Genomic DNA, 57,444 nt, shown 5'->3' on the forward strand with positions numbered 1-57,444 from the left:
CTGCGCAGCCCCCGTGATCATGTTCTTCACGTAGTCGGCGTGGCCCGGGCAGTCCACGTGCGCGTAGTGCCGGTTCGCCGTCTCGTACTCCACGTGCGCGGTCGAGATCGTGATCCCGCGCGCCCGCTCCTCCGGCGCCTTGTCGATCTGGTCGTACGCCGTGAACGACGCGCCCCCCGACTTCGCCAGGACCTTCGTGATCGCCGCCGTCAGCGACGTCTTGCCATGGTCCACGTGACCAATGGTCCCGATGTTGCAGTGCGGCTTGTTCCGCTCGAACTTCGCCTTACCCATGATCTAGCCTCTGCCCGGATGGGACTTGAAAGGGGTTGTCGCCGCCGACGCGGCGCCTGTTCTCGGTGCTTACCAGCGGTAGTGGCTGAAGGCCTTGTTCGCCTCGGCCATCCGGTGCGTGTCTTCGCGCTTCTTGACGGCGGAGCCGCGGTTGTTCGCCGCGTCCATCAGCTCGGCCGAGAGGCGGTCCTCCATCGTGTGCTCGCCGCGCTTACGGGCGGACTCGATGAGCCAGCGGATCGCCAGGGCCTGGCGGCGCTCGGGGCGGACCTCGACGGGCACCTGGTAGGTGGCGCCGCCAACGCGGCGGGAGCGCACCTCAACCGCGGGCTTCACGTTGTCCATCGCCTCGTGGAACAGGCGAAGCGGGTCGGCGTTCTGGCCGCCGCGGCGCTTCAGCGTGTCCATGGCGCCGTAGACGATGCCCTCGGCGGTGCTCTTCTTGCCGTCGTACATCAGCACGTTCATGAAACGGCTGAGGACGACGTCGCCGAACTTCGGATCCGGCAGGACTTCGCGCTTCTCGGCGCGATGGCGACGCGACATCTCTCAGTTCCTCACTTCGGCCGCTTGGCGCCGTACAGCGACCGGCGCTGGCGACGCTTGGCGATGCCCTGCGTGTCGAGCACGCCGCGCAGGATGTGGTAGCGAACGCCCGGAAGGTCCTTCACGCGGCCGCCGCGGATCAGGACGACCGAGTGCTCCTGAAGGTTGTGCCCCTCGCCCGGGATGTAGCTCACGACCTCGTAGCCGTTCGTGAGGCGCACCTTGGCGACTTTACGAAGGGCCGAGTTCGGCTTCTTCGGGGTGGTGGTGTAGACCCGCGTGCAGACGCCGCGCTTCTGGGGGCAGTTCTGCAGCGCCGGCACCTTGTTGCGGCTCGGCTTCGGCTCGCGCCCCTGCGCGATGAGCTGATTGATCGTCGGCATGACGCCCCTTCGTGACCCGTCTTTGTGGCAGACCGCCCTGCGTCCAAGCGAAGGAGCCCGCGTGACCGCGTCTGCGATCCTGCGGGCTACTCTCCGTCTCCGGCCTAGACCGTCCAGAGAACACAGGGTTCAAGGAGCGGCGGCACCGGGGACGCGGAAGGGTCGTCCAAACTCGTTCGATCCCCTGGCGCTGCCGGTGGGGGTCGTGGAGGGCCGGAGACCTACCCCCCCTCACCCCATGAGTCAAGCGCTTTAGGCCTTGTGAAGCCGGCCGGGCCCGGGGGTTGCACCCCTGCCCCGACTAATCCGGGAGGCAGCCCGAAGGCCGCCTTTCCCGCCTTGTAACCGCGGCCGGAACCCGGCCGCGCAGGGCCTACTCGGCCGCCTGCTGCCCGTTGCTGTTGCCCGGGAGGGCCGGCTGGTTGGACGGCAGCCGCCCCTTGTCCCGCTGGGCAGCCAGCGCCCGCAGGCGGTTCATGACGGAGCCCGTGCCGGCCGGGATCAGGCGCCCGACGATGACGTTCTCCTTCAGGCCCTCGAGCCGGTCCACCTTGCCGGCCACGGCCGCCTCGGTGAGCACCCGGGTCGTCTCCTGGAAGGAGGCGGCCGAGATGAAGGAGTTGGTCTGCAGGCTCGCCTTGGTGATGCCCTGGAGGACCGGCTCGGCCCGGGCGGGCCGCTCCTTCACCTCCAGCCGCTTCTCGTTCTCGATGTCGAACTCGATGCGGTCCACCTGCTCGCCGATGAGGTAGGTCGTGTCGCCGGGCTCGATGATCTCGACCTTCTGCAGCATCTGGCGAACGATCACCTCGATGTGCTTGTCGTTGATCTTCACGCCCTGCAGCCGGTAGACGTCCTGGATCTCGTTGACGAGGTAGTTCGCGAGAGCCTCGACGCCCAACACCCGCAGGATGTCGTGCGGCACGCGAGGGCCGTCCACCAGCGGGTCGCCGGCCCGGACATAGTCGCCCTCCTGGACGGAGACGTGCTTGCCCTTGGGCACCAGGTACTCGCGGGAGGCCGGCTGCTCGTCGCCGACGGCATCCGGCACCACGACGATCCGGCGCTTGGCCTTGTAGTCCTTGCCGAACTCCACCCGCCCGTCGACGTCGCTGATGATGGCGGCGTCCTTCGGCCGGCGGGCCTCGAAGAGCTCCGCGACGCGGGGCAGGCCGCCCGTGATGTCGCGGGTCTTGGAGGATTCACGCGGCAGCCGGGCGATGACGTCGCCGGCATGGACCGTGGCGCCGTTCTCCACGTTCAGGATCGAGGCCGGCTGCAGCCCGAAGGTCACGACCACCTTGCCCCCCTCCCGCAGCACGATGCTGGGGCGGAGGTTGGCGTTCTTGAGCCCGGACTCGCGGACCACCTTCGAGGTCAGGCCCGTCACCGGGTCCGTCTCCTCGTAGAGGGTCACGCCCTCGATCAGGTCGGTGTACTCCACCACGCCGGCACGATCGATGATGATCGGCAGGGTGAAGGGGTCCCAGTCCGCCAGCTTCTGGGCGCGGGTGACCTCGGCGCCGTCCTCCACCAGCAGCCGCGCGCCGTAGGGCACGCGGTAGCGGGCGCGCTCGCGGCCCTGCGCGTCGCTCAGCACGATCTCGCAGTTGCGGGCCATGACGATGTTGGCGCCCTCGCTGTTCACGACGACGGCCTTGTTCAGGACCTTCACCGAGCCGTCGCTGGTCGCCTCCACATGGGACTGCTCCGCCGAGCGCTGGGCGGCGCCGCCGATGTGGAAGGTGCGCATCGTGAGCTGCGTGCCTGGCTCGCCGATGGACTGCGCGGCGATGACGCCGACCGCCTCACCCACGTTGACCGGCGTGCCGCGGGCAAGGTCGCGCCCGTAGCACATGCCGCAGACGCCCTGGCGCGCGTCGCAGGTCAGGACGGAGCGGATATAGACCTCCTCCACCCCTGCCTTCTCCGCGGCATCGGCCATCACCTCGTCGAGCAGCGTGTTGCGCGGCGCGATCACCGCCCCCGTCTCCGGGTCGAGGATGTCGCGCTGCACGGTGCGGCCCAGGATGCGCTCGGAGAGCGAGGAGACGACCTCGCCGCCGTCCATCACGGCGCGAACGGTGATGCCGCGCTCCGTGCCGCAGTCCGGGTCGACGATGATGCAGTCCTGCGCCACGTCCACGAGCCGGCGGGTCAGGTAGCCCGAGTTCGCCGTCTTCAGAGCCGTGTCCGCGAGGCCCTTGCGGGCGCCGTGGGTGGAGTTGAAGTACTCGAGGACGGTCAGCCCCTCCTTGAAGTTGGAGATGATGGGCTGCTCGATGATCTCGCCCGAGGGCTTGGCCATCAGGCCGCGCATGCCGGCGAGCTGGCGCATCTGCGCCGGCGAGCCGCGCGCACCGGAGTGGGACATCATCCAGACCGAGTTGGTCTGCTTGCCCGCTTCCTGGCGCGAGATCTCCTTCATCATGGCGCCGGCGACCTCCTCGGTCGCGCGCGACCAGGCGTCCACCACCTTGTTGTAGCGCTCGCCGGCGGTGATCAGGCCGTCGAGGTACTGCTGCTCGAACTCCTTCACCTCGTTCTTGGTGCGGTCGATCATCTCGGCCTTGGAGGCCGGGATCATCATGTCGTCCTTGCCGAAGGAGATGCCGGCCTTCGCCGCGTTGCGGAAGCCAAGGCCCATCAGGCGGTCGGCGAAGATCACCGACTCCTTCTGGCCGCAGTGGCGGTACACCGCGTCCATCACGTCCGAGATGCTGCGCTTCGTCAGCTGGCGGTTGATGATGGAATAGGGAACGTTCGGGTGCGTGGGCAGCAGGGCGCCCATCATCAGCCGGCCCGGCGTGGTGATCGCCGTCTCGCGCTTCGTCTTGCCGTCCTCGGTGAAGCCGGTGACGCTGGCGAGGATGGCGGTGTGCAGGTTCACCTGGCCGCCGGCCAGCGCCTGCTCCACCTCGCCGAGGTCGCGGAACACGTGCGGGCGGAAGTTGAGCGCGTCGCGCTGCTCCTCCGTCAGCTTGGAGCCGTCCTTGCCGGCCAGCCCGTCGATGACGGCGCGCACGGCCTCGATCCGGGCCTTGTCGGCGCGGAACTCGGGCGTCTCGAGGCTGAGGTAGTAGAGACCCAGAACGATGTCCTGCGACGGCACGATGATCGGCTTGCCGTTGGCAGGGCTGAGAATGTTGTTCGTGGACATCATCAGCACGCGCGCCTCGAGCTGCGCCTCGAGGCTCAGCGGCACGTGCACGGCCATCTGGTCGCCGTCGAAGTCCGCGTTGAAGGCGGTGCAGACCAGCGGGTGAAGCTGGATGGCCTTGCCCTCGACGAGGATCGGCTCGAAGGCCTGGATGCCAAGGCGGTGCAGCGTCGGCGCCCGGTTCAGCATCACCGGGTGCTCGCGGATCACCTCCTCGAGGATGTCCCACACCTCGGGACGCTCCTTCTCCACCATCCGCTTGGCGGCCTTGATGGTGGTGGCGTGGCCGTACTTCTCGAGCTTCGAGTAGATGAACGGCTTGAACAGCTCGAGCGCCATCTTTTTCGGCAAACCGCACTGGTGCAGCTTCAGCTCGGGCCCGACCACGATCACGGAGCGGCCGGAGTAGTCCACGCGCTTGCCGAGCAGGTTCTGACGGAACCGGCCCTGCTTGCCCTTCAGCATGTCGGACAGCGACTTCAGCGGGCGCTTGTTGGCGCCCGTGATGGCACGGCCGCGGCGGCCGTTGTCGAACAGCGCGTCCACCGCCTCCTGCAGCATGCGCTTCTCGTTGCGCACGATGATGTCGGGCGCGCGCAGCTCGATCAGCCGCTTGAGGCGGTTGTTGCGGTTGATGACGCGGCGGTAGAGGTCGTTCAGGTCCGAGGTCGCGAAGCGGCCGCCGTCCAGCGGCACCAGCGGGCGCAGCTCGGGCGGGATCACCGGCACGACGTCGAGGATCATCCACTCCGGGCGGGCGCCGCCCTCGGCGAAGGACTCGATCAGCTTCAGGCGCTTGACCAGCTTCTTGCGCTTGGCCTCCGACGTCGTCTCCTTGAGGTCGGCCCGCAGGCGCGCGCTCTCCTTGCCGAGGTCGATGCCGGTCAGCATCTGCTTCACGGCCTCGGCGCCGATGCCGACGGTGAAGGCGTCCTCGCCGAACTCGTCCTGCTTCGTCTGGAAGGCGTCCTCGGTCAGCAGCTGGTGCAACTTGAGGTCGGTCAGGCCCGGCTCGAGGACGACGTAGCTCTCGAAGTAGAGGACCTTCTCCAGCTCCTTCAGCGACATGTCGACCATCAGGCCGACGCGGCTCGGGAGGGACTTCATGAACCAGATATGGGCCACGGGCGAGGCGAGCTCGATATGGCCCATGCGCTCGCGCCGGACCTTCGCCAGCGTCACCTCGACGCCGCACTTCTCGCAGATGATGCCGCGGAACTTCATGCGCTTGTACTTGCCGCACAGGCACTCGTAGTCCTTGATCGGACCAAAAATCCGCGCGCAGAAAAGCCCGTCCCGCTCCGGCTTGAAGGTGCGGTAGTTGATAGTCTCGGGCTTCTTGATCTCGCCGTAGGACCAGGAGCGGATCTGCTCCGGGGAGGCGATGGTGATCTTGATCTGATCGAAGGTGACGGCCTGGCCGGTCTGGCCAAGGATCTTCATCAGCTCGTTCATGGGGCCTTCCTTCTGCGTCCAGCCTGCACCCCCCGGCGGGGGCGCAACATCAGCGGCCGGCCCCGCTGGGATGGGGCCGGCGCGATCCTGTCAGGCGTCGATCAGCTGCCGCGGTTCTCGAGGTCCACGTTCAGGCCAAGGCTCTTCAGCTCCTTGGTCAGGACGTTGAAGCTCTCGGGGATGCCGGCCTCGAAGCTGTCCTGGTCGCGGACGATCGCCTCGTAGACCTTGGTGCGGCCGGACACGTCATCCGACTTCACCGTCAGCATCTCCTGCAGCGTGTAGGCGGCGCCGTAGGCCTCGAGCGCCCAGACCTCCATCTCGCCGAAGCGCTGGCCGCCGAACTGCGCCTTGCCGCCCAGCGGCTGCTGGGTGACGAGCGAGTAGGGGCCGATCGAGCGGGCGTGGATCTTGTCGTCCACCAGGTGGTGCAGCTTGAGCATGTAGATGTAGCCCACCGTCACCTTGCGCTCGAAGAGGTCGCCCGTGCGGCCGTCCACGAGCTGCACCTGACCGGAGGTGTCGAGCCCGGCCTTGGTCAGCATCGCCTCGATGTCCGAGATGCGGGCGCCGTCAAAGACCGGTGTCGCGATCGGGATCCCACGCTTGAGGTTGTCGCCGAGCTCGAGAAGCTGGTCCTCGCTCATGTTGACGATGTCACGGTCGGTGATCTCGTCGCCATAGACGTCGCGCAGCTTGTCGATCAGCGCCTCGCGGGCGGCACCAGCGCGCCGGTAGTCCTCCACCAACTCGCCGACCTGCTTGCCGAGGGTGGCGCAGGCCCAGCCAAGATGCGTCTCGAGGATCTGGCCGATGTTCATGCGCGACGGCACGCCCAGCGGGTTCAGCACGAGGTCGACCGGCGTGCCGTCCTCGAGGAACGGCATGTCCTCGATCGGCACGACGCGGGAGACCACGCCCTTGTTGCCGTGGCGGCCGGCCATCTTGTCGCCGGGCTGGAGCTTGCGCTTCACCGCGACGAAGACCTTGACCATCTTCATCACGCCGGGCGGCAGCTCGTCGCCGCGCTGCAGCTTCTCGACCTTGCTCTCGAAGCGCTTCTGCAGACGCTCGACCGCCGCGTCGAACTCGCGCTTCAGGGCCTCGAGCTGCGCCTGGGCGGCGTCGTCCGAGACGCCGATCTGGCGCCAGGTCATGCGGTTGAACTCGCCCAGCACCTCGTCGGTGATGACCGTGCCCTGCTTCACGCCCTTGAACCCGCCGGCCGCCTTGCGGTTCAGCAGGATCTCGCGCAGCCGCCCCGTGAAGGACCGCTCCTGGATCAGCCGCTCGTCGTCGCGGTCCTTGGCCAAGCGCTCGATCTCGGCGCGCTCGATCGCCATGGCGCGCTCGTCCTTGTCCACGCCGCGGCGGGAGAAGACGCGCACGTCCACGATCGTGCCGGAGACACCCGGCGGCAGGCGCAGCGACGTGTCGCGCACGTCGGAGGCCTTCTCGCCGAAGATGGCGCGAAGAAGCTTCTCCTCCGGCGTCATCGGGCTCTCGCCCTTCGGCGTCACCTTGCCAACGAGAATGTCGCCCGGCTGCACCTCGGCGCCGATGTAGACGATGCCGGCCTCGTCGAGGTTGCGGAGCGCCTCCTCGCCGACGTTCGGGATGTCGCGGGTGATCTCCTCCTGGCCCAGCTTCGTGTCGCGGGCCGAGACCTCGAACTCGTCAATGTGGATCGAGGTGAAGACGTCGTCCTGGGCGATGCGCTCGCTGATCAGGATGCTGTCCTCGAAGTTGTACCCGTTCCAGGGCATGAAGGCGCAGAGGGCGTTGCGGCCCAGCGCCAGCTCGCCCAGCTCGGTGGAGGGGCCATCGGCGATGATGTCGCCGGCCCGCACCTCATCGCCCACGCGGACCAGCGGGCGCTGGTTGATGCAGGTGGACTGGTTGGAGCGCTGGAACTTGCGCAGGCGGTAGATGTCGACGCCCTGCGTCGTGCCGTCCTCACCCGTCGCCCGCACCACGATGCGCGCGCCGTCGATGCTGTCCACCACGCCGTCGCGGCGGGCCACGATGGAGGCGCCGGAGTCCCGCGCGACCGCGGCCTCCATGCCCGTGCCCACCAGCGGCGCGTCGGAGCGGACCAGTGGCACCGCCTGGCGCTGCATGTTCGAGCCCATCAGCGCGCGGTTGGCGTCGTCGTTCTCGAGGAACGGGATCAGCGCCGCGGCCACCGAGACGAGCTGCTTCGGCGAGACGTCGATCGCCGTCACCTCCTCGGGCTTCACCAGCCGGAAGTCGCTGCCCTGGCGGACGGAGACGAGGTCGGAGCGGAACTCGCCCGTGGAGCGGTCCACCTCGGCGTCGGCCTGCGCCACCACGAGGCGCTCCTCCTCCATGGCGGAGAGGTAGCGCGGCTCGCCCGTGATCTTGCCCTCGCGGACCATCTGGTACGGCGTCTCGATGAAGCCGTACTTGTTGACCTTGGCGAAGGTCGCGAGGCTGTTGATCAGGCCGATGTTCGGGCCTTCCGGCGTCTCGATCGGGCAGATGCGGCCGTAATGCGTCGGGTGCACATCGCGCACCTCGAAGCCGGCGCGCTCGCGGGTCAGGCCTCCCGGGCCAAGCGCCGAGAGGCGGCGCTTGTGCGTCACCTCAGACAGCGGGTTGGTCTGGTCCATGAACTGGGAGAGCTGCGAGGAACCGAAGAACTCGCGCACCGCGGCCGCCGCGGGCTTCGCGTTGATCAGGTCCGTCGGCATCACCGTGTCGATGTCGACCGAGCCCATCCGCTCCTTGATGGCGCGCTCCATGCGGAGCAGGCCGACGCGGTACTGGTTCTCCATCAGCTCGCCCACCGAGCGCACCCGGCGGTTGCCGAGGTTGTCGATGTCGTCGATCTGCCCCTTGCCGTCCTTCAGCTCCTGGAGCGTGCGGACGGTGGCGAGGATGTCCTCCTTGCGGAGGGTGCGCTGCGTGTCCGGCGCCTCCTCGAGGGAGAAGCCGAGGCGCATGTTCATCTTCACGCGGCCGACCGCCGAGAGGTCGTAGCGCTCGCCGTCGAAGAACAGGCCGCGGAACAGCGTCTCCGCCGTCTCCGGCGTCGGCGGCTCGCCCGGGCGCATCACCCGGTAGATGTCCATCAGCGCGTCGTCGCGGTTGGAGTTCTTGTCCACCGCGAGCGTGTTGCGGATCCAAGGGCCGACGGAGGCGTCGATCGCCAGCGTGGGCAGCACGTCGTAGCCCGCGGCCTCGATGGCGGCGAGCTTCGGCTCGGTCAGCTCGTCGCCGGCCTCGGCGTGGATCTCGCCGGTCGACAGGTCGACCAGGTCCTCGGCCACGTAGCGGCCGAGCAGGTCCGCGCGGGAGACGAGCACCTCCTTGGTGCCCTCGTCGGCGATCTTGCGGGCCGCGCGCGGGTTCAGCTTCGTGTCCTTGGCGGCGACGACCTGGCCGGTCGCGGCGTCCACCAGGTCCTCGGTCAGCTTCAGGCCGCGGAAGGCGTCGGGCTCGTAGGGGCGCGACCAGCCCTGCTTGCCGTGCGTGAACGCAACCTGCTTGTAGAAGGTGGCCAGGATCTCCTGCGCGTCCATGCCGCGCACCTCGCCGGGCTCGAGCGGCGTGTCGCGCTCGGCGCGCTTGCCCTGGGTCTCGGCGGAATCGAGGGCGTAGAGCAGCGTCGTCGCCGGCAGCTTCCGCTTCCGGTCGATGCGGACGTAGCAGATGTCCTTCGCGTCGAACTCGAAGTCGAGCCAGGAGCCGCGGTAGGGGATCACGCGGGCGGCGAAGAGGTACTTGCCGGAGGAGTGCGTCTTGCCCTTGTCGTGGTCGAAGAACACGCCGGGGCTGCGGTGCATCTGGGAGACGATGACGCGCTCGGTCCCGTTGACGATGAAGGTGCCGTTGTCCGTCATGAGCGGGATGTCGCCCATGTAGACGCCCTGCTCCTTGATGTCGCGGATGGAGCGGCTGCCCGTGTCCTCGTCGATGTCCCAGACGATGAGGCGCAGATGCGCCTTCAGCGGCGCGGCGTAGGTCAGCCCGCGCTGGATGCACTCCTCGACGTCGTACTTCGCCTCCTCGAACTCGTAGCGCACGAACTCGAGCGAGCCACGGCCGGCGAAGTCGTTGATCGGGAAGACGCCCTTGAAGACCTCCTGCAGCCCGGCGCTCGCCCGCATCTCGGGCGCCACCTCCGCCTGCAGGAACCCCTCGTAGGAGGCGCGCTGCACGTCGATGAGGTTGGGCATCGGCGCCACCTCGGGCAGGCGCCCGAAGGACTTGCGGATGCGCTTCCGCCCGGTGAAGCCCTTGCCCTCAAAACCCTTCGAGATCGCGTTCATGCCAGCCCTGCGTCCTCTTCAACCTAGTCGAAGGCCCCTGGCGCCGCCCCGCGCCCCGGACCCCGTTCGCCACCGGACGGCCCCGGGCCATCCAGCGAAAAGCGGGCGCGGGCGGAAACCTGATGGTTTCCGCCCGGCCCTTTACACACCCTGTTCCGCCGGCCTCGCGGGCCGGCGGATCGCGGTCGGGGTCTTACTTGACCTCAACCTTCGCACCGTTCTCCTCGAGGACCTTGCGGATCTTCTCCGCCTCGTCCTTCGAGGCCGCCTCCTTGATGACCTTCGGAGCGCCCTCGACCAGATCCTTGGCCTCCTTGAGGCCGAGACCGGTGATCGTGCGGATCTCCTTGATCACGTTGATCTTCTTGTCGCCGGCGGCGGCAAGCGTCACGGTGAACTCGGTCTGCTCCTCAGCGGGGGCGGCGGCGGCGCCACCACCGGCGGCCGGAGCGGCAGCCACGGCGGCGGGAGCGGCGGCGGAGACGCCCCACTTCTCCTCAAGCATCTTGGAGAGCTCGGCGGCCTCCAGGACGGTGAGGGTCGAGAGCTCGTCGACGAGCTTGGCGAGATCGGCCATGTCTATGTGTTCCCTGATCTAATGGCTTGGCTTGAAGTTTGCAACCCCGGTGAACGCCGCGCTGGGCAACCCTGCCGGGGAGATGGCGTTTCAGGCGGCTTCCGCGCCCTCGTTCCCATCGCTGGGGGCCCCATCCTTGTCGGAATAGGCCTTGAACACCCGCGCCAGCTGCCCGGCCGGAGCCTGCAGCACGCCCGCGATGCGCGTCGCCGGGGTCTGGATCAGACCCAGCAGCTGCGCCCGCAGCGTTTCGAGCGAGGGAAGCTCGGACAGGGCCTTGACGCCGTTGACGTCGAGGCTCTGGGCGCCGAGCGCCCCGCCCAGGATGACGAACTTGTCGTTACCCTTGGCGAACTCCACGGCGGTCTTCGCCACGGCCACCGGATCCTTCGACCACGCGAGCGCGGTCGGACCCTTCAGCAGCGGCGAGATGCCCTGGAAGCGGGTGCCGTCGAGGGCGAGGGTGGCCAGCCGGTTCTTCGTGACCTTGTACGTCGCGCCCGCTGCCCGCATCCGGCGCCGCAGATCATCCACCGCCGCGACCGTCAGCCCATTGTTCTGGGCGACGAGCACGAAGGAGGTGTCGGCGAACACCGAACCGAGGGAGGCGACGAACTCACGCTTCTCCGTACGGTCCAATTCCCGTCTCCTACGAATAACCGGAACCTGGTGGAGGGGCGCCGGCCGGTTCACGCAAGGGCGCCCCCGCCTGGGGACGCCCCGGTTCGCCTGTCAGATTCAAGCCGGAAGCCAAGCCAAGCCCGGGGAGGGTCCCCGGAACATCGTCTCTGGCACCCCGTCTCCCCGTTGCGCTCTCGCTTCAAGCCCCGAAAGGGGCACACCGGGTCTCGGACAGGTCAGGCGGGTTTCCCCGCCCTGCCCGCGCCGGCCCGCCAGGATCAAATCCGGGGACCGGCGCGAATTCACTCAGGCGGAGAGCGAGCTCACATCCACCTTGATGCCGGGGCCCATGGAGGAGGACACCGCCACCTTCTTCACGTAGGTGCCCTTGGCGCCGGCCGGGCGGGCGCGCTGGATGGCGTCCACGAAGGCCTTCGCGTTCTCGAGCAGCTTGTCGGCCTCGAAACTCGCCTTGCCGATGCCGGCGTGGACGATCCCGGCCTTCTCGGCGCGGAACTCCACCTGGCCGGCCTTGGCGGCGGTCACGGCGCCGCGGACGTCCATGGTCACGGTGCCGAGCTTCGGGTTCGGCATCAGCCCGCGCGGGCCGAGGATCTTACCGAGGCGCCCGACGAGGCCCATCATGTCCGGGGTCGCGATGCAGCGGTCGAAGTCGATCTTCCCCTCCTGCACGGCGGTCATCAGGTCCTCGGCGCCAACCACGTCGGCCCCGGCGGCCTGGGCCTCCTCGGCCTTCGGCCCGCGGGCGAAGACGCCGACGCGGACGGTCTTGCCCGTGCCGTTCGGCAGGCCGACCACGCCGCGCACCATCTGGTCGGCGTGGCGCGGGTCGATGCCGAGGTTCATCGAGATCTCGATCGTCTCGTCGAACTTCGCGTTGGCCGCGGTCTTGGCGGTCGAGATCGCCTCGGCGAGGCCGAGGGACTTCTCGAGGTCCAGGCCCTCGGTGATCTTGCGGAGACGCTTGCCCTGCTTGGCCATCGGATCAGCCCTCCACCACAACCATGCCCATGGCGCGGGCGGACCCGGCCAGCATCCGAACCGCGGCGGCTTCGTCGACGCAGTTCATGTCCTTCATCTTCACCTTGGCGATCTCGGCGAGCTGGGACTTCGTCACCCGGCCGACCGCGCCGCCCTTGCCCGGGGTCTGGCTGCCCTTCTCGAGCTTCGCCGCCTTGAGCAGGAAGTAGGTGTTCGGGGGCGTCTTGGTGATGAAGGAGAAGGTGCGGTCCGAATAGGCGGTGATGACCACCGGCGTCGGGGTCCCGGGCTCCATGCCCTGGGTCGCCGCGTTGAATTCCTTCACGAACTGCATGATGTTCAACCCGCGCTGGCCGAGCGCAGGGCCCACGGGCGGGGAAGGATTGGCCTTGCCCGCCGGGATCTGCAGCTTGATGTAGCCGACGATCTTCTTCGCCATCTTCTGGCACTCTCCTGTAGTTCGGAGGCCCGCGGTGCCTGCGGCCCGCCCCGATAGGCTGGGGCCGGACCTCCCGCGTTCCTGGAAACGCGCGGCGGCCGGGCGGGGTGAACCCCAGCCCGGCCGGCGCGAGGGGGGCGTATAGAAGGGTCCGCCCCCCGAGTCCAGCGCAAAGCCCGCCCGCCCGGCGGCGGCGGCGGGCGCGGCCCGCTCAGATCACGTCGCGGTTCACGTCCTTGTAGAGCAGGTATTCGCAGACCTCGTTCCCGGTCGCGTAGATCTGCTGTGGCACGTAGGGGCCCATCCAGACGAAGTCGCCCGTCCAGATCTCGTGCCAGTCCCGCCCGAGGAGCTGCAGCGCCTGGCCCTGGAGCATGACCATCCCATGCTCCATCACATGCGTCTCGATGCACCAGAAATGGGCCCCGGGCGCGTAGCACATGATGTTCATCTCGAAGTCCATGCCCATCTCGCGCAGCCCGAGGAGGCAGAAGCGCCAGCGTGGCCCGCTGTCGTCCCGCAGCGCCGTGTCGCGGTGCCCGGCGATGACCCTCGGCGCGGGGACCCCGGCCGCGGGCTGGTAGGGCTTGCGCACCCAGATCGCCCGCGCCTCCTCCCCGCCCGCGTTGCGGACGGCGTAGGGCACGCCCTGCGGGACATAGACGTAGCCGCCGGGCGCCAGGGCATGGGCCTGCCCCTCCACCGTCACCTCCAGCGCGCCGGCCTGGACGTAGAGGAAGGCCTGCACCCCGTCGTCCACCGCGCCCGCGCTGCCCGCGCCCGCCGGCACGATCAGCAGGGCCTGGGCGAAGGCGGCGCCCATCTGGCGGCTCGTCTGGAAGCGGATGATGCAGCCCGGCCAGTTCGGCAGGAGGCTGTCCATGATCCCTTCGGGCGGGAAGACGCAGTAGTTCGGCGTCAGCATCGACCGGTTGTGGCCGATGATGCCCGGGGGCGGGTTGGGGGTGGGGACGCGCATGGACCGGCCTCCGGACGGAAAGGGCGTCCGCACCACGCCCCTTCCCCGCCGTCAAGCCATCCGCCCCGCCGTCCCGGCCATCGGGCCAGGCGGCGCGGCCGTTCAGGCCTTCTCGACCTGCCCGTACTCGAGCTCGACCGGCGTCGCGCGGCCGAAGATGGAGACGGAAACCTTCACCCGGCCCTTCTCCTCGTCGACCTCCTCCACCACACCGTTGAAGCTGGTAAAGGGGCCGTCGGCCACGCGGACGTTCTCGCCGACCTCGAAGGTGATGGAGGGGCGGCGCGGCTTCTCGGCGGTGTCCTGCACCTGCTGGAGCATCCGCATGGCCTCGCGCTCGGGAATCGGGCTCGGCTTGTTGCGGGCGCCGAGGAAGCCGGTGACCTTCGGCGTGTCCTTCACGAGGTGCCAAGCCTCGTCGGTCATCTCCATCTTCACCAGCACGTAGCCGGGGAAGAACTTCCGCTCGGTGTTGATCTTCTGGCCGCGGCGGACCTCCACCACGTCCTCGGAGGGAACGAGCACGTCCTCGATCCGGTCGGCCAGGCCCTTCTGCGCGGCCTGCTCCTTGATCTGGCTCGCGATCTTCTTCTCGAAGCCCGAGTAGACGTGGACCACGTACCACTTCTTGTCGGCCATGGCGGCGACGCTCCCAATCCTGTGGCGGCGGCCTCCGGCCCGGGCGATGCCCAGGGCCTCCGGCGCGGCGCGAAATCCTACGAGGTCAGCCGAATCCGAACAGCAGGCGCATCATGAGCTGGATCAGCCAGTCCGCCACCAGGAAGAACACGGCGGCCAGGGCCGAGAGCGCCAGCACCAGCCCGGTGGTGATCAGCGTCTCCTTCCGGCTCGGCCAGGTGACCCGGCCGATCTCCTGCCGCACGTCGCGCAGGTAGCCTGCGGGATTGAAACCGGCCACGTCGGGGCCCCTCCAGGCGCCGGGCCCGGCGGCCCCGAGGGGTGCCTGGGCGCTGCGGCGCGATCATCGGCGAGCGGGATGCTCAGAAACGGGTCTTGCGCGGCCCGCCTGGGATCAGGACCCCCCTTCGGGAGCCTGGCAGGGGCGGAGGGTCTCGAACCCCCAACCTCCGGTTTTGGAGACCGGCGCTCTAGCCAATTGAGCTACGCCCCTAGGGCGGGCCACGCAGGGGCCGTGCCTTACGGCAAGCCGGCCCGGCTGTCGAGAGGCTGCGCGGCGGTCTTGCAACCGGCGCCCCGGGGAAGCCCCCTTCCCGTCGCCGGCCTCAGCCCGGCGGCGGGTCGCGGACCACCAGGGTGCGGGCGATCCGGTCGTGCCAGCACTGCTTCCGCGGGTCCCAGAGCATCCAGAGATAGCCGAGGCCGAGCGGGATGCTGGACAGGATGTAGCCGAAGTAGCGGGCGACCAGCCGCGGCCAGGGGGGCGTCCCGCCGGTCTCGGCGTCGATCACGCGAAGCCGCAGGAGCCTCTTCCCGGGGGTCGCCTGCCGGGTGACCCAGAAGAGGATGATGATCAGGGCGGAGATGAGCTGCAGGAGGATGTCGGCGCCCGGCGAGAGGTCCTGTCCGCCCCGGGCCGCCTGCCCGATGAAGACCAGCAGCAGGCCGACCGGCAGCATCCAGGCGGCGTCGAGCACCTGAGCCGCGAGCCTGGGCCAGAACCCCGCGAGCTCCACGCCCCCCTGTCCGGCCATCCCGTCCTCCTCCACCCTGCCGCGCCGCTTGTCCGTGCGGGGGCCCCGCTTGTCCAGCCCCGGGGATCCCGCACGAAAAAGGGCGGGCCGCCTTCCGGCAGCCCGCCCCCTTCAGCCCCGCCTTCCGGCAGGCCTTACTTCTCGATGCTCGCGACGACGCCGGCGCCGACGGTGCGGCCGCCCTCGCGGATGGCGAAGCGCAGGCCCTCGTCCATGGCGATCGGGGCGATCAGCTCGACCGACATCGACACGTTGTCGCCCGGCATCACCATCTCCACGCCCTCCGGCAGCTGCACCACCCCCGTCACGTCGGTCGTGCGGAAGTAGAACTGCGGGCGGTAGTTCGTGAAGAACGGCGTGTGGCGACCGCCCTCCTCCTTCGTCAGCACGTAGGCCTCGGCCTTGAACTTGTTGTGCGGCTTGATCGAGTTNCTTACTTCTCGATGCTCGCGACGACGCCGGCGCCGACGGTGCGGCCGCCCTCGCGGATGGCGAAGCGCAGGCCCTCGTCCATGGCGATCGGGGCGATCAGCTCGACCGACATCGACACGTTGTCGCCCGGCATCACCATCTCCACGCCCTCCGGCAGCTGCACCACCCCCGTCACGTCGGTCGTGCGGAAGTAGAACTGCGGGCGGTAGTTCGTGAAGAACGGCGTGTGGCGACCGCCCTCCTCCTTCGTCAGCACGTAGGCCTCGGCCTTGAACTTGTTGTGCGGCTTGATCGAGTTCGGGGCCGCCAGAACCTGGCCGCGCTCCACGTCCTCGCGCTTCGTGCCGCGCAGCAGCGCGCCGATGTTGTCGCCGGCCATCCCGCTGTCGAGCAGCTTGCGGAACATCTCGACGCCGGTCACCGTCGTCTTCACGGTGTCCTTCAGGCCGACGATCTCGACCTCCTCGCCCACCTTGATCACGCCGCGCTCGACGCGACCCGTCACCACCGTGCCGCGGCCCGAGATCGAGAACACGTCCTCGACCGGCATCAGGAACGGACGGTCCACCGCGCGCTCGGGCTGCGGGATGAAGGCGTCGACCGCCTCCATCAGCTTCAGGATCGCCTGCTCGCCCTGCTCGGGGTTCTTGTCCTCGAGCGCCATCAGCGCCGAGCCGTGGATGATCGGAATGTCGTCGCCCGGGAACTGGTAGGACGACAGCAACTCGCGAACCTCCATCTCGACCAGCTCCAGCAGGTCGGGATCGGCCATGTCCACCTTGTTCAGGAAGACCACCAGCGCCGGCACGCCGACCTGGCGCGCCAGCAGGATGTGCTCGCGCGTCTGCGGCATCGGGCCGTCCGCCGCCGACACCACCAGGATCGCGCCGTCCATCTGCGCAGCCCCCGTGATCATGTTCTTCACGTAGTCGGCGTGGCCCGGGCAGTCCACGTGCGCGTAGTGCCGGTTCGCCGTCTCGTACTCCACGTGCGCGGTCGAGATCGTGATCCCGCGCGCCCGCTCCTCCGGCGCCTTGTCGATCTGGTCGTACGCCGTGAACGACGCGCCCCCCGACTTCGCCAGGACCTTCGTGATCGCCGCCGTCAGCGACGTCTTGCCATGGTCCACGTGACCAATGGTCCCGATGTTGCAGTGCGGCTTGTTCCGCTCGAACTTCGCCTTACCCATGATCNCTGCGCAGCCCCCGTGATCATGTTCTTCACGTAGTCGGCGTGGCCCGGGCAGTCCACGTGCGCGTAGTGCCGGTTCGCCGTCTCGTACTCCACGTGCGCGGTCGAGATCGTGATCCCGCGCGCCCGCTCCTCCGGCGCCTTGTCGATCTGGTCGTACGCCGTGAACGACGCGCCCCCCGACTTCGCCAGGACCTTCGTGATCGCCGCCGTCAGCGACGTCTTGCCATGGTCCACGTGACCAATGGTCCCGATGTTGCAGTGCGGCTTGTTCCGCTCGAACTTCGCCTTACCCATGATCCGTCCCGTCCTGTCCCTGCCGGGGGCCTGCGCCCCGCGCCTGCGCCGCAGGCTGTTTCAACGCGCCTGCCGTGCAGGCTTTCCCCCTCGCCGCCGCCCGCCGGGCGGTGGCCGAATGAGGCTGATATGGTGCTGAAGGAGGCTTCTTCTCAGGCCACGCCGCCCCGGGTGGTCGCCGGGGAAGCGGCTGGAGCGGGTGACGGGAATCGAACCCGCACAGCCAGCTTGGAAACGGGTAATGCGCCGCCCACATGTCCAAGTGCCTGCTCCATCTACCTGAAACCGCACTTGGACGTTTTCCTGTCCAACCCGCCTCTGCCCTGTCCTCACATCGCCGCATCAAGAGAAGCATACCTGAACACACTGGGAACTGCCATGATGTCCACGCAACCTCTTGCCCGGTGCCCGGCGGGCGTCTAACAAGGCGCCCGATAGCGGTCAACGAAATCGAAACCGTATCAATGCGGACGTAACTCAGTTGGTAGAGTGCAAGATTTCCAATCTTGATGTCGCGGGTTCGAGCCCCGTCGTCCGCTGATACGATAACGCAACGATTTGATTGTTGACTTCCCTTGCCAGATCCAAGCGATCTACCACCGACCGGGAGGAAGCGGGGCTCTGCCCCCGCCACCGCAATGCGGCGGCTCCCCCGGGATACAGGGCACAGAAACGGGCAAGGGTGCCACTCCCCGCAAGCGGGCGTCCTCGGCACCGACCAGCGCCCTTCCATAACAAGACGCCTTGCTCAGAGCAGGACGTCGGAAGCTCTCCCTGATCGGGTTCACTGCCAGGGCAGACTACGAAGCCAGCCAAGAACGGCATATATATCGAGCCTTGATCCCTGCGTTTGGGCCGGGCGTCCTTTCAAACTTCAGGGCTCGACCACTTCGCACTTCTATTACCTTCCCCAGCACAGACATCTCATGCGTGACAGGCCCTCCCCCTGGACCGTCAACCGCCAGCTTACCCAGAAATCGTGGTCTCGCTTTAGAAGATCAGCGGAGTCGTCCGGCTGGTTCAGCAATCCAATACTTTTCTAGATGCGAACACCACCCGTTTTCGGGTTGTCGTTATTAGTGATACTTCTCGGCTCCGTCTACGATCAGGGTTAACCAGGGCAATTTAATCAGAGAGGCAACTCCCTTTATTGAGGGCTTTCGGGCCAACCCAAAATCACCACGAGGCTGCGGCGCGCGCTGTATTCCCCATCAAAGAAGACGTCGGCAGCCAAGCCCTGGCCCCTCGAAAAACTATCCACGATGCCTCGATGCAGTTGGGAGAGCCGTCTTCCTCTAGGGCGTAACGAGAAATGCTCCTCGTCAGGGAGGTAACCCGCGCCACAGTTTGTGTAGGCGCGTTAGGAAGTCATTTTCATACATTCATGCACCTTAGAAACAGCGAGAATGCCACGTAGCTTCCTTCAGGTGCCATGCCTGCACTGTTTAAAAAAAATGAATTGACAACTCCCTCGGCCGCGAAATCCTGCTAATCCTCCCGCGTCTGGATAGAAACAATAGGATGGGGGCAGATGGTTTTCTGCATGACGGTTAGAAGCACTGCCAACCGCTCCTGGAAGTCTTTGTCCGACGATCCGTGGGGTTCTGGGCTGCAGCAAACATGCATTCCTCCAACGAACGGCCCATTTGACGCCGTTTGAAACCGGGTAAACAGCAATTAATGCGATAACAGGGCCAGCGTGGTACGAACACGTACAACCGATACAGGTCCTAGGAGTCGAGCAATTGGTTACACCTCACGCAGCGTCATACGGCGGCGGTCACCAGCATAGACCGCATTAGAGTTCCCAACTGGCCTAAGGTTCCGGGTTACTCAGCGAGGTGACCGATACAGGGGTCTGGAAAACGGACCTTAGAGAGACCTTGGAACGACCATGGAACTCCGGCCACCAGAGATGTTGACGGCTCCTATTAAAGGCATGCAGTCTGCTTGGGCGGACCCCAGGGATGGATAGGCCGCGCACGGAAACGGGGGCGCCGTCGGGCAGACCGACGGTGCCTCTACGTTTAAGCCGGGTTACTACAGGCGAAATAGCGCCTTCAGCACCACCAGGGTCTTCATCGCGATTCCCTGACCATCACCAAGGGCCCGGTCGTGATCCCGACATCCAGGCTGGGCGCCCTTAACCAGAGAAAAGGGCCGGACGTGGATCAGCCATATCCAACGGGTCCCCAAAATGGCTTCCCAGGTAACGAACCACGGCTGGGGTCGCCCGGTGGGGGCAAATGATAACAAACAGGAGCAGCATTACCGGGTCGGACCGCAGGCGTTCGGGCACCTCTGGCGTTGCGAAGTCCTCCGCCGCTGCTTGCATGTCAGCCCAGTCTCCCCGCGGGGGTAGGATGATCTCATCGTCCCTCCCCTCTTCGCTCCTGACGAGACAGAACTGCCAGGGGTGCCGCGGGACGAACGAACGGTGGATCAGTCGGGTAAAGCCAGGCCAGATCTCCTTGCAGAAGGCCTTTCGATCAAGCCGCACGAGCAGGTGCATAAGCCCCATTGCAGAAAACGAGTGCTTCCCTGGGTCATCACCTTCGAGAGGATCACCGAGCCCCGGCAAGTAGGCTACGTTTGTGTGTCGGATGACCTCGTCAGCCCCATAGTATGGAGGAGTCAGTGGCGTTGCTCCCTCCATTCCAAGCTGCGCCCGAACTACGTGCTCCAGGACTGCTTCGAGTAGATCATAACGGATGGAGCCGTGAGGCAGTGTGACGATACCCCAAAACTGGGTGAGGAGCTGAGGGATACCCGCTTCTCCCCAGAGTCCGCTGGCGGTGATTTCTCCGGTCATCCACTGCTCAACGTCTGTCAGCAACGCAGACCGCACATCGTCCTCTCGAAGCCAGAGGCAGTATAAAGCAGCAAGCGAAGTCACGAGCGCAGTGCGAGGTCCGATGAACTCGCTGTCTGTCCAGAGGTCACCTTCGACCAGGTCGTCACGACTGCAGACCTCTGACAGTAGGTCAACAAGGGAGGCGAGGACCGACTTCCGGGCTGCTGCGAGCGCGTTCTCGGCTCGGGTGGCACTGCCGACACCATGCTTCTCGATCGCGGCAACCGTATAGGTAATGTAGAGGGTCCAGCCCGACAGCACGGCAAAATGGTTCTGCCGAGATGCGAAGTTCCGCATCGAGATGGAGAGCAGCATCGCCGCGCTCGAGACAAGTCTGGTCAGTTCAACAGGCGGGATCGTTGCGTCGCCCTCCAGGCCGTAAATGTCCGCGAGCAGGGCATGAACCTTCGGCATCGGGAGTATGTCGTCCCCCCGGTGCCCCAGCATCGCGACAACGCCTTCCAGGCCAGAGACACTAAACGGCCAGAGAGACGTACCGGTACCGCACGCCATGGCAATCAGTTCCCCGCGCGTGACAACCTTTAGCGCCTCGTCTCCATATCCATTGCGACGCCACGTCTCGTTCATTTGCGCGATCAGGAGGATGACGTCCTCCTCTACCATCCCATTCGTCACGAGATAACTACGGTGTTGAACGGCAGGCAGTCCCGGGTATGGAATTGCTGTGGTGACCAACTCCTGCAGCTGCTCCAGTATCTCGCGGAACTGGGTACGGTTCAGGCGGCCACCTGGGTTGCCCTTGAGTTGGTAGGCGCAAGGGATCCCGTCCGGGGCAACGGAAATGACGTCCTTGCCAAACTCAAGAGGTCCATGCCTGGTGCTGTGCAGGACCCGGTGTCCCTCGCTGACCAGCATCTGGACAAACCCAGGTTGGTAGCCTCGCTCGCTCGCGCTATCCAACCAGAGTTCTATCAGCCTCTCGTGCAATCCACGCACTCCGCTTTTGGGCGATAATTTCGTCAGCACGTTGCCTGAGATCTGGGTCCGAAGCCAGGCGCGCGACTTCAGCCTCTACGGCATCTCTCTGCGACGGAGCGACCACCATCGTGGGAAGCTGAGCTCTGCCATCCTGATCGAAGGGGATCTCCATTCGGCGCCACGTCTCGAGGATGAGTTCAGCCGTCATGGGCTTACCAGCGGCGTCCACCTCAGTTCCAGCTTCGCGGGAGGCTTCCTCAAGAGTCTCGAAGGCGTGGGCAGATTGCCCCTGTGCCAGTTGCTCAGCGACACCGCGCAACTGCGCCAGGATCTCGGGAATGGTGAGCTTGGAGAATTCGTCGACTCTGACCGCCATTTCGCCTGAAATCGGGGAGAACTTTGGGGAGTGTGAGGTGCCATCGGCTCGGCGGATGGCCATGCTGTCACCCTCATGCACTCTGGCCCTAGGGATTTCAGCCAGGAAGCCAGACTTGGCAGTTACCTCAGCCTTGATGAAATTGATGAACGCCGTGCCTATGGCGTCCTTGGTCTCGGGCCAGTCGGGCAGCATAGGGCGTCTCCGGAGGCAGTGGCGGCCTTGTCGCGATGAGCATGGTATCCCACCCCTTGGTCCGGAGATACCGATCGTCCTTGCTGACTGTGGCTCTGGGCGCCGCAATCGCGGCATCGAGTTGGAGCTGCTCCCCTGGTGAATACCGGCATTCCAACGCACCATCGCGGAGCATCTTCCCAACCTGCCAGCGGGCACGGGCGAACAGGTCTGGCAGCCAAGCTGCGCGGTCCCGAACCTTGCTCTCCCGCTCTTCCCCAGTACCGTTCAACGCTGATGCCATGGGCGCGAATTGATGTGCCGCCAAGCAGTCGTCTCTGAGCGATGCAGCGATATCCAACAACACGCGGCGTCTGTTTATGAACAGGGCGAACCCACGCTTCAGAGGTCGTGCCGCCAGACCAAACGGCGGCATACCAGTCGAGGTAGTGCCGCGGACACGGTTGTGGATCCGAGCCGCTGGCCCAGGGATGAGTCGACTTCCCACGCCACCTAACGGCTTTCCGTCGACACGCCGTCGACCGGCAGCGTGACCGCACTCCTTGCCGTTCCAACCCTGGATCTGCCCCAATGATATCCGAGGTTCGCCATGCGGCAGACACACCCCCGGTGCATATGAAAGGTGTCATCAGGGAGAGGAACCCGTCATGCGCTGGAGCACCGTCGCTGTTGCGCTGGGTCTGCTGGCCGGGGTTCCCGCCTGCGCCCAGCCTCTCTACTACGGACCGGCACCTGCCTACTCGGCGTACGGTCCGGCCCCGTACCCGTATGCAGCCGCTCCACGATACTGGAGCGGGGACAGGCACCACCACCATGCGCCGCCACGCCACCACGGTTATAGTGGTCATCATGGCGGCGGACATCGCCATCATGGTGGGCATCACGGCGGCGGCCACCATGGGGGCCACCACCGCTGAGGGCGCAAACCATCGGGGTTCCGGTTCCACCTGGAGTGCGTCATGAGGTAGGTGCTCTGGACGTACTCGATGAATCGACAATGGTTGAATGGTAACGAGCAGCGTGGGTCACTGCCGACCTTTTGGTGCGGCAACTCTGGTGCTCTGGGATCCCATCCAGCCCCGGCACCGACGACTTCGGCAGGCATCCGCTGAAACCACAACAAAGGGAGTCTCGCTGGCAATTCCTACAGGATTTTCGATCTGGGTGCCCGGCTTTAAGGCTTTTGCGACGGCTAAATAGGTATTTGGATTTCGGAACCCTTCAGATCAACCCGACACCACATTGAATACAGGCAATCTCCAAACGATGCACCCGAGTTCGTTATAAAAGCGGGAACCCATACTTTCCCCTGAGCGCCAAAACGTCAGGAGAGTTCTTCACTACTGTCTCCAACGGTTGATTGAGACAACCTTGGCAAGGTAGTCCACGATCCGTAGGCCGCAAATGAATTGATGACGGCATCCAGTCACCAAACCATATAGATGGCGACCTACGGAGGTCTGGCGGACTACACAGCGAACTCGGATTGATGTCGCCCTTGAGCTTCGAGCTGGGTGAGCCAACCCGGCTTGCGCCCGCGCCCCGACCAAGTACCACCGTCTGGCCCCCGATACTTTGCCGCGACCTTCTGACCCAGATCGCTACGGGGCTTGCGTACATTAGTGCGCGGCGGCACCCCGGCTCCTACGAGGGCCTCCAGGCTCAATCCGAGAGCGGCAGCCTTTGCCGTCATCTCTTCAACCAGGGATCTACGGGCAGCCTCGGATTTCTCGGCGCACTTTGCCTGGGCATCCTCGATCAAACGGGTGAGTTCCTCAACGCTCATGCCGTCAAAATTAAACTTCGAAACTGCAGCCATGAATTAGAAATTCCTGTTAAACAAGAATGAGTTTACGAAACATGCTCAAGGGCCAGACCCTGAAGCACCATTAGGCTATTGTCTATCGCGGATGAACTCAACCTTTGTGGTTCTTGAGCCCTACTGACCGAATCGATGCCGTCATTGCCACTGGTTGGCCTGTCTACCTCCCTATCCGTAGCCAGCAGCAATTTTTGATGGTGGTACTTCCATACTGTTCACCGCAGATGTCGATTTCGCCTGCGCCGCTGAGGCATCGCCACGCAGAGGTATGCTTCTGCCAGGGTTGGCCCAGGTGTTTCGGCGGGCTCCAAGACTTCAATTGCGTGGAGTAGGTGTTCTGCGACATCCAGGCGCCCTTCGGCTAGGGCATGCCTAAATGCCATTAGAATCTGCCTCGCAAGGATGATCTGCGCCATAATGATGTCCTGGAGCAGTGGTGCACCGAAATCTCGACGTTGCCACCAGGGGAGAGTCAACCCGATCAGAGAGGCGTCATCTTTGGAGGGGCGGTCTCCAGGCTACTCAGCCCAAAGTTTCACAGGTGCCATGCGTCACCAACCGTCCCTGACAGGGAGATGTAAGTAAGCGTCATGTAGGTTGCGCTTTGCAGCTGACATCGCGTTGGTTCGAGACGCCCATGAAGCGCGGGAACGCCCCATGAATGCAAGCGTTTACGTAATTGTCCCCGCCCTGCTCATCTTCCTGGGTACAATTGGCTTCATCCTCTGGGTTGAGATTTTAGAGATGCAGCAGGGTGAGAAGGTGCCTCCCCGATCTGGCGCACGAGAGGGTGAGCCTACTCAGTAAGCATCAGCGCGGCAGCGCTAACCTTTATTGCTCCCTGGAGGTCCGGGGAACATTCACTTGGGTGCTCCCGAGCAAACGGCATCCCCTGACACCCCGCCGTCGGCACCATGCTCCAGGGGCACGGGCGAGGTTTGGCCGTGGGACATCCTACTGGGATGGCGTCAAACGCCCCCGTGCGGGTCTTTGCTGTCCCCTTTGGCCAACGAGCGCTGTAGCAGCACGGTGTCCAGCCATCCACCGTGCTTGCCGCCCACCGAGGAGAGCGTGCCGTTCATGCGAAAGCCAAATGCCTGATGCAGGCGTACCGAACCCTGGTTCTCGCTGTCTCCAACGACTGCAACCATCTGCCGTACTCCAACGGCTTCACACCGGATGAGGAGCTCCGCGAGGAGGAGGCGACCAATGCCTCGACCAACGACGTCATGGCGGACATAGACGGAGTTCTCGACCGTGTTCCGGTATGCAGCCCGCGGCCGGTATGCGCCTGCGTAGGCGTAGCCGAGGACGATGCCGTTGCTGTCTTCAGCAACCAGGTAGGGTAGCCCACGGTTGAGGACGTCCGCCCGCCGCCGATACATCTCCTCGGTGTCGGGCGCCTCATTTTCGAATGAGCCGGTCCCATGCAGGACGTGATGCCCATAAATCGAGGTGATGGCGCCTATGTCGCCATCCCTGGATGACCTGACATGGATGGTATCGGGGTGCCCTGAGAGGGGCGCGAGGTCCTGTGTGTGCATACCCCTGAGGGTGCCGTGGCCATCTCAAGGGCAAAAGGAAGTTTTCTTGATGCGCGGCATAGGCATAAGTTTTCGGCATGCACGACCCGAGCCTCCGCCAGCTGCGGACCTTCCTATCCGTAGTCCAGACCGGCGGTGTCACGGCGGCCGCCCAGATGCTCGGCCTCACCCAGCCCGCGGCAAGCCAGCAACTCCGTGAACTCGAACGCGCCATGGGTGTCCGCCTCCTGGAGCGCGTCTCTGGACGGTCGGTGCCCACCGCGGCAGGGCGTGCGCTCATAGAACCAGCCCGCCGGGCCCAGGCGGCTGTGGAGGACGCCCGGGCGGTGACAGCAGCACACCGGCAAGGGGAGGTCGGACGTGTGCGTCTGGGTACCGGCGCCACCGCGTGCATCCACCTCCTGCCACGGGTGCTTGACCGGCTGCACGATCAGATGCCCGGCCTGGAGGTCATCATCGCCACCGGCAACACCAGGGACATCCTCCAACGCGTCGAGGAGGGCGACCTGGATGTGGCGCTGGTCACCCTTCCTGCGGCGCTCGGGCGATCACTCACCTCTACACGGATCACCACTGATCCCCTCGTTGCGCTCCTTCCCGAGAGCATGATGTTTCCAGGGCGGCCCTCGCTGACAGCTGCTGATCTCGAGCGGCTTCCCCTTATTCTCTATGAAGCCGAGGCAAACACCCGGGTGATCATCGATGCATGGTTTCGCCGTGCGGGGTTGATCCCCAGACCCATCATGGAACTCGGCAGCGTTGAGGCGATCAAGGTCCTGGTTGCTGGCGGGCGGGGATGCTCAGTGTTGCCCTCACTCGCGCTAGGAGGGGATGTCCAGGGTGCGGTGTGGCGGCCGTTACGGCCTGCGCTTTCAAGGCAGTTGGCTGTAGTGCTCCGTAAAGAGAAGGTGGTCGATCGGGACTTGGGCCGGTTGCTCTGTGCGCTGAAGGCGAATGGGGCGCCGTTGACAAGGGCTCGGAAAACCGCACCCACATCTCGGTAGAGGCGGGCCGAGCTCGAACCTTCTGCTGAGTGCCAAGGGTTGTTACTGGCTGCCCCTCACCGTGGGAGGACCGCGAGGAGGGTCGTGATTACGAGGACCAGAGCAAGTGAGACGTTGATGATTCTGGAAGTTAAGGGGTCACGTAGCAAGCGCGAGAAGGATGTCCCGACCAGGAGCCAGGCGAGGTGGATCAGGACGACCATGGAAGACAGCAACGCCGCCTTGAGCAAGGCCTCCATCCAGGGAGGAAACCCGTCGAGCCTTGATCCCGCGAAAATCGCACCAATGGCGACATAGGCTTTGGGGTTGGTGGCTGCCAGGAACGTGCCTTCAAAAAAGGATGGGACATCGGCAGCGGCGTTCTGCTGCTTCAATGGCGGCGCCCGTGCAATCCGGATTGCAAGAATGACGATGTAGGCCGTCGACATGGCAGTCAGGATGGGGACAAGGCTGGGCACTGACATCATCACGGTGAAAATGCCGGTCGCCACAACAAGCAGAACCAAGATCGTACCGAGGACCAGACCCAGAACGTATCTCGCTGACCGCCGTAGGCCGAAGGCAGCACCTACGGCAGTCGCGCTGATGGTTGATGGGCCTGGACTACCCATGAGCGCGGCTGAGGCGAGCAGCAAAGTCCAGATACCGGAAGTAGAAAAATTCTGGTGGTCCATCATGGATCTTGTACCGTGCGAACGATGTCGGTTAGCCCTGCCCTCACCGAAGCCGAGTGTCTTGAAGGGTTGTGCGAAGCACCTTCAAACCGTTCGTCCGTCAGGATCGGAATGGGTGCTCAGGGCATCGAACGGTTGGAAGCCCGCTTTCATGGCCGGGCCTTTGCACCGCACCGACACGATACCTATGCAATCGGCGTCACCCTCGCGGGTGTTCAGACCTTCCAGTACCGCGGCGTGTTGCGGCGTTGCCTACCAGGCCAGTGCCATGTCCTGCATCCTGACGAGTTGCACGACGGCGCAGCAGGTAGTGAGGCTGGGTTCGGGTACCGCATTGCCTATGTCGACCCTGCTCTGGTGCAAGGGGCCGTAGGTGGACACCCGCTACCCTTCATAGCGGACCCCGTGCTCAATCTGACAAACGCTCAACGAGGTCGGTTAGCAGGTCTATGGGATGTGAACCGGCCATTGGACGATCTCGGTCGAGTCGATGCGATCACTGCTATCACTGACCTGCTCATGGTGGGATTAGGTACTCCAGGCCAGTCATCCATGCTCCCTTTCCGGGCGCTGTATGCCGTCCGGGACCGGATCTCCGCTGATCCCGCAGCGTGGCCATCAATTGCGACATTGGAGCATCTGTCCGGACTGGACCGATGGACACTTGCGCGCAAGTTTAGGGCGGCATTCGGCACCAGTCCCAGTCGGTTCCGCACCATGAGGCAGTTGGATCTCGCTCGCGGGCTGATTGCGCGCGGGATACCCCTAGCCCACACCGCGGCCAGTGCTGGCTTTGCGGACCAGAGCCATCTGTCGCGGCAGTTCAAGCGTGCCTATGGCCTCTCGCCAGGCCAGTGGGCAGCAGCCTTGGTCATGCCGAACCCTACATAACCTCTGCTCCCTTGCCATCGCACAGGCCTCGGTACGCAACGGGGAGGGCCCGCTTGGTTTGGCTGCTCGGTGGCTTGGTGCGTCCGCGTCACCCGAGCCGCCACCGACAACCCCATCGCTCGCAGCACCCGCATGGTGGAGGACGCCACCTATTCATCAGGAAATCCGCGCCAGGGCACTGAAGCGTGTCTCGAGATCCTCAACCGCATCCCGCTCTCCCAAGCTCTGCCGCCCTGCGGCGAGACAGAGGTCGGCGTGACGGCGCAGTCCTGCGCGGCGTTCTGCCGCCTGCTCCACCACCAACACGGCTCCGAGGACTTCCATAAGGCGGAGAAGGACAGCGGCAGAGCCGGATCCATTCTGCCGGATCATGTGGAACATGGCATCGAGCAGCCCGTCATAGTCTGCCACGCGGTGGAACAGGGCGGCGCGCCCGTCACGGAGGATGACTCCACCCGGCAGATGCCGGTCTCTCATGCCGCAGAGCACGTTACCGAACCGATCGAGCACGGCGATGGCGGTGAACGGGTCGTTGATGCCTGGTGAGAGGGCGCGGACGGCGACTTCTGCGAGCTGGCGCACAGCGAATTCCAGGTCCTGCGCTGCTGCCCGCCGGTCGCCGAGGCTCAGGGCACTCCGCACCTGTTCGGTCGCCTCCTCCACCAGTTCCGGCGGTGATACTTCTGCCACGGGCACGCCGCGAAAAATGTAGTCACCCGGCCGGACGAGGATATTGAGTGTTGCTCCCCGCTCCGCCGCCCAGTCCGCGAGCGCCTCCTCATCCAGAGCGCGGAGGTAGCCGCCTTCCTCTCCAGCGATGCCCTGGCCCGCCGGAGCTGGACCGGGTGGCGCCGGATCCGGTCGGTCCAGGGTCAGCCGGTCGACCGCCTCCTTCAGCTCGGCATGGACAGTGCCGATCACGGTCTCGACGTTGATGCCCGAGGCGATGTGGTGGACGAACCAAGTGAGGGTCGCAACGCAGAAGAGGGCGAGAACAAGGGCGCCGGTGACCCCGAGATGGGGCACGAAGGTCCCCTCGTCCACGGAGCGCACGGTGCGGAGCACGACGAGGGCGTAGACGAAGCTGCCGAGGAACACCCCCAGCGCGACCTGGTTCCCCGGGTCGCGGACGAAGTTCCGGAGCAGCCGCGGCCCCATCTGCCCGGAGGCCAGGGAGAGAGCGGCGACCGTAATTGAGAAGACCGTACCCGCGACACCGATGGTGGAGGTGGCGATGGCACCGAGCAGGGCCCGGGCGCCAGCCTCGCCCCCCGCGTATAGCCAGTTCGCGGGCAGGAGGGACCGGGCCCAGTCCGACTGCTCGGCCCAGACCGCCCCCTCACCGAGGAGGAGGCCGAGAAAGACAAGGATCGCCGGGCGGAGCCAAAAAGCATCGCCGAGCGCCTCCAGGCGCTCGCGCAAGGCGGTGCTCATCGCGCGTCCTGGCGGGGTTCACGCCTCCCCTCAGTCCGGCGGGATTCTTCCTGCACAGCGAAGCGGGAGCGCGGCACCTCGCGGCCCCTGGCGGGCCAGCCCTCGCGCTGACGGGCGCGGTCTCCGTCCGTCTCCTCAGTCTGATCATGAAACAGGACCTGCGAGGTCGGATAGGGCATGTCCACGCCCGCTCCGGTCAGCGCGTCCTTGACCGCCTCGATGGCGCCGTCGAGCGCGTCCACCGCCTCCCGCCTGCGCGGCGGGTCGATCCAGAACCGGGCCTGCATGTCCACCCCCGCCGCGCCAAGACCGGTGACGAGCGCCTCGGGCGGTGGGTCGGCCAGCACGCCCGGGACGCCTCGCAGGGCCTCGACGATCGTGCGCCGGGCCAGGGCGATCTCGTCACCGTTGCCAATGGTGAGCGGGAAGGAGAGGCGCCGCCGCTCATAGGCCGTGATGACCTCGATCTGGGCCGTAAACAGAGAGGCGTTGGGGATGAGGATGCGTCGGTTGTCGTAGGTCCGCAGTACGGTCGCCCGCACCCAGACGTCTTCCACCGTGCCCTCGACATCGCCCTGGCGGATCTGGTCGCCGATGCGAAAGGGGCGAGTGAGCAGGATGAGGATGCCCGCGAGCAGGTTCTGCAGCACGTCGCGGAAGGCGAAGCCGATAGCGACGCCGCCGATGCCGAGCAGGTTGAACAGGTCGGCCGCCGAGACTGAGGGAAAGGCAACCGAGGCGCCGATCAAGAAGGCGATCAGGACCGCCACGCCCCCAGCAATGCGCCCGAGCACGCCCGCGACGTCGGCCGAGGCTTGGCGCAACGCGAGCGCTCGCCGCACCCCCGCCCGGATCCCACGCGCGACCAGCAGGCCGACCCCGAAGATGAGGAGCCCGATGAGCAGCCCTGGCACGATCGCCAGGGCGGAGGCGCCGAGTTCGGTTATCCGGTGGGTGGCCTCAGCGAACATGGTGGGTACCCCCTACCATCGTCGCGGTAACTGCTGGCTTTGGCCGGAACCACAGGGCAAGGGCCGCGGCAGCTACGGCTCCGATGGTGTCCATGATGATGTCGAGCACCGTGTCGTCCTTGCCCTTGATGACGTTCCCAGGGGCGACGTGGTCGAACACCCACTCTGCCACCTCCCAGAGCGCGCCGATGGCAACGCCAACAGAGGCGATCAGCACGACGAAGAGGACGGCCTGCCCCGTTCGGACGCCGTCGCCGAGAACCATCACTGCAAGCCAGAAGGTCAGAGCCAGGATCGTGGCCGCGTGAAGCACCCGGTCAAACCACGAGAAAGCGGCATAGAGGTCAAAGGCGTAGCCCGCCACGTTCGCGGCCAGGAGGGCCACCGCGAGCGCCCAGGCGAGCGCGTGCGCCTTGCCGGTTCTGTCCATGCCTTCTCCCGACGCCGGGCAGAGCCTTGCCTGGATCCCGTGCTGCCCGTCGCAACGGCACTGTGCCGGGATAGTTCAGTCCAGGGGGGTGGGAGAGAGGTGATGTTCCTCGACAGCTGGACGGGGCTCATGGAGGCCTGACTTGTCCAAGACACGTGGCAGGGTTTAGCTGGAAGCGGCATGTCACTTCCGAGTGGAGCATTCGGAGAAGCGGCCGCGAGTAGCATGAGCCCTGACTGTGCACCCGCGTGCCTCGCCTTGGCGCCCTGCGTCTGCTCGGCCTAGGGGCAGGCACGTAGTTCAGGAAGTCCTTACCGGTCTCTGTATCAGCCCACAATCCGTCCATGCCGCCACTGCCGAGGCAGGATCATCCCGCGTCCGTTTCGCTTCGCTAAAGCGAATAGTTCATAGTTCATTCTGCGGCGCGCTCGACGGCGCGGGTTCGGGATACGGCTTCTCAGTGGTAGCCAGTCCACCTGATGAATCAGGATGCCGGTCACAGCGCCATGCCGTCCTGGGCTGCATCACACCTTCGCTCTGGATCACCAGGGAGAGATCTTGGAGGTCAACCACTCCAAGGTGATCTCTAGGTTCGCTATCGACGACTAGAAGATCATTGGGATCCGGCCCCGATTAGAGGGGTGCCCTCCCTGGCATGGCCAGGGTCCTCACAGTGCCCATGACTGAAGTCCGCGAGCGTCTCAATGATGCGGCACTCCCCAACCTGACCACCGGCGCAGCTCGTCGCCATGCGCTCCAGTTCCCCCCTCAAGGCCTCCAAACGGCGCATCCGGGCGTCCACCTCGGCGATCTGCGCCGTCGCAATCCGGTGCGCCGCCGAGCAGTCGTCCCCAGGCCGGTCAGCGAGGTCCAGCAGCACACGGATGCTGTTCATAGAGAGGCCGAGTTCCCTGGAGTGCCGGATGAAGCCCAGACGCCGGAGATGGGTTTCCGTGTACGCCCGGTGGCCGCCTTCAGTTCGGGAGGGTGCCGGTAACCAGCCTTCCGCCTCGTACCAGCGGATCGTGGTCGCCTTTACCCCGGTCATCCGGGACAACTCGCCAATCGTCAGCCTTGCCATCATGTCTTCCTGGTCGAGCGCCGCTGGCGTCCAGGGTGTCGGAGGACTCGCGGCTTGCTGCGTTTACCCACAAGTGGTGTCTCCAGCCCCCCTCTGTCGACCTGAAGGGCATCCCCGCCTCGCATCAGGGAACCACCCTGCTGCCTGGGCCAATCAGAAGCGTCGGACAAGATGTCCCCACGCCGGTGGCTGACACTGGATTACGACTGCGTTAGACTACCACAAGCATGATCGTCCGCCCGACATCGCTGGTCGCCACCATCCTCCGCCGAGCCCTCTCGGTGCTAATGGCCACGCTCATGCTGCTTTCGGTCGCCGCCGCCACGGAGGTGGGTGCCTCGCCAGCGCCCGAGCCGACCGGTCTTACCGGGGCCGTGATGTCGAATGGGGATCGCACTGACGCTCCCATCCAGCCGGACTCTCTGCCGTGCCATGCGGCCCACCACCTGTGCGGCAAGGTAGTACCCCTGCCGCCGACGCTCGTATTTGTGGCCGCCGCCATTACCCACCCCGAAACCAGCCTGGACGGGGCGCTCCTTCGGACGCTCGTGTCTGGGCTGACGGAACTGCCGCCAAAACCACCTCGCGCCTGACGGAACGTAGCTTCCTGTCGGTTCGGCCCACCCCTCCCTGAGGGATGCGGTGTCCGGTCCGTTCGCGGTCCGTCATCCTAGGTGGTTCCATGTCATCCATAGTTCACAGGGGCGCGGCAGTTCTCGCCGTTCCTAAGGCACCTGCGCCTGTACGAGGTGCTGGTACTCCCGACGCATCCGCGGCCAGAACTCGCGCTCTTCCAGTCCGTCTCACTCCGGGCAACCGGATCCCAGCAATTGTCTGGACAAGCTGGATCACGGTCCTGCCACACGTGGATTGCAGGGCATCACCGCTACGGCCCGTCTGGCCGGGCACGGCATCATCACCAATCCAGCCGAGCCCGTGCGCCAATTTCCCCTTGAACCTCCAGTCACTGGAGGACCTATCTCGGGCGCCATCAGCAGGAGTTAGCTCGATGGTCGGCACACGGAGGGACAATCAGGCAGGATCCGCGTCCGCCCTCCTGGTGGGTCAAGTTCGCGGCGCGAGGGATCTCGGGACCGCCTGGACGAGGACATCCGATGCGGGTGCACCATGCACGCGGGTCCCGCACCGCGCGCCAGCCCGGCCGGTCGGCGTAGAGCGAGTGCTGCCCAGGCTGCTTGGCAGCCGAACGGATGCCCTTCCTGGTCGGCTCCGGCGGCTCGTTGCCCTTGGCGGTGGAGCCAGCCGCCCGGCCTTCGGCGCGTCATTCCAGGAGCCCTCATGATGCTCAGCATTGCCCGGCTCGCGGCGGTCCTATCCGTCCTACCGGTCCTGGCGTTCGGGCAGGACACCCGCCCGCCCGTCGCGCCCCTCACCGTTGCCTCGCCCCAGCAGGCCGTCGAGGCCGCTCTCACCGTCTCCCCTGCCCTCCGCGGTGCCGGAGCCGCCCGACAGGCCGTACAGGCGGATGCCCTCCAGGCACGCCTGCGTCCTAACCCAGAGCTGAGGAGCAGCTTCGAAAATTTTGGAGGGTTCGGCGGCCGTCAGGAGAACCGCAGCTTCCGCGCTCTGGAAAGCACCGTCGGCCTTGCCCAGCGCATCGAGCTCGGCGGAAAGCGGGGCGCCCGGATCGACTTGGCCGCTCGCAGCGGGGAAGTGGCCGCACTGGACTTCACCGGCGCCCGGCTCGAGATCGCCAGGGAGGTGGTGACCGCCCTAGCCACCGCCGAGGCGGCGCGGCGCCTGGTGGTCGTCGAGCGGGAGCGTGCGCGGCTGGCCGCCGAGACGCTCCGGGCGGCTCGCGCCAGGGTCGAGGCAGGCCGCGATCCGCTGCTCCAGGCCGAGCGCGCCGAGGTGGTCCGTGCCACGGCCGACATCGCGGCTGAACGGGCCCAGCGTGAGGTCGAGATCGCCCTGGGGGAGCTTGCCGTGTTCATCGGCGTCCCCCGTGTGGAACTCGCCCAGCGGCAGCCCTGGTTCGACGACATCGGGCCTAACCCTGGACGCCCCTCCCCGGCTGACCCGGTGGCCCGCCTCGCGGGAAGCCCGGAACTCGCTCGGCTGCAAGCAGCCATCGCGCAGCAGCGAGCGAACGTGACCCTTCAGCGCGCCACAGCCGTGCCCGACGTGACCATCTCCGGGGACGTGCGCCGCTTCGGCGGCAGCGATGAAACGGCCTTCGTGGCAGGTGCCTCCATCCCGCTGCCCTTCTATGACCGCAACCAGGGCGGCATTGCCCGTTCCCAGGCGGACTTGACTCGGGCCGAGGCCGAGGCCGAGCGCGGCCGCAATATCCTGGTTGCGACCCTCGTTGCGGCCGAGCAGCGCCTCGCCCTGGCCTGGCGGTCGGTCGACACCCTTCGGCGCACGGCACTGCCATCGGCTGAGCAGGCGGCCCGGTTCGCGACCCTCGGCTACGGCGAGGGGCGCTTCAGCTTCTTAGAGGTTCTCGACGCCCAGAGGGCGCTCTCGGACACCCGTGCCCAGCTCGTGGAAGCGATTCAAGCCTTCCACGCCCTCCGTGCCCAGGTGCAGCGCCTGCGGGGCAATCTGCCCGCCGTGTCCCCTCAGCCCGTGAACACCCCGAACGGGAGTGCCCGCTGATGCTCCGCATGACCCTGCTGGCGGGCGCCGCCGTTGGCGGCCTCGCCCTCGCCATGGCCTTCCCTTCTATCCCGGAGAAAGGCCGCAGCTTGCTGGGAATGGCCTCTCCGCCTGCCGGGGCAGCACGGGCGGCAGCTCCTGCTCCCGCCGCAGCACCCAAGGGCGACGGCCACGGCCATGCCGAGGGCGAGGAGCACGGCGAGGAAGGCCGCATCAAGATGACGGCCGAGCAAGTTGAGGCCGCAGGCATCGAGGTCGCCCCTGTACAGGGCGGCGTCCTCGTGACCCGTGCGGCCGTTCCTGGCGTTCTGGCGGCTAGCCAGGACCGGCAGGCGCGGGTGACGGCCCGCCTTGGAGGCATCGTGGCGGAGGTCCGCAAAACCCTGGGCGAGGAGGTCGCCCGCGGCGACGTGCTGGCCGTGCTCGAGAGCCGCGAGGTTGCGGACGCCAAGAGCGAATTCCTGGCGGCCACCCGCTCGGCCGCCCTGGCCGAGACCACCTTGGCCCGCGAGACCCGTCTCTGGCGCCAACGGATCTCGGCCGAGCAGGAGTTCCTCCAGGCCCGCACCGCGGCCGAGGAGGCCCGTATCAAGGTCGACCTCGGTCGCGCCCGCCTGGCCGCACTCGGGCTTTCCGAGGCGGAGGTCGCCGCCCTGGCCCGCCAGCCCCCCGCCACGCTCCGGCGCCTGGAGCTGCGGGCACCCATAGCTGGGCGGGTGACGGCCCGTAACGCGGTCCTCGGGGCCTCAGTGGCCGCCGATGCCGAGGTCTTCGCCGTCGCCGATTTGTCGGCCCTGTGGGTTGAGCTCGCCGTTCCACCCCGGAATCTGCCCATGGCGCGCCAGGGCCAAGCCGTGCTCGTCACCGGCGAGGGGGACGCCCGCACCGAAGGCAAGATCGTCTTTCTCAGCCCGGTCCTGGACCCCGAAACCCGCTCCGCCCGGGCAGTGGCCGAGATCCCGAATGCGGAGGGCACTTGGCGCCCGGGCGGCTTCGTCACAGCCCACCTGTCCACCGCCGAGCAACCAGTGGACGTGCTGGTCCCCCGTGACGCTATCCAGGAGGTCGAGGGCAAGAAGGTGGTCTTCGTGCGGAACGAGGACGGCTTCGAGTTGCGCGAGGTCGAGGTCGGGCGCGAGGACGCGACAGGGTTCGAGGTCATCTTCGGGCTCGACGCCGGGACGGAGATCGCGGTGCGCAACGCTTTCTCGCTCCGAGCTGAGCTCAGCAAGTCCGAAGCCGGGCACGCGCACTGAGGAGCCCCTGACATGATCGGCCCCATACTCGACTTCTCCGTCCGCAACCGCTGGACGGTCGTCCTGCTCGCCGTCATCGCGGCCTGCATCGGCGCGTGGTCGGTCGCGCGCCTGCCTATCGACGCCACACCGGACATCACCAACAACCAGGCCCAGATCAACACGTTGGCGCCCTCGCTCTCGCCCTACGAGATCGAGAAGCAAGTCAGCTTTCCCATCGAAACGGCACTGGCTGGGATCCCGGGCCTGGAGAGCACGCGCTCGATCAGCCGTAACGGATTCTCGCAGGTCACCGCGGTGTTCACGGAGAGCACCGACATCTACTTTGCCCGCCAGCAGGTGCTGGAGCGCCTGATCGAAGCGCGGGAGGCCATGCCGGAGGGAGTGGAGCCTCGCCTTGGTCCGGTCTCCACTGGCTTGGGCGAGGTCACCATGTGGACGGTGAACTTCGCCCCCAGGAAGCAGGGCGACGTCGTGCCGGACGGGCAGCCCGGGTGGCAAGCGGACGGCAGCTATCTCACGCCGGAGAAGGAGCGCCTCACCACCGAGGCCGACCGCGCCACCTATCTCCGGACGGTACAGGACTGGATCATCCGGCCGCAGGTGCGAAACGTGCGCGGCATTGCGGGCGTGGACGCCATCGGTGGCTACAACAAACAATACGTCGTCCAGCCCGACACTGCGCGTCTCATCGCGCTGGGCCTGAGCTTCTCGGACCTCAGCACGGCCATTGAACGAAACAACGTCTCCACTGGCGCGGGCTACGTGGAGCGTGGCGGCGAGGGCCTTGTGGTCCGGTCCGGTGGGCGGGTGACGAGCGTGGCCGAGTTGGAGCAGATCGTGGTCGCCACCCGCGAGGGTGTGCCCATCCTGCTCCGTGACGTCGGACGCGTCGTCATCGGTCAGGCGCAGCGGACCGGCAGCGCGAGCGGGAACGGGCAGGAGATGGTGGTCGGCACCGCGCTCATGCTCATCCGCGAGAACTCCCGCCTCGTCGCCGAAGCCGTCCACGCCAAGGTCAACGAGCTGGCCCGGACCCTGCCACGCGGCATCGAGGCGACGACCGTCCTGGACCGCGGCATCCTCGTGGACGCCACCATCCACACCGTGGCCAAGAACCTCGGTGAGGGCGCGCTACTTGTCGTCGTCATCCTGTTCCTGATGCTCGGCAACATCAGGGCGGCGCTCATCACCGCTCTTGTCATCCCGGTGACCATGCTGCTGACCGCTTTCGGCATGGTCCGGGGCGGCATCTCCGCCAATCTCATGTCGCTCGGTGCGCTCGACTTCGGCCTCATTGTCGATGGCGCCGTCATCATAACCGAGAACAGCTTGCGTCATCTGGCGGAGCGCCAGCACGAGAAGGGGCGGCTTCTCACCCTGGAGGAACGCCTCCGGACCGTGGCCGAGAGCGCCCGGGAGATGATCCGGCCCTCCCTCTACGGACAGGCCATCATTATCCTCGTCTATGCCCCCTTGCTCACCTTCACGGGCGTCGAGGGCAAAATGTTCGTGCCGATGGCGCTGACCGTCATCATCGCGCTCCTGTTCGCCTTCGTGCTTTCCCTGACCCTGGTTCCCGCATTGATCGCCATCGCCATCACGGGGCGAGTGCAGGAGAAAGATGTCTGGATCGTCCGAGGCCTCAAAAACCTGTATGCGCCCGCACTCGGCCGCGCCCTGCGTGCGCCGGTGTCGGTGATCGTCGTGGGAGCGCTGCTCTTCGCCGGATCCCTCAGCCTCTTCTCCCGCCTGGGTCAGGAGTTCATCCCGACCCTGGACGAGGGCAACTTGGCGATGCAGGCGCTCCGGATCCCGAGCACGTCGCTGCAGCAGTCTCAGGCGATGCAGTCTGTGCTCGAACGCCGCATCTCCCGGATCCCGGAGGTGCAAGTCATCTACTCCAAGACCGGCACGGCCGAGGTCGCCTCCGACCCGATGCCGCCCAACGCCAGCGATACTTTCATCATCCTCAAGCCCCGGGACCAGTGGCCGGACCCCTCCCTTTCCAAAGCCGAGTTGGTCCAACGCATCGAACAGTCCGTCGCGGGCATCCCCGGCAACGCGTTGGAATTTAGCCAGCCCATTCAAATGCGCTTCAACGAGCTCCTGGCGGGTGTGCGCGGCGACTTGGCCGTAAAGGTTTTCGGCGACGAGTACGGCCCCATGCTCCAGGTGGCCGGGCAGATCTCGAACATCCTGAACGGCATCGAAGGCGCGGAGGACGTCAAGGTGGAGCAGGCGACTGGCTTGCCTTTCCTGGAGATCACGGTGAACCGCACCGAGATCGCCCGGCGCGGGCTCAGCGTCGCCGACGTGCAGGCTGTGATCTCCACCGCCATTGGTGGTCGGGAAGCCGGGATGGTTTACGAAGGCGACCGGCGCTTCGCCATCGTGGTCCGACTGCCGGACAACCTGCGGGGCAACTTCGAGACGTTACGCAGCTTGCCCGTGCCACTGCCCCCCGTGGCGGGCCGCCCGGCGAACTCGGTGCCCCTGCAGCAACTGGCAACACTCCGCGTCGTCGAGGGGCCGAATCAAATCAGCCGCGAGCAGGGACGGCGCCGCGTCGTCGTTCAAGCCAACGCGCGCGGTCGCGACATTGGCAGCATCGTGGCTGAGGCGCAGGCGCGGGTGGAGCGCGAGGTCCAGTTGCCGCCCGGCTACACCATCACCTGGGGCGGCCAGTTCGAGAACCTGGCCAAGGCTCGGGAACGCCTGACCGTCGTGGTGCCCGCGTGCTTCCTGCTGATCCTGGTGCTGCTCTACGCGGCACTTGGTTCGGTGCGGGACGCCCTCGTCGTGTTCAGCGGCGTGCCGCTGGCCCTGTCGGGCGGGCTTCTCGCCCTATGGCTGAGAGACATGCCGTTCTCGGTTCCCGCGGCGGTCGGGTTCATCGCGCTCTCGGGTGTGGCGGTGCTGAATGGGCTGGTCATGGCGACCTCCATCAACGACCTCATCCTTCGAGGGCACCTGTCCCTGCGGGACGCGGTCTACCAGGGCGCCATGACCCGGCTGCGGCCCGTAGCCATGACGGCACTCGTCGCGTCGCTGGGTTTCGTGCCTATGGCCATTGCCACAGGTGCCGGAGCCGAGGTCCAGAAGCCGCTGGCAACCGTGGTCATCGGCGGCCTGATGACCGCGACCCTCCTGACCCTGCTGGTGCTGCCCGCTCTCTACCTGAAGTTCGGGCGGGTGCAGGCGCCAGCAACGGATGAAGCTCCGGCCGGGGCGAGCCACGCTCCGGCCGAGTAACCGTGCTGGTGGTCTCTCCCGAAGAGGGGCCACCGGACCAAACCACCTCTATCGAAAGGGATCTATCACGTGCGTAGGACCATCCTTGCGGCCATAGCGGCCGCCTCGCTCTCCACGGGCGCTATGGCGCAGCAGTCGCACAGCCACGGCGACCAAGGCCCGCACGGCGGGAAGATGCAGGACGTGGTGGGCGTCCATGCCGAACTGCTGACCGCGGAGCGCACGCTCACGATCCACCTCTACGATGAGGCCGGAAAGCCCGTGGCGGCCTCGGGCTACACGGCCTCGGCCCTGGTCGGCTCTGGACAGTCGCGCCAGGTCGTCCAGCTCGCCCCGGGGGCAGAGAACACGCTGAGCGGCACGGCGGCAGCCCCCGTCGCCCGTGGTACGTCCATTACGCTGCAGATCAAGAACCCCGCTGGCCGCAGTGGCCAGGCGCGGTTCTGATCCCGCGGCCCGTTTGATCGTCCGCCCTATCCAGGGCGGGCGCCTGCCGCCACGCCATTCGACGCGGCGGCGAAGGATTGGGGAGCGTCCGATGCAGACGCGATCGAGAGACCCCGGAGCCCTTTACGGGCCCCGGCAGGGCTTGGCCGTGCCTACCGGGCGACGGACATCCGGAGGCGTACGGTGAGCGATAGAATCCTTGGTGGCGCGGAGGATGAGCCCCCGCACAGCAGCCCGTTCCCGGCAGAGCCGCCCCTGTCTGGCGAGGGGCGCCACGTCCTCGTGGTCGAGGACGACGAGGAGATGCGCAAACTCCTCCTGTCGCACCTCCGCCGTAGCGGCTTCCGCGCCAGCGGAGCGTGCGACGGCCTTGAGATGGAGCGGCTGCTCGTCTCGGCACCCGTCGACCTCGTGCTACTGGACGTGATGCTCCCTGGGCGGTCCGGCTTCGAGCTCTGCCGCGGTCTGCGCGCTCAGGGCGACATGCCCATCATCATGCTGACCGCCCTCGGGGAGACGTCGGATCGCGTGACAGGCCTGGAGCTCGGGGCCGACGACTTCATTGTGAAGCCACCCGAGCCACGCGAGCTGGTCGCCCGCATACGGGCCCTGCTGCGGAGGAGTGACAGCAGGGAAGGTCATGTCGCAGCCGCGAGACGTGAGATTGCGCACTTCGCGGGCTGGTCGCTCGACACGAGACGGCGGGAACTCTTCCAGCCCGACGGCGTCGGCGTCGACCTGACGGGGGGCGAGTACGACGTCCTGCTGGCCTTCGTGGAGCGTCCCCAGCGCATCCTCACCCGCGACCAGCTCCTCGACCTCGCCCGGAACCGCCCCTACGGCGGCGGCGGCCGGTCCATGGACGTCCAGGTCAGTCGCCTGCGGTCTAAGCTTGATTCCCTCCCCGGCGCCGAGGCACGCCCATCCCTCATCAAAACAGTCAGGAACGCCGGGTACATGTTCACGAGCCCGGTCGAATGGTCCAGCTGAGGAGGCTTCTTCCCGAGACGCTCGCGACCCGGACGGTAGCGGCCCTCCTGCTTGGCTTTGGGGTCCTCTTCGGCGCCATGGTAGGCGTCCATGACTACCTCCTCCGCCACTCCGTCGACTGGAGCACGGAGGAGCTCCTGTCCCAGCGGCTGGCGACGCTCCTCGACGCCGTCGCTGCGGCCCCTCCTGATGCCCAGGACAGCATCGCCCAGGCGATCTCCCGACCGGGCCTCGATATCCGCCGCTCGCCCGGGCAGTCCGCCATGGTGGAGAGCCCGCTGAGCGCCGCCGCCAGACGGATCTCCGAACGCACAGAATCCCTGGTCGCTGTCGCCAGGCGCTTTCGGGTTGAGGGGGGACGGTTCGATCCCGACACTGAGCACCTCATCGGTATCGTCGCCTCCGCCCGCCTCGCCGACGGCTCATGGATCGACATCGAGATGAGAACCTTTGACCTGCTCTCGGCGGAGCTGAAGGCGCTGTACCTTTACTCGGCCGCCTTTGGCCTAGCGCTGCTCGTCGCGGTTGGACTGGCCGCCCGCGCCGTCGCAGCGCCCGTCTCCGCACTCGCCCATGCCGTCTCTAGGATGGACCCTGCGCAGGAGTCACCAGCCCTGGAACCCAGTGGGCCGCGCGAGGTGCGGCAGCTTGCTGAGGCGCTGGACGGGATGGCTCGACGGACACGGGACGCCTTCCGGCAGCGCACGCTTGCCTTGGGGGCGCTCTCGCACGACCTCATGTCGCCGATCACGCGCATGCGCCTGCGGGCCGACGATTTTCCGCCAGAGGCACGCGAGCCGCTTTGCCGGGATCTAGCCGAGATGGAGACGATGGTCTCGGACGTGCTGGCATATCTTCGTGGCGGGGACGGCGGCGAGGTCGCGCGTCCTCTTGCCATTGCCGCTCTGGTCCACAGCATCACCGACGAGTTCGCAGATGCCGGTCATGCTGTCGAGGAACGTGGGATGGACCGGCGGGCCGTCGCGACCGTGCGCCGTGTCGCCCTAAAGCGGGCCGTCACGAACCTCGTCACCAACGCCTTCCGCCACGGCGAGCGACCCTGGGTGGAGGTGGAAGCGACGTCGGGCGAAGCCGTCATCCGCGTCGGGGACCGCGGTCCAGGTATCCCTGCTGAGGACTTGCCGCGGGTGACCGAGCCCTTCTTCCGGGGCGACCGTGCGCGAAGCAGTGGTGGCGGCAGCGGCCTCGGTTTGGCCACCGCCCGGGCCATCGCCGAATCGCATGGCGGGAGGCTCGAGATCACGAGCGAGCCCAACCGGGGGACCGTCTCCACGATCCGCCTTCCGGCCAGGAGCGACACGCCCGCGCAGGCACCGCGATCCATGTGATGGATTGCGCGGTTATTGCTGTCTTCATGACACCCATCGCGCTTGTCGAAGCCTCCTTGGCCCTGGCCGCCTGCTCCGGCGGGCAGGTAGCCTCGACTCAGCCTGCGACGACTGTGTTGAGCAGTGTCGTCTGCCCACCATGGTGCGCGGCGTCTTGGCCGCCGACGTTGAACAGTGCGACCGTCTCCTTGCCGTGCCCTAGCGGGCACCCTCGATAGAGCTGACGCTGCCCGGCGGCGGCACTTGGCCGCTCAAGATGGCCGGTCTGGCGCAGACAGGGCCAGCCCTCATCAACTGCCTCGCCGATATGGAGACGTGCGGCTCGTCACGTTAACGGCGATACGGACTCGCCGCTCCTAAACTGCAAGCGGCTCAAGTTTACACGCCAGCAACACCTCAGATATTTTAAGTAATCAACACGACAAGAACCGAAATACACAAATGAAAACATTTGGTTCGGCTAAATTTGCGGGCTCAACGCATTATGTTCTCGGTGCGGTGGAAATAAACCACCATGTTCCACACGGAGAAGAAAGATGTTCCGCAGCAAGATGGTTAAGGTGACCGCTACCCTGGGCCTCGCGGCCGCTCTGTTCGCTCCTCTCGTCGCTACGAGTGTTTCGGCTGAGGGCTACTACCCGCAGCAGGTCTTCCAGACGCAGGTTGAGTCCCGCGGCGACCTGCGGCCCCACACACACGAGGACCATTACCGTCCCCGGCCGGTGCAGCCCGCCTACCCGGGCGTTCAGGGGATGAACCAGACCTTCCTGGAGCAGAGCGGCGCGACCGGCGGTGGCGGCCAGGGTCAGTGACGCACCCGGGCAGTGTAGCCAGACGGCCGCCCTGCCCCCGGACTCCCGGCTCCCAGAACCCACGCTTTCGCAGGAGATTTCTCGATGAAGAACTACGCCTTCGCCCTCGCCGTCACACTGATGGCGCTACCCGCCTTGGCTCAGTCCCCGGTGACGCAGAACGCCGGGTCGCCCCAAGTCATGGTTCCCACCGCGCCTCACCCCGGACACCCGGCCACTATGGTCCCGGACCAGGGCGCAGGCGTTCCGGGAGCGGCGGCCTTCCCGGCGGCCCCGCACGGCCCGGATCACAGGAATGACGGGCCGCCGAGCCCACAAGCTGGCGTCCCCGGCATCCAGGATCCGTCCCAGCAGAACTAGGCGGGCCCGATAGAACGGCCGCACCCCGGACGCTCGCAGCGGTGGCCGCGTAGCATGGGCACTTTCCCACACCAGCTACGCACGGCCGCCGTTTACAAAAGTAAATAATTTGGCGCGGAACGGCGCCTCGGGAGCCAGAGTTACTTGCGAACCGAGGCGTCGCACTGCGGTTGCCATGATGGGCGAGCGGTAACGATGAGTTCGGTGCCAGTCAGAAAGGAGAGCGAGGATGCCGCAAGAGAAGCCGGGCCCGCACCATGATCACCCCGGTCACAAGCCGGGCGACCTCGACCAGCACGGCCACCGTGACCAGGCGACCCACGAGGTCCCCGGTCAGCACCACGACCATCCAGGGCACACGCCGGGCGATCTCGACCCGGAAGGCCATCGGGACAGGAGCGTGTCGGAGAAGCCCGGGGAGCACCACGATCACCCCGGCCACAAGCCGGGCGACCTCGATCCTCACGGACACCGCGACAAGAGCGCCCCACCTCTACCGTGATCGAGTAGCGGGGATCTGTTAGGTCCCCTCCTGCAGATGTGGCCAGGGAAATCCGGTGACCAGCTGGGTTTCCCTGGTCACTCCATGTCAGGTGCCACTCAGGGACGAGGCAAACGGGAGAGGCACGTCTGTCCTTGCCACCGAGGACGGCGAAATGTCTCTGTTCGAGCGGCCTCTCGGGTCGAAAAGCCACTTGGCAGTCGTGGCTGCACCACTGCTCTGTGGCGCTCACACTATGCCCGTCGTGCACCAATCCCTGGAGGTTCCCGGGACGTCATTAAGTGGGCGTGCGGCGTCACGCAGATGCGGAGGTCCAGATGGGTAGCGGTCATGACCACGGCGGGGGGAACGCCAACTCGGCCGCGCTTGCGAAGGCACTTGGGCTGACGGGCGCGTTCATGTTGGCCGAGGTGGCGGGCGCCTACGCCTTCAACAGCCTCGCGCTGCTTTCCGACGCAGCTCACATGTTGACGGATGCGCTCGCCCTCGCCGTCGCCCTGATCGCCATTCGGGTCGGGCGCCGCCCAGCCGACCGGCGGAGGACCTGGGGTTACCACCGCTCTGAGATCCTGGCGGCCGCTTTCAATGCCTCACTGCTGTTCTTGGTGGCCATCTATATCCTCTACGAGGCCTACCAGCGTTTTCGCGAACCTGCATCGGTGGGCAGCGTCGGCATGCTGGCCGTCGCCGTTTTCGGCCTGCTTGTGAATTGGATTTCCATGCGCCTGCTCGCAGGCGGCAGCGAGGGCAGCCTCAACGTGAAAGGGGCCTACCTCGAAGTCTGGAGCGACTTCCTGGGATCAGTAGCCGTCATCATAGGCGCAGGGGTCATCTGGGCCACCGGCTGGACCTGGGTGGACGCCGTGCTCGGCATCGGCATCGCCCTGTGGGTTCTGCCACGCACCTGGACCCTCCTATCCGAGGCGGTCGACGTGCTGCTGGAGAGCGTCCCCAAGGGCATCGACCTTGATGCCGTGGAGACCGCCATGCGGGAGACCGCTGGAGTGGGCGACATCCACGACCTCCATGTATGGTCACTGACCAGCGGCAAGGTCGCCTTGTCGGCCCATGTCGTGGTGGAGCCTTCGCTGGCGAGGGAGGACCGCCTGGAGGACGCCCTAGGCGTGATGCTGGCGGAGCGGTTCGGCATCACCCACGTGACGGTGCAGGCTGAACTGGCGGGTGCTCACGGCGGGCTCCCGACAGACACCTGGGGCACTGTTCCTGACCACACATAGGTCGCACCCAGCCCGCAGACCGACAAAGCCGCGACGCGACCATGTCATGTCGCCTCGGCTACTTCGACGGAGCCAGGGCCTCAATGATGTGGCACTCCGCCACCTTACCGCGGCGGCATTGTCCAATAAGGGAGTCCAACTCCCGGCGCAGTGCCTGGAGGTCGGCGATCTTTCGATCCACTTCACCCAGGTGCTCGCGGGCGATGACGTCTACTGCATCGCAGGAGCGATCCCGGTCCTCAGCGAGGTCCAGGAGGGCACGGATCTGGTCCAGGGAGAACCCGAGGTCGCGGGCGCGCCTGATGAAGCTCAATCGCCCAAGATGGGCGTCATCATAGATCCGGTAGTTCCCAGCAGTGCGTGCGGGTGCTGGAAGGAGCCCCACGCGCTCATACCAGCGGATTGTCTCCACCTTGGTGTCAGTCACCTTCGCAAGGGCACCAATGTTGAGCGGTTTTTCGGCGAGCATTCCCTTGACCCTGTAGCGACCACAGGGTCCATATAGGGTGCCTTAGTCTCCCGCAGCAACTGGCAGGGAGATGCCCGAAAAGGGAAGGCAAGCGATGACAAACCCTGAAAGCACGACGTCCGGGACGCAGGTTGACCTGCGCTACCTCGTCCATGGCATGGACTGCACCAGCTGCGCCCTGAAGATCGAGGACGCTGTCGAGCAGCTGGGTGGCGCTGAGGACATCCAGGTCAACTACAAGACCCAGGTTCTGGAACTCCGGCTGGACGAGGCGACAACGCCCCGATCAGCGGTCGAAGAGAAGATCCAGGGCCTCGGCTACCGCGTCGCCCCGCTCGGCTGATCTGGGCAGAGAGGACAGGACGATGGCAGACGGCGGAACGGTCAGCCTAGACCAAGGGACCCGAGCGGTCCTTCGATACCATGTCGAGGGTATGGATTGCCCCTCCTGCGCCTCAAAGATCGAAACGGCCGTCGGCCGTTTCGGGGGCGCCGAGGACATACGGGTCAACTACCACGCCCAGGTCCTGGCCTTCCGGCTGGACGAGGCCGCCACGCCCCGCTCAGCCGTTGAGGAGCAGATCCGCAAGCTCGGTTATGGCGTCGCCCCCGTCGAGCCACCGCGGGTTGCCACCGGTGAACCTGGTGCCGTCGTCGATGACGAGAGAGCCAGTCGCGCCCGCCAACCCTGGTGGGGGGGCACCAAGGCCCGCCTGGCTGCCCTCATTGGCATCCTGACAATCGCCGGGTTCGCTGCATCGCTTGCCATCCCCGCGCTGGACCACTGGGCCTACCTACCCGCCGCCCTGGTTGGCCTCGTCTTCTTTGGGAGGAAAGCCATTGCCGCCGCGCGTGCGGGCTCGCCTTTCTCCATCGAGATGTTGATGTCGATCGCAACGGTGGGCGCCATTGCTATCGGCGCGACCTCCGAAGCGGCGGTCGTGGTGTTCCTCTTCACCGTCGGCGAACTGCTTGAGAACGTGGCGGCCGGGCGAGCCCGGGCTGGCATCGAGGCGCTTGGCGCCCTGGTACCCAGGACAGCCTTGCTTGTTGAAAACGGGACAGCGCGGGAGGTACCCGCCGCCAGTCTGAAGGTTGGCGATCTCGTCCTCGTTCGCCCAGGCGACCGCGTCTCGGCCGACGGCGAAGTGGCGGAAGGGGAATCCGAGGTCGACGAGAGTCCAGTCACCGGCGAATCGGTGCCCGTGCCCAAAGTGGAGGGCGCCCTGGTCTTTGCGGGCAGCATCAACGCCTCGGGTGCCCTGCAGGTCCGGGTGACCCGCCCCGCCCACGACAACACCATCGCCCGCATCATCCGGCTGGTGGATGAGGCCCAAGAAGCCAAGGCACCGACCGCCCGCTTTATCGAGCGCTTCTCCGCCATCTACACGCCGATCGCGGTGGCCGTGGCCGCCCTGGTCGCCATCGCACCACCGCTTGTCGTCGGCGCGGACTGGGGCACCTGGATCTACCGCGGCTTGGCGCTACTGCTGGTTGCCTGTCCGTGCGCCCTTGTCCTCTCGACGCCCGCAGCCATCGCCTCCGGTCTGGCGGTCGGCACCCGGCGCGGCCTGTTGGTCAAGGGAGGCGGCGCCCTGGAAACTATCGGCCGGATCCGCACTGTCGCCTTCGACAAAACCGGTACCCTGACCGAAGGGCGCCCGCGCGTGACCGACCTCCTAGCCCTGTCAGGCCCAGAGCGCACTATGCTCGGCTTCGCCGCCGCAGTGGAGAATGGCTCCAGCCACCCGCTGGGCCGCGCCATCCTGGATCGGGCAGATGCAGACGGTATCCCGCTACGCCCGGCCAAGGATGCCCGAGCCATCCCCGGTAAGGCCGTCGAGGCCGTCGTCACCGGTAAGCGCGTGTCGGTCGGATCGCCCTCCTTTGTGGCCGAGCAGGCGCGGCTATCTGCGAACGCCGGGGAAGTGGTCGCCGGGTGGGAGAACCAGGGCAAGACAGTAGTCATCGTTTCCGTGGACGGCGTCCCCACAGGCCTCATCGCTGTCCGTGACGAGCCCCGGCCGGACGCCGCCGAGGGCATCGCTTCGCTCCATGCCTTGGGCGTCGAAACCGTCATGCTGACGGGTGACAATGTCCGCACTGGTCAAGCCATCGCGGGAGCACTTGGCCTCCAGGTCAAAGCGGGGCTGCTACCCGAGGATAAGCTGCGCGAGATCGGTGCCCTCAAGGCACAGGCGCCCGTGGCGATGGTGGGTGATGGCATCAACGATGCGCCAGCGCTCGCCGCCTCCTCGGTCGGCATCGCGATGGGCGGCGGGACTGACGTCGCTCTGGAAACCGCCGATGCCGCGCTACTGAACAGCCGTGTCGTGGACGTGGCCGCCCTGGTTGGCCTATCGCGGGCGACCCTGGCTAACATCCACCAGAATGTCGCCATCGCGCTTGGCTTGAAGGCCGTCTTCCTGGTGACGACCGTCCTCGGCATTACCGGCCTCTGGCCCGCCGTGCTGGCGGACACCGGCGCAACGGTGCTGGTCACCCTGAACGCTCTGCGGCTCCTCGGATATCGCTTCAGGGGATTGGCAGCGCGTGGCTGAGAACCAGTCCAAAGCGGCGGCCCTGAGGCCATCCCGGCCGCGCGCTTTCTGGGCCTGGGGTGCGGCCACGGCGCTGCTGGCCTTTGTCCTAGACCAGGCGACGAAGTGGTGGGTTCTGACCGATCTCATGAATCCACCCCAGGTCATCCCAATCACCCCGTTCTTCAATCTGGTGCTGGGACGGAACCGGGGCGTCACCTTTGGCCTGCTGGCGGCCGATCACCCCGCCGCGCCCTGGCTGCTGTCCTCCATGGCCCTCGTCATTATCGTCGTTCTTCTCGTCTGGATGGTGCGCGACCGACGCCCAGGAGTAGCTGCCTCGCTCGGGTTCATCGTCGGGGGGGCGCTGGGCAACGTTGTGGACCGCATGCGGCATGGAGCCGTGACGGACTTCCTGGACTTCCATGCCGCTGGTTACCACTGGCCTGCCTTTAACCTGGCGGATACGGCCATCTTTGTCGGCGTCGCCCTGCTGCTATTGACCAGCGGAAGGATCGAGCCAGCAGGTGCTGGAACTACCGACCCGGTCCTGAGAGCTGAACCGTGAACTCGCTCCTCCAGATGTCGGGCCTCCTAACCGCCTTCATGGCGGGTATGGTTTCCTTTCTGTCGCCCTGTGTCCTGCCGCTGGTGCCTGGCTACGTATCCTACGTTGCCGGTCGCTCGATCGACACTGAACGTACAGCGCCAGGCCGCCTCGCAACTGTTGGTCTCGGGTTCTGCTTTGTGCTGGGCTTCGCCACTGTCTTTGTGGCGATGGGTGCGGGTGCCTCGGCTCTCAGTGGAGCACTGCTACGGTATCGCTACGAGGCTGGGATCGTGGGCGGGGTGGTGGTCATCCTGTTCGGCCTGATGACCACGGGCATCCTGCGGTTAATGCCGTTCCAACGCGACCTCCGGTTCATGCCAAAGATCAGCGGCGGCACACCGCTCTCGGCCTACGTGCTCGGGTTGGCATTCGCCTTTGGTTGGACGCCCTGCATCGGTCCTGTTCTCGGCGCCATCTTGGCGTTGACCGCTACAAGCGACATCAGCCACCTCGGCATCATGCTCCTGGCCACCTATGCGGCCGGGCTCGGCGTGCCCTTCCTATTGGTGGCTGCCTTTGCGGATGCCTTTCTCCGGGGCCCGTTCCGCTCCCTCCGCCGCGTCGGGCATGTCCTCCAACTCGTAGCGGGTGGCGTCATGGTGGTCATGGGAGTGGCCATGATCACGGGCCACCTCACTGACTTCGCCATCCTGATGCTCCAGCTCTTTCCCGGGTTGGGGAGCATTGGATGAGCATGGTTGGGACCTCTGGCTGCCAACCATCTCTTGGAGCCACCGAGCAGGAGCATGGTGATGCTCCTGCACTGAATAACGCGATGAATAAGGAAAACCGAATGGCGCACAAGCCGACTGTGCAGGGCTTTTACCACGAGCAGTCGGGGAGTGTGGCCTACGTGGTCGCGGATCCAGGAACCGGCAAATGCATGGTCATCGACCCGGTACTCGGCTTCGACCTGAAATCTGGCAGCATCGACACCACTCCGTCAGACCAGGTTCGCGACTATATCCTCGGTCGAGGACTGGCCGTGGAATGGGTGTTGGATACCCATCCCCATGCTGACCACCTCTCCGGTGTCGCCTACCTGAGCGGGCAACTGCATGCACCTACTGCTATCGGCGAGCGGGTTAACGTCGTCCAGGAGATCTGGGCCGAGATCTATAATCTGCCCAGCATACATAGGAACGGGCGCGAGTGCTGGCATCGGCTCCTTGCTGATGGCGACCGCTTTCACGTTGGCGACCTGGAAGTGGAGGTGCTCTTCTCTCCCGGGCATACAGCAGCGTCGGTGACCTACGTCGTTGGTGACGCCGCCTTTGTCCATGACACCCTTTTCATGCCGGACGGAGGAACAGCACGGGCGGATTTCCCTGGTGGGGACGCACGCGCGCTTTACCGAAGCATCCAGAGGATCCTTTCACTTCCGCCGGAAACGCGCCTCTTTACCGGCCATGACTATCGCCCGGGAGGGCGTGAAGTGCGTTGGGAGTCCACCGTCGCCGAGCAGCAAGCAGCCAATATCCACCTGAGGGACGCCAAGGGGGAGGACGCCTTTGTCCGGCTCAGAACTGAGCGTGACCGGTGCCTACCCCTGCCCGAGATGATGCTCGCCGCGTTGCAGGTAAACCTCCGCGCCGGGCATCTGCCAGAACCGGAAGTGAACGGCACTTCATACCTGAGGGTGCCGATCAACCGCTTCGCTGCTCTATCATCAGATACGGCGACCTCCCGTTGATCTCCAGGGCTCAAAGACAATCCGGTCTTCCCGGATGCTCAGAGAGTGTTCCGATGCTCGGTGGCTGGCTTCAAGTGATGGATCGATATCTTCGTGGCGGGTCGTCTGCTGGGCGTGGGTGTCTCATCGCCAGCGCTTCTCGTGGGTCTGGGGCACTCGGATGAGCGATGACGACGACCTTCCCAAGGACTTAGGCAGCATCACGCCCGCATATCGCAGGGCTCTATGGATCGTTGTAGGCCTTAATGTTGGGTATGGCCTCGTGGAGATGGTGGGAGGCTTTATCTCGGGTAGCCAGGCATTGAAGGCAGACGCCTTGGACTTCCTCGGTGATGGCCTGATCAGTTTTCTCGGCCTACTCGCTATCGGCTGGAGCCTAGCATGGCGAGCCCGCTCCGCTCTCATACAAGGGCTATTCCTTGCGGTCCTTGGCATCGGCGTGCTCGTCACGACTGGCTACCGGGTTCTGGTGCTGAACCAGCCCGAGGCTGAATTGATGGGCCTGTTCGGCGCGATCGCCCTGGTAGTCAACGTGGCCGCCGCAGCGGTGCTCATCCCACACAGGGAAGGCGACGCCAATGTCCGGGCTGTCTGGCTGTTCAGCCGCAACGACGCCATTGGTAACCTTGCCGTCGTGATCGCTGCGGGCCTCGTATGGTGGACCGGGACGGCATGGCCGGACCTCGCCGTAGCCATCGTGATCGCAGGACTTTTCCTGCAATCGGCCTGGTCGATTATCCGCGATGCGCTTGCGGATCTCAGGGTGGCGCATGACTGACGATGTGCCCGACAACCCTGTCGAGGTACATGCAGTTGAATCGAGTGGCCCCGGCGCCGCGGTGCGGGTCGCCGCCTGCACGACCCCGGTCCACCTCGCGGATCCCGCCGCGAACGCCGACATCCTTCTGGAAGTCGCACGCACCTGCGCCGAGCGGTCGGTGTCGCTGGTCGCCTTTCCCGAACTGGCGCTGACCGGGTACTCCATCGACGACCTCTTCCTCCAAGATGTCGTCCTGGACGCTGCTGAGGCCGCCGTGGAGCGGGTGGTGGAGGCGTCAGCCCACTTGCCCTCCGTCATGGTGCTGGGCGTCCCCCTGCGCCATGCTGGCCGCGTCTACAACACGGCCGTCATCATCCACCGGGGCAAGCTGCTAGGCGTGGTGCCCAAGGTCCATCTGCCGAACTACCGGGAGTTCTACGAGCACCGTTATTTCGCGTCCGGTAATGGGACGGACGGAAGCGTCATCCGCTTGGGGCGGCACTCTGTCCCGTTCGGCCCCGATCTTCTCTTCGTGGCCGAGGACCGCCCGGGGCTCATTGTGCACGTCGAGATCTGCGAAGATGTGTGGGTGCCCAAGCAGCCGAGCGCCCTGGGTGCATTGGCCGGAGCCACCGTCCTGGTGAACCTGTCTGCCAGCAACATCACCGTTGGAAAGGCTGACACCCGGCGCATGCTGTGCCAGGCCCAGTCGGCCCGTTGCACGGCAGCCTACCTTTACACGGCGTCGGGTGAGGGTGAGTCGACGACTGACCTTGCATGGGACGGCCAGACCTCGATTTACGAGGATGGGGTCCTTCTTGCGGAGACCTCCCGCTTCGAACCAGGAGCCCGGCTTGCCGTCGCGAACGTCGACGTCGACCGTCTGAACGACGCACGAGCCCGCTCGGACATCTTTGCGCAATGCCGTACGCTCCATGAGGCCCAGGTGGCCCGCTTCCGTCGTATCGGCTACGGCGAGCAGTGGGGCTACGTGCGACGCAATGGAATAACTTGCTAGGACTGACCTGATCGGATGCAGAAGTTGACGCTGATCCGGCGAGCCGCGTGGGCGGCGGTGGCCGTGCTGGGCTTCTTGATCGTGGGCACGGCGACCGGCTGGCTTGTGACGGACGGTCCCCTTCGCAGGAGGGAAGTCCAGTTGCCTGCAATCGGCGGCCCGTTCGCCCTCACGGACCACCGGGGCCGAGCAGTGACCGAGAGGGATTTCCTTGGCAAGCCAACCGCCGTGTTCTTCGGCTTCACCTCCTGCCCGGACGTCTGTCCCACGACCCTGGCCCGAATGGGTGAGCACATCGATGCGCTCGGGCCAGACGCCGACCGCATCAACTGGCTGCTGATCAGCGTGGACCACGAGCGGGACACCCCCAGATCGATGGCCGAGTACATGACGCTCTTTGATCAGCGCATCGTCGGGCTGTCGGGAACGGAGCGTCAGGTCACCCGGGCGGCTCAGTCCTTTCAGGTTCAATACCGCCGTGTTCCCCTGCAGGGAGGCGGCTACACCATGGACCACAGCGCCAGCGTGTTCCTGCTCGACGCTATGGGCCGTTTTGCTGGGACGCTCGACTACGAGGAGCGCCAGGAGGTGGCGCTCGAGAAGCTCAGACTCCTGGTAAGCAGGGCTGGGCGATCCGGTTGACGTTCTCCCCTTCCGGTCGAGCTCGTGTCGTTGTCAGCAGCAACCTCGTACCGTCGGGCAGGCGGAGGAGGCCTTGGCCGTTTCCTGCTCCGCCCGGTGCCGTGGCTTGCAAATGGCGGGCCGGGGGCCGAGCTCGATAACCGCCTGGGTCGCCTCGATACGGATGATTTCAACGTCGAAGACCTGCATGGGACGGCCGGGCGGGCCAACCTCGAAGGTCAACCGGCTCTCCCGCTGAAGGCTGACCCGGACGGCCACCTTCTCCAGGATCGCGAGGAACTTGCCGACCTCCATGTGGTTCGGGTTCTCGACCGAGGCGGGCAGGTCCTCCACCTGCAGGATGGTCTCCTGCCAGGCGTCCGGATTGCCGCCGCAGTCCAGGGTGACGAAGGACCCAGCCTTTACCTCGGTAACGTGGTAGCCGGGCTGGACCAGCCGCCCGTCGTAGCTGATGACCAGACGGCGCGAGCCGTGGGGTGCAAGGGCGTCCAGCACCGCACCGAACGAGGCGTCTCCCTGGAAGCGGATGGTCAGGGGCAGAGCAGGGGCGTTCATTCTTGCCTCTTTCATATCAACGTCTCTTGAGATATAAAGGCGTCATGGATGAAACGCAAGCACTCGATGCCCTGGGCGCCCTCTCCCAGGAGACCCGCCTGCGGATCGTGCGGCTGCTGGTGACGGCGGGTCCGGAGGGCATGGCGGCTGGCGTCATTGGCGAAGCCATGGGCGCCACCTCTTCGCGCCTGTCCTTCCACCTCACCCATCTTGAGCACGCTGGCCTGGTTCAGTCGCGACGGGATGGGCGCTCGATCCGGTACTCGGCCGCCTACGAGGCCCTATCCGGCCTCATCGCTTTTCTGATGCGGGACTGCTGCCAGGGACACCCGGACGTCTGCACGCCCGCGGTCGCCGCCCTCTCGGCCTGTGCCTGCCCTACTCCGGAGCCCGCGGCATGACCATCACGATCTTCCACAACCCTGAGTGCGGGACGTCCCGCAACGTCCTGGCCATCATCCGGAACAGCGGCGAGGAGCCGGAGGTCGTCGAGTACCTGAAGACGCCGCCGACTCGAGAGGTGCTGGCCGACCTGATCCGGCGCATGGACATCCCGATCCGCGACGTGCTGCGCGAGAAGGGCACGCCCTATGCGGAACTGGGCCTCGGCGATCCGGCGCTGACCGACAACCAGCTGCTCGATGCGATGATGGCGCACCCGATCCTGATCAACCGGCCCATCGTGGTCACGCCGCTGGGCGTGCGCCTGTGCAGGCCGTCTGAGGCCGTCCTTGACATCCTGCCGAACCCGCAGCGGGAGGCCTTCTGCAAGGAGGACGGCGGGAAGGTCATCGACGACCAGGGACGCCGCGTGTTCCCGGGGAACAACGCGTGAGCGCGACCAGCGAGGGCGAGGCGGCCATGGGACGCCGCCGCGCGTCCATGGGCACCTTCGAGCGGTATCTCACCCTCTATGTTGCCCTCTGCATCGTCGTGGGCATCGCGCTCGGCGCCCTGCTGCCCGGTCCGTTCCGGGCGCTCGGCCGCATGGAGGTGGCCCAGGTCAACATCCCGGTCGCGCTTATGATCTGGGCGATGATCGTGCCGATGCTGCTCCGGGTGGACTTCGCCGCCATGGGGCAGGTCGCCCGGCACTGGCGCGGCATCGCCGTCACGGTCGGCATCAACTGGCTGGTGAAGCCCTTCTCCATGGCACTGCTGGGCTGGCTGTTCATCGGCTGGCTGTTCCGGCCCTGGCTGCCCGAGGGACAGGTGGACAGCTACATCGCCGGGCTGATCCTGCTCGCCGCGGCGCCATGCACTGCCATGGTCTTCGTGTGGTCCCGCCTGACGGACGGCGACGCCAACTTCACGCTGTCCCAGGTCGCGCTGAACGATGCGATCATGCTGGTGGCCTTCGCGCCAGTCGTCGGCCTGCTGCTCGGCCTGTCCGCCATCACGGTGCCCTGGGACACCCTCTTCCTCTCCGTCGGCCTCTACATCGTCCTGCCCCTGGTCGCGTCGCAGCTCTGGCGCCGGTCGCTGCTGGCCTCCGGCGGCGAGGCGGCGCTCCAGCGCACGTTGAAAGCGATCAACCCTGTGTCGCTGGTGGCGCTGCTGACCACGTTGGTGCTGCTGTTCGGGTTCCAGGGCGAGCAGATCCTGGCGCAGCCGCTGGTGATCCTGCTGCTCGCGGTGCCCATCCTGATCCAGGTCTACTTCAACGCGGGCCTGGCCTATCTGCTGAACCGCCAGTGCGGCTCGGCGCACAGCGTCGCCGGACCCTCCGCCCTGATCGGCGCCTCGAACTTCTTCGAGTTGGCCGTGGCCGCCGCCATCAGCCTGTTCGGGTTCGAGAGCGGCGCCGCGCTGGCCACCGTGGTCGGCGTGCTGGTCGAGGTGCCCGTCATGCTCTCAGTGGTCCACATCGTGATGCGGACGAAAGGCTGGTACGAGCGCGCATGAAGGCCGTGGATCTGACGCGGCGCCGGGGAGTGGTCACCACCACCCTCGGCATCACGCAGACCCTGGCATGGGGGTCCACCTACTACCTCCCAGCCGTCTTCGCCGACCCGGTCTGCGACGCCCTCGGCCTGTCGCGGACCTGGTTCTTTGGCATCTTCTCCGGAGCGCTACTGCTCTCCGGGCTGGTCGGGCCGACCGCGGGACGGCTCATCGACACATACGGCGGCCGGGACGTTCTCACCGCCTCCAACCTAGTCTTCGCGGTCGGGCTGGCGCTGCTGGCCTGGGCGTCCGGGCCGGTCACGCTGGCCTTGGCCTGGGCGGTGATCGGAATCGGTATGGGGTTCGGGCTCTACGAGGCCGCCTTCGCCACGGTGACTGGCCTCTACGGGCGTGAGGCCCGCAACGCGATTACAGGGATCACCCTGTTCGCAGGATTCGCCAGCACGGTCGGATGGCCAGCCAGCGCCCTCATGATCGACGCCCTGGGATGGCGCAGCGCCTGCCTCGCTTGGGCCGTCCTGCACCTAGTCGTGGCCCTGCCGCTGAACCGCTTCCTTGTCGCTCAGGCACCGCCGCCCGCGCCTGCGCCAGCTCCGGCTGATGGGGCACCCGGCGGCGTGCCCTGGACCATGGTGATCCTGGCGGCGGTGTTCGCCGCCACGGCCTTTGTCTCCACCGCCCTGGCCACCCACCTGCCGCGCATCATTGAGGCGCTGGGGGCGACCCCTACCGCCGCGATCTTCGCGGCATCCCTGGTCGGCCCGGCTCAGGTCGCGGCCCGGGTGGCGGAGTTCGCCCTGCTCCGGAAGGCGTCGCCTCTCATCACGGCCCAGCTCGCCGCAGGCCTGCACCCGATCGGGGCCGCGCTGCTGGCCTTCCTGGGGCCAGTAGTGGCTATCCCTTTCGTGCTGCTTCACGGCGCCGGGAACGGGCTGCTGACCATCGCGCGGGGCACCCTGCCGCTCGCCTTGTTCGGGCCTGCGGGCTATGGCTTGCGGACAGGCTTGCTGGCAGCCCCCGCGCGCCTACTCCAGGCCGGGGCGCCGCTCCTCTTTGCCCTGGTGCTGGACGGAAGCGGGCCGCGCATCGCGCTCCTGCTGTCAGGCGCCCTCACCTTGCTGTCCCTAGTCGCGCTACTCGCCCTGGCGGCCGCCACGCAGGGTGATGGCCCCGGCATCGGGCATAGTCCCGACGCACTACGCGGTGCGTCGCCCCAGAAGGATGATGGCGGCCCCGACAAGGCACACGGCAGCGCCAATGAGATCCCAACAGTCGGGTCGCATTCCTTCGGCTATCCAGAGCCAGCCAAGGCTCGCGACGATGTAGACCCCGCCGTACACAGCGTAGGCCCGGCCCGCGTTCTCGGCCGGGCTGAGTGTCAGCAGCTAGGCAAAGGCGATCAGGGAGACGATCCCGGGAGCCAGCCATAGTGCGGACTTGCCCGGCCGGAGCCAGGCCCAGAAGGCGAAGCAACCAACGATCTCCGCGATAGCTGCGGCGATGTAAACGGCGAGGGTAGTTTGCATGAGGCATCCTACTCTCCGCGTCCGGACAGCGCAGCCGTCTCGCGAGTAGTCAGTTTCGAACAGCCTCGTCAGAGAACTGGCTACAGGATGCCGGTCTCAGGCTACGCTACCGATAGCGGGATTGCCGCTATCGTCCGAACTCGTCCATCCGGCCTACCACTCGCAAAGTCCGTCAGCTGTTGGAACCGGCCATTCACCACTGCAACCGGTATCAGCATCTTTTTGACGATTACCTCTTGAACCTCTAGCGGCTGGAAGATGCATTTTAGAGGACGGTCAGTAGGAGATCACCCATGGACAGCGTGCGAGAAGGCGAAAGCATTGGCGAGGCCGTGTCCTGGCGCGTCGAGGGCATGGACTGCGCCTCTTGCGTGGCCAAAGTGGAGAGTGCCCTTCAGCGCTTGCCCGGCGTCTCCGGCGTTGTGGTTAACCTGGTGGCTGAACGGCTGACGCTTCGACTGTCGCCTGGAGGTGCAGACGCCGCCACCGTGGAGCGGTCGCTCGCCTCCATTGGCTACACGGCCACTCCTCTGACTGCGGTCGCCAATCCGTCCGCCAGAGTTGACCGCCCCGGGGATCACGGAGGCACTCAGCGGGACGACCACCATCACGACGATCATTCTCACGAGCAGGGAGAGACCCACGGCGGCTTTGGCCATTCCCACGCCGACCATGATGACCCCGCGGATGCAGCGAAGCCCTGGTACGCGACGGGTAAGGCCCGCTTGGTCTGGCTGCTCGGCGGACTAGTCGTTGGCGCCTACGCCCTATCCCTGGTCTTGCCAGATCGGCTGACCTATCCGCTCTTCCTCGCCGCGACCCTGGTCGCCCTGGTGCCGTTCGGCCGTCGGGCCATTGCCCTGGCCCGGGCGGGGACTCCGTTCTCCATCGAGACCTTGATGGTCACGGCAGCCGTCGGCGCCTCCGTCATCGGGGCGGCCGAGGAAGCCGCTGTGGTCGTCCTGCTCTTTGCCCTCGGAGAACTACTCGAAAACGTGGCCGCCGGGCGCGCTCGCGCTGGGATCAAGGCGCTGGCCACCCTGATGCCCCGGACGGCGCTCCGTGTGCGGCCGGACGGCTCAACCGAGGAGACCCCGTCCGACAGGCTGGCAGTAGGCGACCTCGTCCTGGTTCGTCCGGGCGACCGCGTTCCTTGTGACGGTACGATCAGGGAAGGGCAGTCAGCACTGGACGAGAGCCCTGTCACGGGCGAAAGCGTTCCCGTGTCCCGCGGCCCTGGCGAGAACGTCGTCGCGGGCTCCATCAACGCGGACGGCGCGCTGCGCGTGCAGGTGACCCGCTCGGCTACGGACAACACCATCGCTCGCATCAT

Annotated in this window: 49 protein-coding genes, 2 tRNA genes and 4 pseudogenes (1 of these 55 only partly in view); 25 read left to right on the forward strand and 30 right to left on the reverse strand. The window is 66.2% G+C overall.

What is annotated here, in order from left to right; genetic code table 11:
• The 17 genes and pseudogenes from EAH89_RS10480 to EAH89_RS10560 all read right to left on the reverse strand — a co-directional run.
• On the reverse strand, positions 1–294 hold a 294-nt coding region (locus EAH89_RS10480; RefSeq protein WP_241666954.1), incomplete at its 3' end, for a GTP-binding protein.
• A gap of 69 nt (positions 295–363) precedes the next feature.
• Positions 364–840 carry a 30S ribosomal protein S7 gene (gene rpsG / locus EAH89_RS10485; protein ID WP_043839687.1) on the reverse strand — a complete coding sequence of 159 codons (477 nt, stop codon included), beginning with the start codon at positions 838–840 and terminating at the stop codon, positions 364–366.
• An 11-nt stretch (positions 841–851) separates the two neighbouring features.
• Positions 852–1,223, reverse strand: a complete 372-nt coding sequence (gene rpsL / locus EAH89_RS10490; RefSeq protein WP_043839686.1) for a 30S ribosomal protein S12 — start codon at positions 1,221–1,223, stop codon at positions 852–854.
• Positions 1,224–1,596: 373 nt separating this feature from the next.
• A complete protein-coding gene (gene rpoC, locus EAH89_RS10495) occupies positions 1,597–5,838 on the reverse strand; it encodes a DNA-directed RNA polymerase subunit beta' (protein WP_140882772.1) in 4,242 nt (1,413 codons plus the stop codon).
• A 101-nt stretch (positions 5,839–5,939) separates the two neighbouring features.
• A complete protein-coding gene (gene rpoB / locus EAH89_RS10500; protein WP_140882773.1) occupies positions 5,940–10,133 on the reverse strand; it encodes a DNA-directed RNA polymerase subunit beta in 4,194 nt (1,397 codons plus the stop codon).
• Between the two features lie 193 nt (positions 10,134–10,326).
• Positions 10,327–10,710: a 50S ribosomal protein L7/L12 gene (gene rplL, locus EAH89_RS10505; RefSeq protein ID WP_140882774.1), complete on the reverse strand. Its 384-nt coding sequence runs from the start codon at positions 10,708–10,710 to the stop codon at positions 10,327–10,329.
• Positions 10,711–10,800: 90 nt separating this feature from the next.
• Complete coding sequence (rplJ, locus tag EAH89_RS10510; protein ID WP_140882775.1) at positions 10,801–11,349, reverse strand: 50S ribosomal protein L10; 549 nt, start codon at positions 11,347–11,349, stop codon at positions 10,801–10,803.
• Between the two features lie 288 nt (positions 11,350–11,637).
• Positions 11,638–12,333: a 50S ribosomal protein L1 gene (rplA, locus tag EAH89_RS10515; RefSeq protein ID WP_140882776.1), complete on the reverse strand. Its 696-nt coding sequence runs from the start codon at positions 12,331–12,333 to the stop codon at positions 11,638–11,640.
• A gap of 4 nt (positions 12,334–12,337) precedes the next feature.
• Positions 12,338–12,772, reverse strand: coding sequence for a 50S ribosomal protein L11 (gene rplK, locus EAH89_RS10520; RefSeq protein WP_043839680.1), 435 nt, complete (start codon positions 12,770–12,772; stop codon positions 12,338–12,340).
• 211 nt (positions 12,773–12,983) lie between these two features.
• The gene (allE, locus tag EAH89_RS10525; RefSeq protein ID WP_140882777.1) at positions 12,984–13,751 is read right to left on the reverse strand and encodes a (S)-ureidoglycine aminohydrolase; all 768 of its coding nucleotides are present in this window, start codon (positions 13,749–13,751) and stop codon (positions 12,984–12,986) included.
• A 102-nt stretch (positions 13,752–13,853) separates the two neighbouring features.
• The gene (nusG, locus tag EAH89_RS10530; protein WP_140882778.1) at positions 13,854–14,390 is read right to left on the reverse strand and encodes a transcription termination/antitermination protein NusG; all 537 of its coding nucleotides are present in this window, start codon (positions 14,388–14,390) and stop codon (positions 13,854–13,856) included.
• A gap of 85 nt (positions 14,391–14,475) precedes the next feature.
• Positions 14,476–14,670 (reverse strand): preprotein translocase subunit SecE, encoded by a 195-nt coding sequence (secE, locus tag EAH89_RS10535; RefSeq protein WP_140882779.1) that lies wholly within the window; start codon positions 14,668–14,670, stop codon positions 14,476–14,478.
• 136 nt (positions 14,671–14,806) lie between these two features.
• Positions 14,807–14,883 (reverse strand) — tRNA-Trp (locus tag EAH89_RS10540).
• Positions 14,884–14,995: 112 nt separating this feature from the next.
• The gene (locus tag EAH89_RS10545) at positions 14,996–15,424 is read right to left on the reverse strand and encodes an RDD family protein (protein WP_140882780.1); all 429 of its coding nucleotides are present in this window, start codon (positions 15,422–15,424) and stop codon (positions 14,996–14,998) included.
• A 134-nt stretch (positions 15,425–15,558) separates the two neighbouring features.
• Positions 15,559–15,852, reverse strand: a pseudogene (locus tag EAH89_RS10550) (EF-Tu C-terminal domain-related protein); the annotation flags it as partial.
• 5 nt (positions 15,853–15,857) lie between these two features.
• Positions 15,858–17,045, reverse strand: coding sequence for an elongation factor Tu (tuf, locus tag EAH89_RS10555; RefSeq protein WP_140882781.1), 1,188 nt, complete (start codon positions 17,043–17,045; stop codon positions 15,858–15,860).
• Positions 17,046–17,050: 5 nt separating this feature from the next.
• Positions 17,051–17,344, reverse strand: a pseudogene (locus EAH89_RS10560) (GTP-binding protein); the annotation flags it as partial.
• 466 nt (positions 17,345–17,810) lie between these two features.
• Here EAH89_RS10560 and EAH89_RS10565 point away from each other — a divergent pair.
• Positions 17,811–17,883: transfer RNA gene (locus EAH89_RS10565), tRNA-Gly, on the forward strand.
• Between the two features lie 1,604 nt (positions 17,884–19,487).
• Here the strand turns inward: EAH89_RS10565 and EAH89_RS10570 are convergent.
• Positions 19,488–21,074: a hypothetical protein gene (locus tag EAH89_RS10570; protein ID WP_140882782.1), complete on the reverse strand. Its 1,587-nt coding sequence runs from the start codon at positions 21,072–21,074 to the stop codon at positions 19,488–19,490.
• A gap of 37 nt (positions 21,075–21,111) precedes the next feature.
• Entirely contained in the window at positions 21,112–21,708 is a 597-nt protein-coding gene (locus EAH89_RS10575; RefSeq protein WP_140882783.1) for a hypothetical protein, read from the reverse strand.
• Positions 21,709–22,521: 813 nt separating this feature from the next.
• Here EAH89_RS10575 and EAH89_RS31165 point away from each other — a divergent pair.
• Positions 22,522–22,671 carry a hypothetical protein gene (locus tag EAH89_RS31165; RefSeq protein WP_161993541.1) on the forward strand — a complete coding sequence of 50 codons (150 nt, stop codon included), beginning with the start codon at positions 22,522–22,524 and terminating at the stop codon, positions 22,669–22,671.
• A gap of 505 nt (positions 22,672–23,176) precedes the next feature.
• On the opposite strand, the gene EAH89_RS10580 is transcribed toward EAH89_RS31165, so the two are convergent.
• Both EAH89_RS10580 and EAH89_RS10585 read right to left on the reverse strand, forming a co-directional pair.
• Complete coding sequence (locus EAH89_RS10580; RefSeq protein ID WP_140882784.1) at positions 23,177–23,527, reverse strand: H-NS histone family protein; 351 nt, start codon at positions 23,525–23,527, stop codon at positions 23,177–23,179.
• 971 nt (positions 23,528–24,498) lie between these two features.
• Positions 24,499–25,074 carry a GNAT family N-acetyltransferase gene (locus EAH89_RS10585; protein WP_140882785.1) on the reverse strand — a complete coding sequence of 192 codons (576 nt, stop codon included), beginning with the start codon at positions 25,072–25,074 and terminating at the stop codon, positions 24,499–24,501.
• Between the two features lie 77 nt (positions 25,075–25,151).
• On the opposite strand from EAH89_RS10585, the gene EAH89_RS10590 reads away from it, so the two are divergent.
• A complete protein-coding gene (locus EAH89_RS10590) occupies positions 25,152–26,078 on the forward strand; it encodes a LysR family transcriptional regulator (protein ID WP_140882786.1) in 927 nt (308 codons plus the stop codon).
• 56 nt (positions 26,079–26,134) lie between these two features.
• Here the strand turns inward: EAH89_RS10590 and EAH89_RS10595 are convergent, their stop codons facing one another.
• The gene (locus EAH89_RS10595) at positions 26,135–26,755 is read right to left on the reverse strand and encodes a LysE family translocator (RefSeq protein ID WP_140882787.1); all 621 of its coding nucleotides are present in this window, start codon (positions 26,753–26,755) and stop codon (positions 26,135–26,137) included.
• Positions 26,756–26,863: 108 nt separating this feature from the next.
• On the opposite strand from EAH89_RS10595, the gene EAH89_RS10600 reads away from it, so the two are divergent.
• Positions 26,864–27,643 carry an AraC family transcriptional regulator gene (locus tag EAH89_RS10600; RefSeq protein ID WP_241666969.1) on the forward strand — a complete coding sequence of 260 codons (780 nt, stop codon included), beginning with the start codon at positions 26,864–26,866 and terminating at the stop codon, positions 27,641–27,643.
• Between the two features lie 156 nt (positions 27,644–27,799).
• On the opposite strand, the gene EAH89_RS10605 is transcribed toward EAH89_RS10600, so the two are convergent.
• From EAH89_RS10605 to EAH89_RS10620, 4 genes are all read right to left on the reverse strand, one after another.
• A complete protein-coding gene (locus EAH89_RS10605) occupies positions 27,800–29,065 on the reverse strand; it encodes a DUF2254 domain-containing protein (protein ID WP_241666955.1) in 1,266 nt (421 codons plus the stop codon).
• Positions 29,066–29,073: 8 nt separating this feature from the next.
• The gene (locus EAH89_RS10610; protein WP_140882789.1) at positions 29,074–30,048 is read right to left on the reverse strand and encodes a mechanosensitive ion channel family protein; all 975 of its coding nucleotides are present in this window, start codon (positions 30,046–30,048) and stop codon (positions 29,074–29,076) included.
• The gene (locus EAH89_RS10615; protein WP_140882790.1) at positions 30,038–30,478 is read right to left on the reverse strand and encodes a hypothetical protein; all 441 of its coding nucleotides are present in this window, start codon (positions 30,476–30,478) and stop codon (positions 30,038–30,040) included. Before EAH89_RS10615 ends, EAH89_RS10610 begins: the two co-directional genes overlap by 11 nt.
• A gap of 613 nt (positions 30,479–31,091) precedes the next feature.
• A complete protein-coding gene (locus EAH89_RS10620; RefSeq protein WP_408906291.1) occupies positions 31,092–31,559 on the reverse strand; it encodes a MerR family transcriptional regulator in 468 nt (155 codons plus the stop codon).
• A gap of 1,299 nt (positions 31,560–32,858) precedes the next feature.
• On the opposite strand from EAH89_RS10620, the gene EAH89_RS10625 reads away from it, so the two are divergent.
• From EAH89_RS10625 to EAH89_RS10655, 7 genes are all read left to right on the forward strand, one after another.
• Positions 32,859–34,181 carry a TolC family protein gene (locus tag EAH89_RS10625; protein ID WP_161993542.1) on the forward strand — a complete coding sequence of 441 codons (1,323 nt, stop codon included), beginning with the start codon at positions 32,859–32,861 and terminating at the stop codon, positions 34,179–34,181.
• On the forward strand, positions 34,181–35,437 hold the full coding sequence (locus tag EAH89_RS10630; protein WP_140882793.1) for an efflux RND transporter periplasmic adaptor subunit: 1,257 nt from the start codon (positions 34,181–34,183) through the stop codon (positions 35,435–35,437). The genes EAH89_RS10625 and EAH89_RS10630 overlap by 1 nt, the downstream gene beginning before the upstream one ends.
• 12 nt (positions 35,438–35,449) lie before the next feature.
• Complete coding sequence (locus EAH89_RS10635; protein ID WP_140882794.1) at positions 35,450–38,692, forward strand: efflux RND transporter permease subunit; 3,243 nt, start codon at positions 35,450–35,452, stop codon at positions 38,690–38,692.
• Positions 38,693–38,761: 69 nt separating this feature from the next.
• Entirely contained in the window at positions 38,762–39,139 is a 378-nt protein-coding gene (locus EAH89_RS10640) for a hypothetical protein (RefSeq protein ID WP_206667509.1), read from the forward strand.
• Positions 39,140–39,394: 255 nt separating this feature from the next.
• Entirely contained in the window at positions 39,395–40,129 is a 735-nt protein-coding gene (locus EAH89_RS10645) for a response regulator (RefSeq protein ID WP_140883077.1), read from the forward strand.
• Complete coding sequence (locus tag EAH89_RS10650; protein ID WP_140882795.1) at positions 40,117–41,478, forward strand: sensor histidine kinase; 1,362 nt, start codon at positions 40,117–40,119, stop codon at positions 41,476–41,478. Before EAH89_RS10645 ends, EAH89_RS10650 begins: the two co-directional genes overlap by 13 nt.
• Positions 41,479–42,014: 536 nt before the next feature.
• The gene (locus EAH89_RS10655; protein WP_140882796.1) at positions 42,015–42,290 is read left to right on the forward strand and encodes a hypothetical protein; all 276 of its coding nucleotides are present in this window, start codon (positions 42,015–42,017) and stop codon (positions 42,288–42,290) included.
• Positions 42,291–42,861: 571 nt separating this feature from the next.
• Here the strand turns inward: EAH89_RS10655 and EAH89_RS31750 are convergent.
• On the reverse strand, positions 42,862–43,116 hold the full coding sequence (locus EAH89_RS31750; protein ID WP_162559122.1) for a hypothetical protein: 255 nt from the start codon (positions 43,114–43,116) through the stop codon (positions 42,862–42,864).
• Positions 43,117–43,469: 353 nt separating this feature from the next.
• Between EAH89_RS31750 and EAH89_RS10665 the strand changes: the two genes are divergently transcribed.
• Positions 43,470–44,390 (forward strand): cation diffusion facilitator family transporter, encoded by a 921-nt coding sequence (locus tag EAH89_RS10665; protein WP_140882798.1) that lies wholly within the window; start codon positions 43,470–43,472, stop codon positions 44,388–44,390.
• Between the two features lie 58 nt (positions 44,391–44,448).
• Here EAH89_RS10665 and EAH89_RS10670 read toward each other — a convergent pair whose 3' ends face one another.
• Positions 44,449–44,859 carry a MerR family transcriptional regulator gene (locus EAH89_RS10670; RefSeq protein WP_140882799.1) on the reverse strand — a complete coding sequence of 137 codons (411 nt, stop codon included), beginning with the start codon at positions 44,857–44,859 and terminating at the stop codon, positions 44,449–44,451.
• 94 nt (positions 44,860–44,953) lie between these two features.
• Here EAH89_RS10670 and EAH89_RS10675 point away from each other — a divergent pair, with 94 nt between their 5' ends.
• From EAH89_RS10675 to EAH89_RS10710, 8 genes are all read left to right on the forward strand, one after another.
• On the forward strand, positions 44,954–45,202 hold the full coding sequence (locus EAH89_RS10675) for a heavy-metal-associated domain-containing protein (protein ID WP_140882800.1): 249 nt from the start codon (positions 44,954–44,956) through the stop codon (positions 45,200–45,202).
• 91 nt (positions 45,203–45,293) lie between these two features.
• Entirely contained in the window at positions 45,294–47,420 is a 2,127-nt protein-coding gene (locus EAH89_RS10680; protein ID WP_206667510.1) for a heavy metal translocating P-type ATPase, read from the forward strand.
• Positions 47,413–47,967 (forward strand): signal peptidase II, encoded by a 555-nt coding sequence (gene lspA / locus EAH89_RS10685; RefSeq protein WP_241666956.1) that lies wholly within the window; start codon positions 47,413–47,415, stop codon positions 47,965–47,967. The genes EAH89_RS10680 and lspA overlap by 8 nt, the downstream gene beginning before the upstream one ends.
• Positions 47,964–48,701: a cytochrome c biogenesis CcdA family protein gene (locus tag EAH89_RS10690; protein WP_338325526.1), complete on the forward strand. Its 738-nt coding sequence runs from the start codon at positions 47,964–47,966 to the stop codon at positions 48,699–48,701. The genes lspA and EAH89_RS10690 overlap by 4 nt, the downstream gene beginning before the upstream one ends.
• A gap of 101 nt (positions 48,702–48,802) precedes the next feature.
• The gene (locus EAH89_RS10695) at positions 48,803–49,702 is read left to right on the forward strand and encodes an MBL fold metallo-hydrolase (protein ID WP_140882802.1); all 900 of its coding nucleotides are present in this window, start codon (positions 48,803–48,805) and stop codon (positions 49,700–49,702) included.
• A 160-nt stretch (positions 49,703–49,862) separates the two neighbouring features.
• On the forward strand, positions 49,863–50,480 hold the full coding sequence (locus EAH89_RS10700) for a cation diffusion facilitator family transporter (RefSeq protein ID WP_140882803.1): 618 nt from the start codon (positions 49,863–49,865) through the stop codon (positions 50,478–50,480).
• A complete protein-coding gene (locus EAH89_RS10705) occupies positions 50,473–51,480 on the forward strand; it encodes a nitrilase-related carbon-nitrogen hydrolase (RefSeq protein ID WP_140882804.1) in 1,008 nt (335 codons plus the stop codon). Before EAH89_RS10700 ends, EAH89_RS10705 begins: the two co-directional genes overlap by 8 nt.
• Positions 51,481–51,495: 15 nt before the next feature.
• Entirely contained in the window at positions 51,496–52,122 is a 627-nt protein-coding gene (locus tag EAH89_RS10710) for an SCO family protein (protein WP_140882805.1), read from the forward strand.
• Positions 52,123–52,155: 33 nt separating this feature from the next.
• Here EAH89_RS10710 and EAH89_RS10715 read toward each other — a convergent pair whose 3' ends face one another.
• A complete protein-coding gene (locus tag EAH89_RS10715; protein WP_162861311.1) occupies positions 52,156–52,677 on the reverse strand; it encodes a DUF6428 family protein in 522 nt (173 codons plus the stop codon).
• 44 nt (positions 52,678–52,721) lie between these two features.
• Between EAH89_RS10715 and EAH89_RS10720 the strand changes: the two genes are divergently transcribed.
• The 4 genes and pseudogenes from EAH89_RS10720 to EAH89_RS10735 all read left to right on the forward strand — a co-directional run.
• Entirely contained in the window at positions 52,722–53,078 is a 357-nt protein-coding gene (locus EAH89_RS10720; RefSeq protein WP_140882810.1) for an ArsR/SmtB family transcription factor, read from the forward strand.
• Positions 53,075–53,512 (forward strand): arsenate reductase (glutaredoxin), encoded by a 438-nt coding sequence (gene arsC, locus EAH89_RS10725; protein ID WP_140882812.1) that lies wholly within the window; start codon positions 53,075–53,077, stop codon positions 53,510–53,512. Before EAH89_RS10720 ends, arsC begins: the two co-directional genes overlap by 4 nt.
• Positions 53,509–54,582, forward strand: coding sequence for an ACR3 family arsenite efflux transporter (gene arsB, locus EAH89_RS10730; protein WP_456306496.1), 1,074 nt, complete (start codon positions 53,509–53,511; stop codon positions 54,580–54,582). Before arsC ends, arsB begins: the two co-directional genes overlap by 4 nt.
• A pseudogene (locus tag EAH89_RS10735) lies at positions 54,579–55,514 on the forward strand (MFS transporter); the annotation flags it as partial. The gene arsB and the pseudogene EAH89_RS10735, both read left to right, overlap by 4 nt.
• Before the next feature lie 267 nt (positions 55,515–55,781).
• Here EAH89_RS10735 and EAH89_RS10740 read toward each other — a convergent pair.
• Positions 55,782–56,111, reverse strand: a pseudogene (locus EAH89_RS10740) (YnfA family protein).
• A 293-nt stretch (positions 56,112–56,404) separates the two neighbouring features.
• Between EAH89_RS10740 and EAH89_RS10745 the strand changes: the two are divergent.
• Positions 56,405–57,444: the beginning of a heavy metal translocating P-type ATPase gene (locus EAH89_RS10745; protein WP_241666957.1), read on the forward strand. It continues 1,255 nt past the right edge of the window; the window shows 1,040 of its 2,295 coding nt (coding positions 1–1,040); its start codon is at positions 56,405–56,407; its stop codon lies off the right edge, out of view.

This window comes from Muricoccus nepalensis (assembly GCF_006438825.1).
In the GTDB taxonomy this organism is placed as follows: domain Bacteria; phylum Pseudomonadota; class Alphaproteobacteria; order Acetobacterales; family Acetobacteraceae; genus Roseomonas; species Roseomonas nepalensis.

Bases quoted from the DNA above. Each gene is read 5' to 3' on its own strand.
- EAH89_RS10590 (WP_140882786.1), top strand. From the start codon at position 25,152: ATGCACGACCCGAGCCTCCGCCAGCTGCGGACCTTCCTATCCGTAGTC.
- EAH89_RS10700 (WP_140882803.1), top strand. From the start codon at position 49,863: ATGAGCGATGACGACGACCTTCCCAAGGACTTAGGCAGCATCACGCCC.
- EAH89_RS10650 (WP_140882795.1), top strand. From the start codon at position 40,117: ATGGTCCAGCTGAGGAGGCTTCTTCCCGAGACGCTCGCGACCCGGACG.
- EAH89_RS10655 (WP_140882796.1), top strand. From the start codon at position 42,015: ATGTTCCGCAGCAAGATGGTTAAGGTGACCGCTACCCTGGGCCTCGCG.
- EAH89_RS10620 (WP_408906291.1), bottom strand. From the start codon at position 31,559: ATGGCAAGGCTGACGATTGGCGAGTTGTCCCGGATGACCGGGGTAAAG.
- rpsG (WP_043839687.1), bottom strand. From the start codon at position 840: ATGTCGCGTCGCCATCGCGCCGAGAAGCGCGAAGTCCTGCCGGATCCG.
- EAH89_RS10595 (WP_140882787.1), bottom strand. From the start codon at position 26,755: ATGATGGACCACCAGAATTTTTCTACTTCCGGTATCTGGACTTTGCTG.
- EAH89_RS10630 (WP_140882793.1), top strand. From the start codon at position 34,181: ATGCTCCGCATGACCCTGCTGGCGGGCGCCGCCGTTGGCGGCCTCGCC.
- EAH89_RS10585 (WP_140882785.1), bottom strand. From the start codon at position 25,074: ATGCACACACAGGACCTCGCGCCCCTCTCAGGGCACCCCGATACCATC.
- allE (WP_140882777.1), bottom strand. From the start codon at position 13,751: ATGCGCGTCCCCACCCCCAACCCGCCCCCGGGCATCATCGGCCACAAC.
- EAH89_RS10545 (WP_140882780.1), bottom strand. From the start codon at position 15,424: ATGGCCGGACAGGGGGGCGTGGAGCTCGCGGGGTTCTGGCCCAGGCTC.
- EAH89_RS10570 (WP_140882782.1), bottom strand. From the start codon at position 21,074: ATGCTGGTCAGCGAGGGACACCGGGTCCTGCACAGCACCAGGCATGGA.
- EAH89_RS31165 (WP_161993541.1), top strand. From the start codon at position 22,522: ATGCGCCGCCACGCCACCACGGTTATAGTGGTCATCATGGCGGCGGAC.
- rplK (WP_043839680.1), bottom strand. From the start codon at position 12,772: ATGGCGAAGAAGATCGTCGGCTACATCAAGCTGCAGATCCCGGCGGGC.
- rplL (WP_140882774.1), bottom strand. From the start codon at position 10,710: ATGGCCGATCTCGCCAAGCTCGTCGACGAGCTCTCGACCCTCACCGTC.
- EAH89_RS10695 (WP_140882802.1), top strand. From the start codon at position 48,803: ATGGCGCACAAGCCGACTGTGCAGGGCTTTTACCACGAGCAGTCGGGG.
- EAH89_RS10600 (WP_241666969.1), top strand. From the start codon at position 26,864: ATGGGTGCTCAGGGCATCGAACGGTTGGAAGCCCGCTTTCATGGCCGG.
- EAH89_RS10680 (WP_206667510.1), top strand. From the start codon at position 45,294: ATGGATTGCCCCTCCTGCGCCTCAAAGATCGAAACGGCCGTCGGCCGT.
- rpoC (WP_140882772.1), bottom strand. From the start codon at position 5,838: ATGAACGAGCTGATGAAGATCCTTGGCCAGACCGGCCAGGCCGTCACC.
- EAH89_RS10665 (WP_140882798.1), top strand. From the start codon at position 43,470: ATGGGTAGCGGTCATGACCACGGCGGGGGGAACGCCAACTCGGCCGCG.
- EAH89_RS10615 (WP_140882790.1), bottom strand. From the start codon at position 30,478: ATGGACAGAACCGGCAAGGCGCACGCGCTCGCCTGGGCGCTCGCGGTG.
- EAH89_RS10580 (WP_140882784.1), bottom strand. From the start codon at position 23,527: ATGGCTGCAGTTTCGAAGTTTAATTTTGACGGCATGAGCGTTGAGGAA.
- EAH89_RS10625 (WP_161993542.1), top strand. From the start codon at position 32,859: ATGATGCTCAGCATTGCCCGGCTCGCGGCGGTCCTATCCGTCCTACCG.
- tuf (WP_140882781.1), bottom strand. From the start codon at position 17,045: ATGGGTAAGGCGAAGTTCGAGCGGAACAAGCCGCACTGCAACATCGGG.
- rplA (WP_140882776.1), bottom strand. From the start codon at position 12,333: ATGGCCAAGCAGGGCAAGCGTCTCCGCAAGATCACCGAGGGCCTGGAC.
- rpsL (WP_043839686.1), bottom strand. From the start codon at position 1,223: ATGCCGACGATCAATCAGCTCATCGCGCAGGGGCGCGAGCCGAAGCCG.
- EAH89_RS10675 (WP_140882800.1), top strand. From the start codon at position 44,954: ATGACAAACCCTGAAAGCACGACGTCCGGGACGCAGGTTGACCTGCGC.
- EAH89_RS10710 (WP_140882805.1), top strand. From the start codon at position 51,496: ATGCAGAAGTTGACGCTGATCCGGCGAGCCGCGTGGGCGGCGGTGGCC.
- arsC (WP_140882812.1), top strand. From the start codon at position 53,075: ATGACCATCACGATCTTCCACAACCCTGAGTGCGGGACGTCCCGCAAC.
- EAH89_RS10705 (WP_140882804.1), top strand. From the start codon at position 50,473: ATGACTGACGATGTGCCCGACAACCCTGTCGAGGTACATGCAGTTGAA.
- EAH89_RS10670 (WP_140882799.1), bottom strand. From the start codon at position 44,859: ATGCTCGCCGAAAAACCGCTCAACATTGGTGCCCTTGCGAAGGTGACT.
- EAH89_RS10610 (WP_140882789.1), bottom strand. From the start codon at position 30,048: ATGTTCGCTGAGGCCACCCACCGGATAACCGAACTCGGCGCCTCCGCC.
- EAH89_RS10575 (WP_140882783.1), bottom strand. From the start codon at position 21,708: ATGCTGCCCGACTGGCCCGAGACCAAGGACGCCATAGGCACGGCGTTC.
- nusG (WP_140882778.1), bottom strand. From the start codon at position 14,390: ATGGCCGACAAGAAGTGGTACGTGGTCCACGTCTACTCGGGCTTCGAG.
- EAH89_RS10715 (WP_162861311.1), bottom strand. From the start codon at position 52,677: ATGAACGCCCCTGCTCTGCCCCTGACCATCCGCTTCCAGGGAGACGCC.
- rpoB (WP_140882773.1), bottom strand. From the start codon at position 10,133: ATGAACGCGATCTCGAAGGGTTTTGAGGGCAAGGGCTTCACCGGGCGG.
- EAH89_RS10720 (WP_140882810.1), top strand. From the start codon at position 52,722: ATGGATGAAACGCAAGCACTCGATGCCCTGGGCGCCCTCTCCCAGGAG.
- EAH89_RS10635 (WP_140882794.1), top strand. From the start codon at position 35,450: ATGATCGGCCCCATACTCGACTTCTCCGTCCGCAACCGCTGGACGGTC.